Consider the following 57,671-nt stretch of genomic DNA (forward strand, 5'->3'; position numbering starts at 1 on the left):
GACAATTGTGGTGGATGGACTGTATAAAGATTGCTCTGTTCATCAGCAAAGCTTTCGCCCTTGTTTAACAAGAATAAAACAAGGGCGAACAAAAGACTGGCTATACTCTTTCGATTGTTCATCATCAATTTAGTGTAAGGCTTAGCCCTGCACCTAAACCCCAATGACCTCCGCCACTAGTTGCGGATAAGTTAGAGCGAACCCTACCATTTTCAGATGTATAAGCACTACCTAAAGCAACAGCAGATTCACCGCGCCACATACCAGCTCCAAACGCAAGACTGAACTTTCCAGGTGTATCATCATAACGCAAGTTAGATACGGCCAAACCAATTGCTGCACCTTGTCTGGCCTCTTTGCGTGCACCATCAATTTCATAACTCAAAACATTAAATTTCTGATCTGTATAGTCTTTAGCTTTTGCAACAGCTTCATCAACAAAATCAACAACGATATTCTTTATCTTTTCATCAGTATATTTTTTTGCATCATCAAGAACAAGTTGCATTTTCTCCTTGGTATAGTCATGCAACTGACCACCATTGACTGCTTCTTGTGATCCTTTTTCAATTTTACCATCAGCTACATTATCAAGTGTTACAGGTTTACTTTCATCCCCACCTTGTAAAGTGATTTTGTTGGTCTTTTTGCCGTTTTCATCTTTGTCATAGCTCACGACACCATCCGTAGCATCCTTAATTTTATCCTTCATATCATCAACTGCATTTTCGATACCGTTTAGCTTATCATCAAAACCATTCACCTTATCCTTAAGATCATTAACTTGATTTTGAACATCTTTAACATCTTCTTTAACATCCCATAGCTGACCACCATTAATGGCATCTTTTGACCCTTGTTCGACCTTACCATCAGCTACGTTGGTGACCGCACCAGGCTTACCATTATGACTAGCATTAAAAGCCCCTATATTTTCATTCCAATTTAAAGAATCTTTACCCCCATTTTGGGTGGCCTCATTAACACGATTATTGATATCTGCCATACTTTTATTAACGCCATCAAAAGCATCGGCGACATTATTGTATGTCTTGTCAGTAGAATGAGAGCCATTATTACTGAATTGAGCAACCTTGAAAGTAGGAGCTATCCATTGGCCATTATTATATCCAGCACCACCACCCAGATACAAAGCAAGCTGATTGCTTACAACATAAAGTTGATTCCCTGTGATCGCTTCTGTTGAACCCTCAGAAACATCTCCATCTAAAAGAAATTTTAGTTTGCTATTTTGAAATTTTTTCCCTTTTTCTGCAGCATGAAGAGCAACAAAAGCATTTTCTTCATCACTCCACAACAAAGCATCTTGTTTCAGATCTCCAGAATTAATTTTTGTAAGAAATTTATCAACACCATCAAAAGCAGACCCAACATCACGATATGTCTGACCCTGGATTTCGTAAATTGGGGCTACACCTTTTAACACATCTGCATAACCGCCTAAATACTGCGATATATTCGCTGCAGCATTATTGACATTCGTTTCAAGTATCGACACATCCCCTTTTACAATTGCTATATCAAAAATTGCAGCTTTTACATTTGTATCCAGCGCATTAACCTTCTCTCTAGTTGTCCAAAGCTGCCCACCTGTTACCGCATCAGTTGAATTTTGAGAAATTATTCCAGCTTTCAAGCCTGTAAGCTGTCGATTCTCTTGCTTACCGTTTGCAATGTTAATTACAGTGCCTTCTTTTTCACCACCGATAGTAATAATACCCGTCTTAATATCTTGCTTAACAAGGCTATCACCCATCGCACTGGAAATATCATTTTTGATTTCCTCGATAGACTTATCGAATTTGCTGAGAGAGTTATCAACACCACCAAAAGCAGCTCCAACATCACGATATGTCTGACCCTGGATTTCGTAAATCGGGGCTACATCTTTTAACACATCTGCATAACCGCCTAAATACTGCGATATATTCGCTGCAGTATTATACACATTCGTTTCAAGTATCGACACATCCTCTTTTACAATTGCTATATCAAGAATTGCAACTTTTACATTTGTATCCAGCGCATTAACCTTCTCTCTAGTTGTCCAAAGCTGCCCACCTGTTACCGCATCAGTTGAATTTTGAGAAATTATTCCAGCTTTCAAGCCTGTAAGCTGTCGATTCTCTTGCTTACCGTTTGCAATGTTAATTACAGTGCCTTCTTTTTCACCACCGATAGTAATAATACCCGTCTTAATATCTTGCTTAACAAGGCTATCACCCATCGCACTGGAAATATCATTTTTGATTTCCTCGATAGACTTATCGAATTTGCTGAGAGAGTTATCAACACCACCAAAAGCAGCTCCAACATCACGATAGCGATTCCCTTGAATAGTAAAAATTGGTTGTTTATCCCCAAAACCGCCTACCCCAAATGATGCATCACCACCCAAAAATTTTTCCACTGTCTTATAGGCATTATAGAGTTGTCCTCCCGTTACTGCCATACTTGAATTTGATGCAATGACACCATCTCTAATGCCCTCAATATAGCGTTTATCGCCATTCTTATGATTCACACTTATTGACTGAACAGAAGCCTTATCCCAACCAATAGAGATTTGGCCAGATCCGTACAAATTAAGTAAACGGAACTGAATGATGTCACTTATATCTATATCTCTCGTTTGCATCCATTTTCTTAACGCTTTTAACTGTGCAACATTCACTGCTTCGTTATCTTCACGCCCAGCCGCTACTCCTGTAATTTGTCGTGATCTCTTAATGTTCATATTACCGATACCAAGCTCACCATGAGTACTTGTCCATAAATAGTCACTGCTGGTTGAAATCCCATCAGTTACAGGATCGTAACCAGCAACATTAGGGCCACGGATAGCCTGAGATCCATAGCCTAACGCAACAGAAGCAAACCCCCTCGCTGTAGTAAGCTGACCAATACACAATATATCCTTAGAAGCGGTATTACATAACAAATCATCAAGACTTCTTGTCTCAGCAATTCCGAACCTGCTGTAAATTTTATCACCAGAAGAATTATTAGCACTAATAAAAACATCACCTCCACCGAGATTAAGCTTATCTTGAGTCATAAACGTTGTTACGATAGGAGTGTCATTTAAAATATCCGCTAACTTTGCACCCTCCTCTAGATATGTCTTTCCCTCGCCTTCTGCTTCTTTTGACAAACTTCTTGAACTATCCGACTGTACATCCCCTTCTTTTGAGGCTTTATCGATTTGAGAACCATAATCATCTGAAACACGATTGTCATAAGAAGAGTGAGCATAATGTGCCAAAGAAATAGAAGGCAAATCTTGACTATCCATACGCTCTCTAAAACCAAAACACATAGCAGTTGGTGCATCAAAACTGGTAGAACAACTATTGAGTGCATCCCTTCCTTCATAATTGCTATGCATTATTGAAATTGAGCCTGTCGCCATTCGATCAGCTGCATTCATCAATGAACCAATAGCAATATTTTCTTTTAGTAATAAATTCCTTGTAGGCGCATCCACATTTAGCGTTTTATGCTTGGCTTGCGTAACACCATCCATCAAAGCAATATTTTTATTCAATCCCCATAAATGAGATGTATCAGCTCCTTTCTCATTTTGGGATCTATAATCCTTTAAAATTTTAGAATTTTTTGCATTTTGAGCTATTTCTTCTACAGGAGCAGAATGCACAGGAAAAACTAATGCAACACTCGATAAGAGTGCTGTCATTGCAGTCCCCAATATGACAGCTTTGAACAAAAATAACCGATAAGGGAAGTGACAATCATCCAAATCATTCCCTTTTGCATCCAAATTATTTTCCTTTGTTGTCGAATTTTTTTTCATAATAAATCCCCTCAATGAAAATAAATCCTGAAAACAGAATAAACATCGTTTCAGAAAAATTTTTCCCCTTCGCAAAATCGTTTTTGCGCATCTACCAAATTAAAAAGATAAGCAATTATAACTTAGATACCGAAGCTTATTGCAGCATCACTCTAAAATCTTTGAAATATATTGGAGCTCAGAAAAGATTATCGCTCTTTTCTAACTAAAAATTTAAAAACCCAGAAAAAAATAATTTTTTAAATACTCTATTCTAAGCTTAAATTATAAGCTCCCAATCAAAATAATGCAGCCCGCTCTTTTGATAAAACGAACTTTACTCTTATGATAAAAATAAAATGGATAATCTTCAAAGAAATATCACATATGAGTAAGAACTAAAGCCTCTTTACTTAAAGGTTTCAAAATAAAGAAAAACAATAGAATCTACCCAATGGCATTGCCCCCCTTTTTAATTATAATAGTTCTTTCTTTTTACAAAAAAAGCCCTATAAATATTACTACGTTCTTTTATAAAGAACATAAAGAAAATAGCAAGAAAAAAGTGTAAACTTTTAGTTGTTTTCAAAAATTCATATTGAAATACATTTTGATTATAAAAAATACAAATTGATATTTTTCAAGTCTAATATTTCAAGAACTAAGAAGTAACCGCATTATAAATAACGTCTAGTAATAGCTTGGGAAAAGCTTTATTAATTCAAAAGTACCGTATTGCCTAGATAAAAATAAATACATTTAAGAAAAGACTCTTAATATTCTACCCTATAATAAAACACCTATTCATTAACTTAAGAAACACTGCTTTTATCAATCAAAGCTCTCTTTGCTAAAAACCAGAGAAGTATTTTGACATATTTCTCTGAAATTCTGCACTTATTTATGCTTTTTGTCAGTAAAATAATCAAAAACGAATGGAATATATTATTAAAAAATACCTTTAGAGTCTAAAATGATTGAGCAAGAATTTTATAAGCTTAACACGGTATATACCTAAATCTTGGCTCTCTCTTATTCTAGTGTAATCCATAAAATCTCTTGTTGCTCAATCAATATAATCTCTACAAATAGCCTTTCCCTTTTTATTTCCTCACTATAAAAATTTTTAACCACTCGTTCAACAAGCTCACAAGAAAAAACTATCTTTTCTGTTTTCTTTCCATGTCATTCCTATTATCTCCTTGTATTGTTAAAAAGGAAAGTGCTTCACTTAACCCCTCAAAGGGAGCAACAAAAGAAAATATCTGACCACTTTTCACCTGATAAGAAATACGCACTTTTCCCCTCTGTTCTATTTGCTGACGCAAAATCAGCCCTAAAGGCGATTGAGCTAAACAAACCTTAGCATCGCATTGCGTATAACGAATAACTATAGGATCTGAAAATCCCTCTACTGATACCCGAATCGGAACATTAATATCTGCGCTGGGTAACATCCGTAAAAGCATAACTGCCTGACCACTGGTCGTTAACACAAGAGACCAACTAAAAATCGTATGACCTTCTTGATCATGGATTGCCTGTGTCACATTACAAACGCCTCGCTTAACCGTTTGGCTTTCATCGCAAATCAAAGTCCAATCACTAAATTGCATAATGATCCGGCGTGTTTCACCAGGCTTACCACTGGGAACAGACAATTGTGGTGGATGGACTGTATAAAGATTGCTCTGTTCATCAGCAAAGCTTTCGCCCTTGTTTAACAAGAATAAAACAAGGGCGAACAAAAAACTGGTTATACTCTTTCGATTGTCCACATTAATTCAGCGTAACACTGACTCCTGCACCTACCCCCCAATGGCCTCCAGTAGTAGTTGCGGATACATTAGCGCGAACCTTTCCGTCCACAGACATAAACCCTGTACCAACAGCAACAGCAGATTTACCGCGCCACATACCAGCTCCAAACGCAAGGCTCAACTTCCCAGGCATGTCATTGTAACGCAAGTTAGATACGGCCAAACCAATTGCTGCAGCTTGTCTGGCCTCTTTGCGTACACCATCAATTTCATAATTTAAAGCATTAAATTTCTTATCCGTATAGTCTTTCGCCTCTTTCAGAACACTCTTCGTCTGTTCTTTGGTATAGCTCATCTGTGTTGTCATAAGATCATACAGCTGCCTACCATTGACTGCTTGTTTCGATCCTTCTGTGACTTGACCATCAGCAACATTGCTAATTGTTACAGGTTGACTTGGATCTCCACCTTGTAAAGTAATTTTATTGGTCTTGTTACCGTCTTCATCTCTGTCATACAGAACAGTGGCTTCTCTTAATGCTTGTAGCTGCGCAACATTCACTGCATCAGTATCTTGAGTACCTGCTGCAACTCCTGTAATCTGCCGTGTTATGCCGCTATCAGTATCACCAACACTAACCGCACTATATACACTCTTCCATGCGGGATCAGTGTTTTTCGTTTCATCATTACTTCCAGGATCGTAACCTGCAACACCAGCTGGCGTATTAACCCTGGACCCTGCCCCCAAAGCAACACCATATTTAACATCTACGTGCGCATTCCTACCTAAAGCAAGACCACCTTCCACACCCTCACCTACGAAAGCTCCCCAGCCCAAAGCGACACCACCCGAACTTCCATCTCGCACCTGCGCACCCAAACCGACAGCAATAGCTGCATCAGACGCCTGTCCAACATAAGACTTAGCAATCATAGAAAGAGAATTTTTAGCCAATGCCTTTGCTCCAAATTCACTATCAGGATCACCACCGATTGCAACAGAACCATCACTGTAAGCTAAAGTTTGCGGACCTAAAGCAAGACTATTTTTTCCCTTTGCACTTGCAATCCCACCAACAGCAACCGCTCCACCTCCTCTAGCATCTGATCCTATCCCCACAGCAATAGTTGCAGGTGCCCTTGCACTTGAACCGACACCATAAGCCTGCGCTCCCCAAGCATCTTCTGTTGTAAATGCACCTGCCCCGACAGCTCTCGAACGAACACCCCTAGCAGTCGCATAATCACCACTTCCCCCAGCTCCATTTCCATTATTATTATTCATATCGTTTTCTGATAACTCTCGAAATTTTTCAGCGAGAGATTTACAATATTGCTCACTTAAACCTGATAAACTTGCTATATCTATCATTTCCGTGTGCTTTATATCCGCCCTTAGCTTTAACCTGACTACCTCATCATACATATCTCCACAACTAGTGCTCATGCTAAGAACTGCAACGGTATATTCTTCCCCATTTTCTCCGCGCAATCCTCCGTGAATCGCCATCGGTAGAGACGATGAATCCCCTCCTTCTCCAGAAAGAATAGTCACACTCTCTCCTCCAGGAGAAACACTCGATACATTAATCGTCAATTGCTCTTTAGCAGAAACACCACTTGACAAAAGCACAACCATTGCACTTCCTACAAACCACTTGAACCAAAAATAATTTCTAAGAAGGACACAGCCACTTGCCCCTCTCTGAGGTTGAATTTCCTTCATGATAAACCACCTAAGTTTTACAGAGTCCAACGCCCCTCCCACCAGCAGTAAACCACCCTCTTAAAACTACAGTGCATCAGAAATTAATAACACGGCAGCACAACGCCAAACCGCACTGCAAAATCGCTTAAGAAGCTTCAAAAGAGATACAGAAATCCCACGGAAGATCATCTGAACAAATACACTTACCTGAAGAAAGATTCACTCCTCCTTCAAGAGCATCATCCAACAGTAGGAATAAACTCTCTGCTAACAAAAATGTTCTTCTCTTGCGACAAATTGATCGCCTCATTAGAGTCTCCAGCGACCAATCGATTGTGTAGGTAGAGTGCACTAAAAAAATGACAAGGGTCACAACGAATAATTTTTTAATTTATTTTCAAACAATGTCTTTTTTCAATATTGCGTGGATAAGGCTACATAGCTTCAATTACAAACTCTATTCTCTCACCTCGCAAAGAGAGAATATTTTAGAAAAATCTAAACATAGAAAGAAAACAAAATATTCGTAAAAAAGAAAAATCGACAGCCAAGAGACACAATTTAACAATGCATGTTTTAAAATCATGCTATTGTGAAATACAAAACAGCTCACTTTAAGTTAACGGTAGAGAAAGAAGATCAAACTCTCGATACAAGTTTTATATATAAGCGCTCCAGCATATACTTCACCTACTTAACTACCTCTCCCAAAATCGACATGATACCAAAAAAGAAACACACGCTTAAATTTTACAAAAATTCAAAAAATATAAGAGATACCCTCTTTATCCTGAACGCAGATGCTAACCATAAAGAAATTCAGTGCAGTCTCTCATTTTTATTCAGCTTTATACAATTTTTACACTTAATTATATCATCCAACATAACAAAAAAGCAGTAAAAAGAAGATTTTCATCCATCCTTTACTGCTTAAAAATTTATAAATAAGTCCAATAGAACGACTGGCTTATTTTAAAGAATATTCATTCTACTTTGCTATTACTGCTGCAGGAATAACAGAAACGTAGGAACGATTATTAACTTTCGTGCAAAAAGAAACCGTTCCATTTGCAAGCGCAAAAAGGGTATGGTCTTTTCCAATGCCGACATTCTCACCAGGATGCCAACGTGTACCACGCTGACGAATAATAATATTACCAGCAATAACAGCCTCACCACCAAATTTCTTGACACCAAGACGTTTCGACTCTGAATCGCGACCATTACGCGAAGAACCCCCAGCTTTTTTATGTGCCATGAATATTCTCCTTTAATCTTTTTTACTCTCTGACGCAGCTTCTACCTTTTGTGACACATTCCGTTTCTTAACAGCTTTTGTAGTGGTTTCTTTAACAGAATCAGCTTTTACTTCCTTTGGCACAGGCGCTTTTTTTTCATTCGACTTCACAGTTACTGTTTTGGTCTTTAAACCGCCAGTCAAAATCTCTACAATACGAAGTGTTGTTATTTTTTGGCGATGACCGCGGGTGCGCTTAGAATTTTGACGACGGCGTTTTTTAAATGAGATCACTTTACGAGCACGCTCTTGCTCTATAATTTCAGCTGTAACGGAAGCGTCAGCAACAATAGGCGCACCAATAATTGCATTATCACCTTCACCGACCATCAATACATCACTGAAGTTAACGACATCACCAGCATTGCCAACAATCTTTTCAACTTTCAATACCTGATTAGCAACAACGCGATATTGCTTACCACCAGTTTTAATGACTGCGAACATTTTTTATCCTTTCGTTCGATCCAGATCTTATTTTTTCACTGTGATTAATGGAAAAACGTCTGCTTTTTATCAGTCTTAGTAATTTTACAAAGGAACGGAAAATACCTCTTGAAACACAAATATGCACAGATCTCCCCATGCTCCTCTCTCACATATGATAGAATTTTTGTTTTCTGTCAAGAAAGGTCACCAAAAAAGCAAAAAGGGGTTGTACTTGAAGCGATTGAGGGTTATCTAGCGGCCATACACTTAACGATTACACAATGAAAATTTTATGTTTTATTGATAATGGAGAGATGGCTGAGTGGTTGAAAGCACCGCACTCGAAATGCGGCATAGGGGCGACTCTATCGGGGGTTCAAATCCCTCTCTCTCCGCCAAACTATCATTAAGAGCGATAGTGCTTGTGTTCCTTCATTCAACATATCTCTTCTGAATATGCTTTAATAAGCCTAATGTTGAACCATCTCGATTATCAGCTTCATTTTCTCCGCGAATAACAGGTAACAATTCATTGGCAAATTCTTTTCCAAGCTCAACGCCCCATTGATCAAATGAATTAATATTCATCAAAATACCTTCAACAAAAATACGATGCTCATAAAGCGCCATCAAGCGACCAAGTGTAAAAGGCGTCAATAAATCCTGAATGAGCATAATGCTCGGCCGATTCCCTTGCAAACTTTTATGGAATGCTAAATTATCCGCTTCATCACTCTCTCCGCCATCATTCATGAGAGTATGATAAACATCTTCACGACTGCGGCCTTTCATCAAAGCTTCTGACTGCGCTAAACAATTCGCCATCAATATATCATGCATATGATTTAAATTAGATTCATGACCTCTGACAAATAAAATAAATTCTACGGGAACAATATCTGTTCCTTGATGCAAAAACTGAAAAAAAGCATGTTGCCCATTTGAGCCTGAATCTCCCCAAACAACAGGACCAGTTGGGAAAGTTATAGGTCGTCCCTCTAATGAAACATGCTTCCCATTTGATTCCATATCAAGCTGTTGTAAATAAGCTGGTAAACGCACTAAACGCTGTTCATAGGGAACAATAGCACGCGACGAATACCCACAAATAACACGATGCCAAAAGCCCAAAAGTGCAAATCGGATAGGAATATTCTGATGCAAAGGTGTATCTTTAAAATGTTGGTCCATTTGCTGAGCTCCCTCGAGAAACTGGCGAAAATTATGGTCACCTATTGCTAACATAACAACAAGACCAATCGCCGACCAAATAGAATATCGCCCTCCTACCCAATCCCAAAATTCAAAAATTCTTGAAGAATCTATGCCAAATTCTATCGCTTTATCAATCGCACTCGAAACAGCAACAAAATGAATTCCGACAGCGTCTTCTCCTAAATGTGAATGAATCCACTGACGTGCAACGCGAGCATTTTCTATTGTTTCAGTTGTCGTAAAAGTTTTGGATGCAATGATAAAAAGTGTTGTTGCTGGATTTAAACCAGCAAGAATATCCGTAATATGCGCACTATCCACACTAGAAACAAAATGACAATGCGGACCATCATGATAAGGCTTTAAAGCACTCGTAACCATTGCAGGTCCAAGATCAGAGCCTCCAATACCAATATTGACAATATCAGTGATCCTCTCACCACTGTATCCCTTGTAACCCCCATCACGAACCATTTCAGAAAATTTTGCCATATGGGCAAGAACAGATTGAATATCTTGAACAATATCACGATCATTCAATATAAAAACTTCATCAGCAGCAAGACGTAATGCAATATGAAGAACTGAACGTTTCTCCGTTGTATTAATGATCTTTCCTGAAAACATCGCTTCGCGCTTGCCGAATACATTTGCTGCGATAGCAAGATTATCTAAAAGTTGTAGCGTATCCAATGTTACACCACATTTAGAAAAATCAAAAAGAAGATCATCAAGCCTTATAGACAAACGAGAAAAACGTTGTTCATCCTCTGAAAAATGCCGACGAATATCACATACCTTATCCTGGGCGACATGTTTTTTTAAAGCTTTCAGACTTTCCTCAAAGGTTTTCTCATCGGGAAGCATCAAATATCTCCTATAGCCACTGACAATAAAACTTTAAATATAAAAGGCAACAGAACAGAAAACTTCCTCTTTCATGGCAACTCAATTTCCTCTACTCATACATAAAATAACACAATCAATAAAAATACCAATGTGACATATCTAAAACAAAAACTTTAAAATTTATCGGCCTTCTATTTTATAAAAATCATATAGCTTGGTTTAATTCTCTTTCTAATTGCTTAGCTTCTTCTATTTTTGGTCTTATAAAACGCCCAAGCAAAAGGTAAACAACTGGCGTTACATACAGGGTAAAGATAGTCGCCAAACCCAAACCACCCACAATAACCCAACCTAAAGCTATACGCGCCTCCGCACCAGCACCTTTTGCTAACACTAGAGGAATTCCTCCTAAAATAGCGCAAATCATCGTCATACACACTGGACGCAAACGGACATTAGCAGCTTCTTCTACAGCTTCACGCACACTTCTACCTTGATCACGCAATTGATCTGCAAATTCAACAATCAAAATACCATTTTTAGCCATAACACCAATCAATAAAATTAAACCAATTTGACTGTAGATATTAAGGCTAACACCACTCAAAAGCATAGCAATTACTGCGCAACCTAATCCTAACGGAACAGTAGCCATTATGATAAAACCTGAAACAAAACTTTCAAACTGTGCCGCCAAAATTAACAAAATAATCAAAAAAGCAATGCCAAAAACAACCATTACATTAGAAGATGTTTCACCAAGAGTAGCAACTTCTCCTAAAGGAACAATATAACTCCCTTCCGATAAGAGAGGAGAAGAAATTTCTTGTACAATTTGATACGCATCTCCTAAGGAAATATTTGGAGAAAAATTCGTGCTTAAAATAACAGCATTCATGCGTTGCTCTCGTTTTAATTGAGGTGCAATAGCTTTTTCATGCAAATGTGCAATCATTGATAAAGGCACATATTTGTTATTTTTTGCTTTCAAAAGAATATTTTCTAAATCAGCAGGATTATCAATAAACTTCTCACGCGATGTCAATTTAACATCGTAAGAATGATCATCCACATAAATGGAACCAATTTTTTTTCCATCTAACATTGTCTGCAATGTATTACCCAAATTAGTAATATCAACCCCCAAGTCGATGGCTTTTTCTCGATTAATTTCAATAAAAAATTGTGGTTGTGTTGCATCAATAGCAAGCTGCGGACGAATAAAACGTTGATCAGCTTGTAAAGCATTTACAAGTTGATCAGAAATTGATTGTAATTTTTCATAATTATTTCCAAGAATTGCAAACCGTAATCCTTGGCCGGTTCCCCTGACCCCAAGAGAATTACCTTGTGCAGCAAATACAAATACTGCTGGAAATTGCCTAATCTTAGAATTCAGATCATTCACAATTTCTTGTTGACTACGCAAGCGTTTGTCCCAAGATGAAAGCAATAAGATAAGAAAAGCATTATTAGATGCGCCTCCAGCTCCTGCAATAGAATAGCTGTTAACAATCTCACCAGCATCACGCAACGGTTGTAAACTCTCTTCAATCTGCTGTACCTGCTCATTTAAATATTGTGTTGAAATACCCTGTGGCCCACGAATGACCAAAAAAATCATTCCTCTATCTTCTGCTGGTGTTAGCTCCTGTTGTAATTTCATATAGCCCCCAATACAAAAGCCAAAAAAAACAAATGAAATAAGTATAACAGTCCAAGGCCGTCCCAAACATTTATGCAAATAATGAGCATAATTTCTGCTAAAAAAAGCACCCAATTTATCCAATATAATGAAACGACGTATGTCTTCTTTATTCTCTTCAACATGTTCTTGAAGCAAACGCGCAACGAGCATAGGACAAAGAGTTAAAGCAACTACTGAAGAAAGTAGAACAGAAATTGCCAATACAAAACCAAATTCCCTAAAAAGCCCTCCAACTTGCCCAGGAAGAAAAGAGATAGGCACAAAAACAGCTACTAATGTTAATGTTGTTGCAACAACAGCAAAAAATACTTCACGCGTTCCTAACACTGCTGCAGACCGAGAACCGTATCCCTTATTGCGCCACCGAACAATATTTTCAAGAACAACAATTGCATCATCTACGACAAGCCCTGTTGCTAAAACAAGCCCTAAAAATGTAAGAATATTTAAGGAGAAACCTGCAAGATAAATCGCAGCAATTGTTCCAATTAAAGCAACTGGTATCGATAAAGCAGGAATCAGCGTTATACGAATATCTCTTAGGAAAACGAAAATAACAGAAATAACGCTTAGCACAGCAATCACTAACGCAATCTCAACTTCATGAAGAGCGCTCTTAATAAAAATAGCATCATCATTGATAATCCGGACTTGCACAGAAGGAGGAATAATCATTTTAAGACGGTCAAGAGTTATTCGAACATCTTTAGAAATATTAAGAGTATTAGATTGTGCTTTACGCACAATACCTAGCCCAATCCCCTCTTCCCCGTTAACACGCAAAATAACTGTTTCTATATCAGGCGATAAAGTAACACGAGCAACATCGCCAATAAACACATGTGGCTTTAATAAAACTCGTTCAAAATCTTCCGGTGTTGCCAAATGAGCTGTCGCACGAACAATTAAGGCCTGTTTAGCATTACGTAATGACCCTACAGGGACATCAACCATCATATCAGAAAGAGCACTTGAAACATCTGCTACACTTAATCCATAATTAGCAAGCTTTACTTGATCGACATCAATCTGAAAAATTTTTTTGCGAGCACTATCAACTTCTACATCAGCAACCCCCTCAACAGCGGAAAGAACATCAACAATTTGATCATTTACAACGGTCGTCAGATCATCAATATTCATTGTCGGTGAGGTCACAACCAAATACATCATTGCCGCTGCATTCGAATCGGCTTTAATGATTAGAGGTGAATCTGCATCTTTCGGTAAAGAATAAGCAACACGAGAAAGAGCATCACGAATGTCAGATGCTGCAACATTTAAATCAACACCAACATTAAACTGAATCTCTACACGAGAACGGCCAAAAGAAGACGTTGAAGAAATCGTTTTAACCCCCGAGATACGAGAAACAGCATCTTCTACAATTTTCGTAATTTCACGATCTATTGTTTCCGCTGAAGCACCAGAAAAATTTGTCATAACTGTTGTTACAGGAATATCAATATCAGGCAACTCACGTACATCAACGCCCATCCATGCTGCAAAACCTGCAATCATAATCATGGCATTTAAAACAAAAGTAAAAACCGGCCTACGAATAAAAAACGCCATGATATCGTTTTGCTGCAACTTTGCTAAAAGCTGTTTTGTCTCAAGTTGTTGACTCATTGTACATCCTGTTCATTAGCTAACGATTTTTGATGAGCCTTTGAATCTTGAATAAAAACACTCCTACCTGACTGAAGCACTTGTACTCCCTGAATGACAATTGGATCATCCTTTTCTAAATCAGCCTTCACAAATACTTGATCTGCTTTACGCTGAATAATAGATACTGGAACATATTCCACCTTACCATTTTTCACACGCCAAACGAATGATCCTTTACTGTTCCATTGAATTGCAAGGGGATCAACAACTGGAAATAGACCTTTTAAAAATTGAAAAATAACGGAAAAAGACATACCAGGCATAAGTGTCTCTTGTTCATTCTGCACTTCAACTTGAACATGAAGTGTACGGCTTTCGGCATCAATCATATTATCAATAGCATAAATACAACCAACAAAATTCTTATCTGACTGCACTGTTGGCACTACCGTTACTTCATCTCCTTTATGAAGATACGATGCATACTGTTCAGGAACCCACACATCAACAAGAATGCGCTCTCTATTCTCAATACGACCTATCACACTATTAGAAGACACAGCATTTCCCACACCAATAGGTAAAATACCAACGGTCCCGTTAATCGGCGCACGAATTGTCCTCTGATCAAGAGCCAAATTAGCATCGAGCAAAGCTAAATTCGCATTCTCTAACTCTAAACGTGCAGTAATTTCTTGAATCTCTGTCGCTGTATTGCTAGCACGCAACTTCACAATACGTGAAAGCGTTAATGCACTATTGTCATGGTGAATTTTTGCTTTTGCAACAGCTATTTCTTCCTTCTTAGAATCAAGCTTTGCAAGCAAATCACCTTCTTTCACTTTGGCTCCAGATGACACAAAAAACTTATCAAGGATACCTGCTGACCAAGGGGTTAAATCTACTGTTGCAATTGCTTTTCCACTACCGACAGTATGAAGTCGTTCATAAAAATTTTGAACTTTAACAAGATCAACAACAACGTTCGCTGGCGGCATTTCCACAGACGATTTCACTATTGTATTCGATGTATTTTTTGTTTCATTTTCTGCAGAAATGTTTTTTTCTGAGCTATATTTGAACCCCAAATAAGAGGCAATCAGAACGATACTTAACAGCACGAATGGAATGATTTTTTTTAACAATCCCATACATATATCCTTGCTTCACTTTAATAATTAATATAATAGGCACTTTTTTCTAAAATGATCTTCGACAGGAATATTTAAATTTTATGCAAACGAATTGTTGACAGCACATTACCCCCCTCTGTAAAAACATATCTCACCTATCTATTTTGTTAGCCTGACTATCTTTAGGAGGTAAAATCGTCAAGTTAACTATCGTTCATATTGAACTTCCACCATAAATTTCAGGAAGAAAACACCCCACAAAACCAAAAATATACAACGTCTTGCAAAAAATATATATCGTCCTGATTAGAAGACAAAAAAATCACCAAGTTTCACTTGCAATTCGTCAACGAAATGATTAGGAACTCCATATCCTAACTAATAAAAAATTAAATGCACCCGTAGCTCAGCTGGATAGAGCACCAGACTACGAATCTGGGGGTCAGGAGTTCGAATCTCTTCGGGTGCGCCACTTTATCAGACTTCAAAAATCTCTCGACACACTTTATGATTGCACCGTCAGTTACATGATGAATCTATTAGGATAAAATTATATCATAAAAGATTTTCTTCTTGATAGAATCAGAATTTATCGTTTGCAGAATAATCATAACCATGCTTGATCCTTTACTCTACCAGATCATTAATTTTTGTTTGAAAATGAAATAAAGATTTTTTTATAAATGAATATCTGCAAACTCAATCATCAATCAAAAAGCTATTTATAGAAAAAAAGAATAAGAGTTTTTAAAAACCAATATAGACAAGCATCTCATTTATATGGTATGCGCCCTTTGTATATTCTTTTGACTCTGTTCAAAGGAGAATAGGTTTTTGCCTATTTATTGATAATAATCAAACAAAGCAGGGTAAACTGTGCAAGTACTCGTTCGTGATAATAATGTTGATCAAGCGCTACGTGCGCTGAAAAAGAAAATGCAGCGTGAAGGTATCTTCCGTGAGATGAAGATGCGTGGATATTATGAAAAACCATCTGAAAAGCGCGCTCGTGAAAAGGCTGAAGCTATCCGCCGTACACGTAAATTAGCTCGTAAACGTGCCCAACGGGAGGGTATTGTGAGCAACGGTCGAACCACTTCTGTCCGATAATACTTTTTTATTGTTGATATATCATAAGAAAGAGAGCATAAATGAGGGGCCATACACACTCAAAGTGCTTGCACCAGATAGCAGTGTTGAGGTGATTTTTTTACTTCAGGTTAGTTTTGATATTTTACCTGGCTGTGGTGGTTGATTTTTGTGTATTATTAAGCGCTTCTTAGGTTTCACGAATAAATAGAAGCAAAGAGTGGTTGTGAATTTATCGTTTTGTATCCGAAGTAGCTTGCTAATATCGGTGATATACATCAAAAATTTAAATTTCATACAATTCAGTATCTTATGTCATTATCAATCAAACGCACAGATATTTTTAAAATTATTCAAATCATAAATGACTCAATTATATAACAATATTACTTCCTGATTTTACTTTTCTTATTAAAACTGCTCTCGACAAAATATCTACGCAATTATTGTCTTTAAGAAGATAAAAAATCTTCTTATCTCAAAAAACCTAACAGGTGTGTTCTACAAATAATGGCTCTGTAGACTCACCCCAAATAGAATAATAATGAGATAAAAACTTATCAGCGCTCGTCTGACCTGTTGTAATCACTTCTTCTAAAGGATCGAGGAAATTCGTCTCATCAAAAGCATTAGAACCATATTGTTTGCGATTTTTTAAACCCTTGCGTGAAATAGCAATAGTCTGACTTGCTAATTCTACAATTGTAGTCTGACGGAAAGGTGTTTTTATCCCTTCTTTGGCAACACGGTTACGCATATCTAAAACTTCTTCATAACACCAATCTTTCGTCAAAGCCTCTGCTTCATTTAGCGCTTCACTGTCATAAAGAAGCCCAACCCAAAAAGCAGATAAAGCACAAATACGCCGCCAAGAACCACCATCAGCACCTCTCATTTCTAAAAAGCGTTTCAAACGCACCTCAGGAAATAAAGTTGACAAATGATCAATCCAATCTCCCATAGTCGGAGTTGCATCTGCAATCTGTCCTTTTAATGCTCCATTCATAAATTGACGAAATGTTACATGCGTACAATCGTGATAATGTCCATCGCGTATAACAAAATACATCGGAACATCAAGTGCCCATTCAACGTAATCAGCAAAGCCAAAGCGATCAGAAAATATAAAAGGAAGGATTCCAGTTCTCTGATTATCAGTATCGCACCAAATAGAAGAACGCCAAGACAAGAAACCATTTGGACGCCCTTCAGTAAAAGGAGAACTCGCAAATAATGCAGTCACAATTGGCTGTAACTTCATGGATACTTGCATTTTCCGTCGCATATCTGTTTCAGATGAGAAATCAAGATTAACCTGAATAGTCGATGTTCTATACATCATATCAAGACCATGATGACCAACCTTTGGCATATAGTTGGTCATAATCTTATAGCGTGACTTAGGCATTTGAGGCGTTTCAGCCAAAGTCCACTTTGGGCTCGCCCCCATCCCTAGAAAACCAATACCTAACGGCTGAGAAATTTTTTTGAGAAGATCCAAATGTTCCATCACCTCACAATAAGTATGGCCAACCGTTTTTAGCTTTGCACCAGATAATTCAAACTGTCCCCCAGGTTCTAAGGAAATAGCGCCCTGCCCCTCTGGGCCTACAAGGCCAATAATATTCCCCTCATCTAAAATAGGTTTCCAGCCTAAAACTCCTTGCATTCCTTCTAAAAGCACACGGATACCCTTTGTGCCTTCATACGGAACAGGATGAAAACCATTTATATAAAACGGAAATTTTTCGTGTTCTGTACCAATACACCAATCATTTTCCTCTTTACAGCCTTCTTGAAAATAGCCAATTAAAGATTCTAAGTTATCAATTCTACCTTCATCAGTGGTATCAAATGCCATCAGTTTTCTTATCCTATTATGAACTTTATCATTTTAAATGAATCTTTTTAAATGATATTGCAAGCCTTAATCGATGGCCCAATCTCCCACGGTAGCATTAATAATTGCTAAAGCTGCAACAGCTGCAGTGTCAGCGCGTAAAATACGTGCTCCTAAAGATATAGGCACCACAAAAGGATATTTTTTTAATAAAATCCGCTCCTCTTCACTAAATCCACCTTCTGGTCCAATAAGAACGCCTGCTGGCGTTGCTCTATACTTTTTTAAAAGAGGTAATGGATTGTAGCACTCATGCGACTCATCACAAAAGAACAAGGGGCGTACTTCATCCCAACTTGTTAAAAGCGCTTCTAAAGATACAGTTGGTGCACATTCTGACAAAGACAAGATACCACATTGTTCAGAAGCTTCAATAATATTGGCTTCTATACGCGCTATATTGATGCGCGTAACTTGGGTGTGATGTGTTATAACAGGTTGTAAAATAGACACCCCCATTTCTACAGCTTTTTGCACCATATAATCTAAACGAGCCGATTTAATCGGAGCAAAACAATAGACGAGATCTGAACGCTCTGTTTGCACCCTCTCCTGATAGATAATCCGAACCACCACAAATTTTTTCTTAATCGTGATAAGCTCAGCAAGCCACTCGCCATCACACCCATTAAACAACAAAATTCTTTCTCCCTCTCTCATGCGCAAAACATGTATAAGATAAGAAGCCTGCGAACCCTTTATAACCACTTCTTCATTCAAAACGAGTGGCTGCTGAATAAATAATCTTTGAAACTTATAATTTGCACGCATAAAAAAATTTGTGCCAGAGCCAATTGTAATCGTCAAGAGAATGAAATCACAAACACAATCAAAGTTAAATGCGTATAACTATAATATGAAAACGACAGAATTTTTTATCTATATTAAGTAATCATTTAAGTAAAATAAGCAAAGTATGACTTGATTCTATTTTCAGAAAAATCATACAATATCATTCGCCATTGCATTCAATCGTTCACTATGTAAAGAGAAAATATGTCTGCTAAAAGAGCTGCAGTTATTACTATTTCCACAATTTTAGCTTTTATTTTCATCATTGTAGGCATTGGTTCAATTGGAGCAGATAGAAAGCACACGATAGCTAAAGATGGTTATGGAATTTCCACAAAACATCAATAGAGGAACGTTGAATATTAAAAATTTTTTACAAAATTAGTATGATTAACCATGAAGAACAAAAATTCAATTTTTATGAATATTTTTCTTAACAAAAAAATTACCTAAAGCTTGTTCCGTAGAGTCAAGCGAAAAAGTAAAAGGCCATACGAGACTATTCGTAAGACACCGAATGTCTTTACACACAGTTTCTGAACGATTGTTGCTTTGCAGTTCTGCTCGCAATATCTGTTTGTTTTGTTTACCTTTAGTTACAGAAAGTGTAGTGGGTCTCTGAATAAACAAGTTCCAATTCGTCGTATACATTGATAATGTTAGCATTGTCATTGCGTCACTTGCAAACTTCGCTTTAATATCTAGGCGATCAAAAGCTGTTGAAATCCCATTATCGTTAACTAAAAGAAATTGGTCGTTTTTTAGAAGTTGTTTCTGTAAATTATCCAAGTCATATCCAATTAATCGACCAGCAGACATATTTAATGTTAACTGACCTTGCATTTTTGTTAGAATCTCTGACCAGCGACCAACCAGCATCTGTGTTGTCATAATAAAATCAGTTTTAGCCTGTACAAATGGAAAAAATCCTAAAGCATCCGAAACAGCTTTCGTATCAATAGAAGTTCCCGAAGTCCGTCCTTTAATGCGCACTTTTTTATCATTGGGTATCATCTGGATATTGCTCTGAATAGATCCACCAAAAAGGTTAGCATTCCCAAGATCAAAAACACCACGTCCATTTTTAAGTTGTATTGCTGCTGCTAAATTTGTAAGTTCTACATTATCTACTTTTGCTCGTAGTGCTGAAAGTCGCACGTCCAATCCAATGCGATCGAAAATTGTTGTATCAAAGAATTTATTCTTCTCTTCAACTGATAACAATGTTGATCCTAATACGCTAAGATCTAAATCATCAAAAGCCAAAGATCCAGTGATAATCGGTACACTATTTTGAAAATTAAATTCCAAAGCGCCACGTGCATTTGCTGCCCCCATTATAAATGTAACATTGTTCATTTGAATACATGTTGGCTGTGCTAAAAAACGAGATTCCCATACAATAGGTATCTTAAATTGGTGTCCCCAAAACTCACGACCACCAATCCATGCCAATGTCTGATCCCAACCAGGAGAACGCACTGAGACTTTCCCATCAACGACATAATATTCAGATAGTTGTGCCTGTCCTACAAATGTTATACTACCACGCAATGAGTTAATACTGATCTTAAGCGGACTTTTTCCTCCTGCTAAAAGTAACAAAGCTTGGTCCGCATTAATTATTAATTCTGTTAACTCCCCACGCCAATGAGCATTTGCCCGAAAACGCACTGCCCGTGTTAATTCTGGCCAATCCATCGTTGCATTTAATCCTGTTATTTTTTCTGCTACATTAGAAACTCTATCACGATAGACTAGGACTCCATTTTTAATAACAACACGCCCAAAAGGTTGGCGTAAAAGATGTTCTACATCCGGTTGATCAGGGTTATGCATAACAACTTCACGAGCATTGCGTATTGTTAACCCCAACATGCCTTGTGACTGTGAAAGTGTATCAAAAAAATCAGCTACTGTTTTGACAGGCTTTTCTATAACAAATTGTGGACGTATGATCCGCGTCTCTGAAAAAGAAATGCGCTTCCACAGAAGATCAATCAAAGAAAGATCCACTTCTATTGATTCAGCTTCCATCAAAGGTGCATTCTTATCAATTTTTTGTGTTAAAGTAACACCAGAAAGAAATGCTTTTGGGTAAGGAAAAAGATCCAATCGTGGAGGATCGCGCAATTGCACATTATAGCCTGTCCATGCACTTAAATCCTGCGCTAAACGGATACGAATTGCATCTGTCGAAACAATATAGGGAAGAATAATAACAGCCGCACCACACAAAAAAACAACCGCAAAAAAAATTCCGCTCAAAAATTTTACTATTCTAGCACACACAATTTCCTCTACATTTCCCTATATAGATAAAATTAGGCTAAACGAGCAGAAAAAGGATTTTTATAATCCTATATCAGTAATATTTATATGATAGTCTAATTTTATCCAGACTCTATTAGCACAACAATGTTGCTACCCTTTCATAAAACAATTATTTTTTAATATTCTATCAAAATTAAAGATACACCAAAACTATTCAATTACTTTTACCATGCTTACTTCAACACTCTGTTTATTACCCTAAAATGCTTTACAGAAAAACAGAATGGTTAGACTGAAAGGATTGTCCTAATGAATAATATTATCGACGGGAAAAAACTTGCTGAAAATGTTATTGCTAAAGTAAAAAACGAAACAGAAAAACTCAAAAACAGCCATAACATACAACCAGGAATTGCTGTTATCATCGTTGGAGATGACCCTGCAAGTCAGGTTTATGTCGCATCAAAGAATAAAAAAGCTGAAGAATGCGGTTTTTTTTCAATGAAGCATATACTTCCCAAAGAAATAAAAGAAGCAGAACTGCTTCAACTCATCGAAATATTAAATTTTGATCCCAAAATCCATGGTATTTTGGTACAACTTCCTTTGCCTGCACACATTAATACAAATAGAGTAACACAGGCCATTGCTGTCGAGAAAGATGTTGATGGTTTCCATTATATAAACATCGGAAAGCTTGCAACAAACGCAATTGAAGATGCCATTATTCCATGCACACCAGCTGGTGCCATGATGATGATTGAACAACAATGTGGGCAAGATTTATCCGGTCTTAATGCTGTCATTATTGGACGTTCTAATATTGTTGGAAAGCCTATGGCAGCCCTACTAACAGCAGCCAATGCTACTGTAACACTTGCCCACAGTCGAACCCGTGACCTTGATGAAATATGCCGTAGAGCGGACATTTTAGTCGCAGCTGTTGGCCGTCCACAAATGATTAAAAAAGACTGGGTTAAAAAAGGTGCACTTGTTATTGACGTTGGTATTAACCGAATTTCAGCACCAGAAAAAGGCCTTGGGAAAACCTGTCTTGTTGGTGACGTTAACTTTGAAGAGGTTAAAGAAAAAACCCTAGCTATCACTCCTGTACCAGGGGGAGTAGGACCTATGACTATTGCTATGCTCATGGTCAACACACTCAAAGCAGCAGCCCGATCCCTTAAACTACCCATGCCAAAATTCTGAACACGCTGTATCTGATAAAGCCCTATAAACACACTTTATCAATTTTTTCAACAAAAGATACTATACTAAATTCTATTTAATATTTATGATGAACAGGTACAAAAATTTATCAATCAAAGTAAGATATTGGAAAAGAAGATATTAAAATACTCTCATTAACCATTGGCTCATCCATTATCTTATTCAAATATAAAATCTTTTCTACTTGAGAAGAAAAATTTTTCACTTTTTGCATTTCAACAATGACGAATTACAAATGATCCATCAAAGAAAACCAATTCATTGCCAAAAAAACAAGCGGATAACGCAATATCTTTCCACCTGGAAAAGATGAAATCTTTAAATCTTGAAAAGATTTAAAACGTTCATGATTGCCAGACAACCACTCAGCGTATAATTTCCCCATAAAGGGAGCAAGCATAACTCCATGCCCGGAATATCCACCACAATAAGTGACACCAGGCATAATTTGGCGAACATAAGGCATACGTTCAACCGTAATTGCTACTGTTGCACCCCAACGATGCGTTAAATTTATAGAATGGAATTGAGGATAAATTTCAGCAATTTGCTGACGTATACGTTCATCCAAATCAGCAGGATACTGATTATTATAACTTTCTACACCACCAAACAATAAACGATGATCAATGCTTTTTCGAAAATAACGAACCTTAAAGCGAGAATCATCTACCGCTTCTCCTCCTGAAAGAATTGAATAATGCTCTGGTAATGGTTCAGTTGCCCCAATATAAGAACGAATAGCAACAACATTATTTTCAACAAAGTTTTTGAGTCCAAAATGATACGCATTGGTTGCTAACAAAATATTTGTAGCTATTATATTGCCTTTTTTTGTTGTTATAAAACACTGACCATGATTGCTCTTTATTCCTGTAACTTTCGTCTTTTCATAAAGTTTTACACCAGCTTTTTTTACCTGTTTTGCTAACCAAACAATCAACTTCAAAGGATTGATATGGCCAGTTTGTACATCATAAATACCACCGTAATAAAAAGAAGAGCCAAGCCTTTCATCTGTTTCAGCCTTATTCATAAAAGTGAGACCATGATAACCATAGCGCTGCATAGTCTCAACATGTTTTTGATAGGTTTTGCTATGACGTTTTTTATGAATAACTGAAAACTGCCCTGCCATAAAATCAATATTACAATCAGGCATTGCAGACCATGATAAAATATCTCTTTTAGCTTCTTCAGCTAAATCAAAAAGCATTTTACTGCGTTCAAAACCATATTTTTTCTCCAGCGTTTCTACCCATTGTCGCTGACCTGTTCCTAATTGACCACCGTTACGCCCCGAGGCACCATCACCAAAACGTGATGCTTCTAACAAAATAACACTAAGCCCAATTTTAGCCAAATGATAAGCAGCTGAAAGCCCTGTAAACCCTCCTCCAATGATAACAACATCGCACTGTGCTTGTGCATCAAAACATGGATACGAGGGACGCTCTCCTATAGTATCTTCATACCAAGAAACACCTGGAGAAATTGAATTATAATGAGCCATAGTAATAATACTTAAACATTAAGTAGAAGATACTCACGCTCCCAAGAACTAATCACGTCCATAAAAGTTTCAAATTCTTGTCGCTTAATAGCAGCATAAGTGCTCACAAATGCATCCCCTAAAATATCCCGTAACGCTTTATCCTGTTCAAATAAACTAACAGCCTCAATCAATCCACGGGGCAGTTCAATGTTATTAGAATTCACCGTTTTTTCTGTTGGTTTATCTGGTGTAAGCTTTTGCTGTAAACCAATAAGACCACATGCCAAAGAAGCTGCAATAGCTAAATAAGGATTAGCATCTGATGAAGGAAGTCTATTTTCAACACGTCGCCCTTGCGGAATAGAACGTGGTACACGAAAAGCTGTAGTACGATTATCGTACCCCCATTGCAAATTAACTGGCGCTGAAACATCAGGCATAAGACGCCGATAAGAATTAACATAAGGGGCAAGCATAACAAGCGCCCCAGCCATATGTCTTTGCAACCCACCAATAAAATGGCGAAAATGTACACTTTCTCTGCCATCTTCCTCTGTAAAGATATTGGCACCAGTTTTTTGATTAATAATGGATTGATGAATATGCATCGCAGATCCTGGTTGCCCTTGAATAGGCTTAGCCATAAAAGTTGCATACATATTATGTTTGAGCGCTGCCTCACGTAGCGTTCGTTTAAACATAAACACTTGATCAGCTAAGGTAATCGGATCACCATGATGCAAATTAATTTCAAACTGGCCAGCCCCTTCTTCATGAATGAGGGTATCGATTTCTAGCCCCTGTGCTTCTGAAAAATGATAAATATCATCAATTAACCCATTAAATTCATTAACACCCGCAATAGAATAGCCCTGCCCTCCACCAATAGAACGTCCAGAACGACCAACTGGAGGTTCTAAAGGATAATCAGGATCGGGATTCTTTTTCACCAAATAAAACTCAATTTCTGGTGCGACAATTGGTTTTAAGCCCATTTGATTATAAAAATCGATCACTGTCCGCAATACATTGCGCGGTGTATATTCAACAGCCTGCCCATTTTGATATCTAATATCACAAATTACTTGGGCTGTAGGAGCACCTTCCCATGGCACAATACTCAACGTAGAGAGATCAGGATCAAGACGTAAATCACCATCCGTTGTGGGATATTCAAAACCATTGCCATCTTCAGGATAATCTCCTGAAATTGTCGTCATAAAAACTGCTGAAGGCAATGCCAAAGATGATTCTGATGTGAATTTTTTAGAAAGCATCATTTTACCCCGTGCTACACCTGCTTGATCAGGCGTAATACACTCAATATCTTCTACTCCTCGAAATACAAGCCATTGTGACACTTGTTCCCAATTGTTTACACCACGTAAATTTTTCAAAAAATCAGAAACAGGCTCACATTTTTTGCGTTTCATTTTTTCGCTACTGTTCACAACCATCAGATATCAACTTAAAAAACAATTCAAGCTCCCCCATTTATAGCATCACTTTATATGTAGGATGCTACATAAAATTCCGTTAACTAAATTTTCTAAAGAATACTATACACTAAACTTTATCAAGACAAAATATGCCTTATGATCTCTAAAAGTTTTCTATCGTATCAAAACCGCAGAAATTGGTACGGTTGGTGGGATTTGAACCTACGACCTCTGGTGCCACAAACCAGCGCTCTAACCAGCTGAGCTACAACCGCATTATGCAAATACTTAACTCTTTGCCCTGTGTGACATACGGAAGATCAAAAGAGTTTGCAAGCCCCCTTTAAAAAATCCTGCATTTTTTTGCAAAAAAACAATATTTTCACTATAAAGTAAGCGTACATTTTGCCCACTTCTCAACATTATGATCTCGGTAAGCTTTGATAGTATCAACACCATCTTTCTGCATCATCTGCAATGTATCTTTTGTAATATTTCTAGCAAGATCTGGTCCTTCATAAATCATCCCACTATAAAATTGCACTAAATCAGCACCAGCCTTAACTTTTTCCAAAGCTGTTTGAGCATCCCGCACACCACCAACGCCAATGATCGCAATATCTTTACCCAATTTTTGACGCATTTTCGCAAGGACAATAGTAGAACGCTCAAATAATGGACGCCCAGATAACCCTCCCCCTTCATTCATAAACGCGCTCCTCTTAAGACCTTGGCGAAAAAGTGTTGTATTAGAAACAACTAAACCATCAAAATCAGAAAGACTTAATTCTTCAGCGACATCATCCAATTCTTGTTCTGTCAAATCAGGCGCAAGTTTTAAAAAAATCGGAATAGAAAATCCATGTTTTTTCTTGTTTGTACTCCGTGCTCGCGAAATTTCCTTAATCAAAAGACGTAAACTATCACGTGCTTGTAAATCACGTAAGCCCGGAGTATTAGGAGAGGAGATATTGACTGTAAAATAATCAGCAACATCATAAAAACAAGCAATACCTGCTACGTAATCACCAATTCTATCAGGCGTATCTTTATTGGCACCAATATTAACTCCAACGATATCAGACTTTTTACGCCCTTGTAGCCTATCGTGAACAATTTGGTGTCCATCATTATTGAAACCCATTCTGTTAATAATTGCTTCATCTTCTTTCAAGCGGAAAAGCCGCGGCTTAGCATTGCCAGTTTGCGGTTTTGGTGTAACTGTACCAACCTCAGTAAAACCAAAACCGAGACGAAAAACAGCATCGACAACCTCTGCATTTTTATCAAATCCTGCAGCAAGACCCATAAAATTTTCAAATTTAAGACCTGCAATCCTTACAGATAAACGCTTATCGACAATTCTTTTATGACTATTTAATCCACTTTTAAGCCATAAAATAGACAAATTATGTGCATGCTCCGGATCTAACATAAATAAAGCAGAACGACCAATACACTGAAAAAAACTCACAAACTATCCTCCATACAATAAAAAATTTTCCTCTTTATATAATATATAATCTGCATACCCCAACACTAAAAATTATCACAAAAACAAACACATCAAAAAAATAAAGAAACAAATCACTACTGCAAAAAGCTCATCATATAACAATTAAAGAAGCCATTTTGATAGACACCAATCTATCAGAAATACCTTGCTTTTTTTAGCCATTGCTCAAACATTAAGAAACACATTGACATATCAGCCAATCCATAACACACATTTTCTCAATATCTTTCCTTAAAATATTTGGGTCGCATAAGCCAATCCAAGCATATTTCCTTACTTTATAAATAAAATTCATCTATTCAAATTCTACAAATACTATTCCTATTCGATAGAATAAAGCATCTCATAGATAACTTTCATCTATTTTATTGCTATAGAGTATTTATACTTGTGCTGTAATTTATCCAAAAATTTAAAATCATTCTTTCCTTTTTCGTTTAAAGCTATAATTAACAACTGATATGTATAGCGTGCATAAACAAAGGAACATAATGTTTAAAGAATTCAAACAATTTGCCTTAAAAGGAAATATGGTCGATCTAGCCGTCGGTGTCATTATAGGAAGTGCTTTTGGTGGTTTAGTTAATTCAGTTGTGAACGATATTTTTATGCCAATCATTGGTCTTATTACAGGTGGTATTGACTTCTCTAATATGTTTATTCAGCTCGCTGGTGATAAGAAAGCTACATTGCTTGCTGCAAAAGAAGCGGGAGCAACCCTTAGCTATGGGAACTTTATAACACTTTTAATTAATTTTCTGATTATTTCCTGGATTCTCTTTTTTTTGGTCAAGGGAATGAACAAAATGAACCAGAAACAAGAAAAAGTAGAAAAACCAAAAGAAATGTCTCCCGAAGAAAAGCTTCTTATTGAAATCAGAGACTTACTAGTCGCTCAGAAAAAATAAATTCACACCTAATTTCATTGCTTGAACATAGGAAATAGCATTTCCGAAATTGTCTTTTAAGATATCAGAAATAAGTAGAAGGTGGAAGCTAATCTCCTAAACCATTATATACATGCTGATAAGCGCAAAACGATGCTAGCAAACGGTGCTATCATCACAGTGATCACTCTTCGCTCTATTCTCTAATAAAATGAAAACGCTTTCGTAATCGATGAATCAAAACATATATGTGTTTCCTTACAGTGACAGGCTATATGCTCATCAAACTATAACAACAGATAATGCTATTGTCAGCCGAACCAGAAATGAAAAGAATAATTTTCTTTAAGCAAAAATACTTTGTTAAACTAAAAATCTCAATAGAAATCAGATAGCTCTTATCCCTATGTAATAATGGCATCCATAGCAGATGAAAAAGTGAAAAACGCTGTAGAATTAGTTTACATAAAGAATATTATGATCATTCGACAAAAAAATAAGAGCAGAACAATGCCCACTCTTCATACAGAAAAAATAAACTTTAATTTTTGCAACTGCTACTCTGATATACTTTTGAATTAGCTTAACTATTACCACTCATTACATAAAATTTCACGTTTACCCACATGGTTAGCAGCCCCAACAATGCCCCCTTCTTCCATTCGTTCAACAAGAGAAGCAGCCTTATTATAGCCGATTGAAAGACGACGTTGAATGTAAGATGTGGAACACTTTTTATCACGCATAACAATTTTAATAGCCTGATCATAAAGCTCGTCACCTTCCTCATCTAAATTTCCATTTTCAGCAATAGATTTAGCATCCTCTGCACCATCATCGCTCTCACTGTCTGTTACTGTTGATAAATACTCAGGTTTTCCTTGTTTTTTAAGATGAGCTACCACAGATTCAACTTCTTCATCAGAAACAAAGGGGCTATGAACACGGATAATACGCCCACCACCAGCCATATAAAGCATATCTCCCTGCCCTAGAAGGGTTTCTGCCCCCTGTTCTCCTAAGATTGTTCGACTGTCAATTTTTGATGTGACCTGGAAAGAAATACGGGTAGGAAAATTTGCTTTAATCGTGCCCGTAATAACATCAACAGAAGGACGTTGCGTTGCCATAATAAGATGAATCCCCGCAGCACGTGCCATTTGTGCTAAGCGTTGAATGGCACCTTCAATTTCTTTACCAGCAACCATCATAAGATCAGCCATTTCATCAACAATAATGACAATATAAGGAAGCTGTGTTAGATCCATCGTTTCTTCATGATAAAGCATTTCCCCTGTATCTTTATCAAATCCGGATTGTACAGTGCACGTAATTATTTCGCCTTTTTCTACCGCAAGAGCAACCCGTGCGTTAAACCCATCAATGTTGCGGACACCTAACTTAGCCATTTTGCGATAACGCTCTTCCATTTCACGAACTGCCCATTTGAGAGCTGTTACTGCTTTTTTCGGATCAGTTACGACAGGCGTTAAAAGATGTGGAATGCCATCATAAATAGAAAGCTCTAGCATTTTAGGATCAACCATGATTAAACGACACTGCTCTGGTGTCATTCGATAAAGAATGGATAAAATCATCGTGTTAATAGCAACTGATTTTCCTGACCCTGTTGTCCCTGCAACTAATAAATGAGGCATTTTGACTAATTCTGCAGTTACAGGTTCACCATTAATCCCCTTCCCCAAAGCAAGAGCTAATTTAAATTGACTATCACGAAAACTATTTGATTGAATTAATTCTCGTAAATAAACAACTTCACGTATCGAATTTGGCAATTCAATCCCAATTACATTGCGTCCAGGGATCACGGCAACACGTGCAGAAATAGCAGACATGGAACGTGCAATATCATCAGAAAGACCAATAACGCGCGATGATTTGACCCCTGCAGCAGGCTCAAATTCATACATTGTTACTACTGGTCCTGGACGAACATGGATAATCTCACCTTTAATTCCAAAATCTTCTAAAACATTTTCCAAAATCCCAGTACTATACTCTAATGTTTCCTCCGAAATAACCGTATCACTCTGAAAAACAGGCTCCTGTAACAAATCAATCGGAGGAAATTCATAAGTGCCATAATCAACGGATTGAACATTTGATACAAAGCCAGTATTACGACTACAAAGCGGTGTATTAGTAGCTTGCAATGCTTTTGTTCTTACTTTTATCATAGAAAGATCTGATTCACTCTTTGCTACACTGCCTGTCATATAATCAACAATATTATTTTGATTATTATTAACCGCAGTCTCCATCAGCACGTCACCAACCTCATGAGCAGGCGCATCAACCATAGATAACTCTTGGATCTTTTGAATAATTTCTACTTTTTGGATCTTTTTAACATCCTCATCACCCCTAAAAATAGACTCAGCACTCTGTATTTGAAACTCTCTAGAAGCTTCATTTTTTGTAAAACTCAAATCAAAAATTGGCTCAATATCTTTAACACTCTCTGTAGAAATTTCTGACACCGTTGAATCATGAGACTGCGGAAAACGGCATTTTAGCACACGATAAAAAGAAGTAATTGACAGATCAGAAACAGCTTCTGATAAAGTCTCATTATTTGTAGAATCAATACATGTTGTTTCTCTTTGTGGATCTTGGACCTTGATTTGTTCTAGCATCAAAGGCTCGCATTCAAAAAATGCGGTATCAGAAAGATAGCAAAAAAGCTTCATTCCTTCCTCTACGCTCTCTGCTTGCACTGCATGCGCATATTGAGTTGAAGCATGTTCAGTTCGCGTACTAATAATCTGTTGCTCTAACTGTTTTAAAATTGTTGAAGAATAGAATGACGATTTATTATCAACTAATTGAGCATTAACCTCTTTTTCTACAAATGGAGGCTTTATTGATTCTTTATTACATTTTGTAATATTTGTCAGCTTTTGTGACTCTTGCTGTACAAAAGCTTCAAATTGTCTTGCAAAAATCGGATCTTTTTCTATACGACGACGCAGAATCTCAACTTCCGGTGTTCGAGTGAAACGCACATTTTGTCCAAGAGTAAATGCCTTTTCCCACACTGCTGGATAAGAAAACATCTTAGAAATATTAGAAAATGAATTTTCTTCTGATGCGTTTATACCTCCTTCTGATACGCTTTCTACATTGTTGTCAGCAAAAAAAGATAATGAATTGGATTGTGTTTTTAAATTACGCATAGCACCCAACGAAATTATAACAATGAGAATGATTTCTTTTTCAGAGAAAATACGTAAGTCCTACACTATGAAGGTTAATAATTTTTTTTCCGACAATTAATTTTGAACGAAAAAATAATTTTTGAAAACAATATAAAAAACATATAACTTTCTAAAGTTATCAAGTGTTAATCTTAGGTAAAGCGTTTTTATTGTCATAAGCATTGCCAAAAATTATGCTTTTCTTTTTAATTTGGCACAAACATCAACTATCCCAATATTTTTTTTAATGTATAATAGCAATAAAATGATCGACACTATTCACTTTCAATGACAAAGCTTCGTTATAAAGAATTTTCATAGTATAAAATGTAAAAGCAAAGAAATAAAAAGTACGTTATATGCTCAATAAGCGAAAATTTTATATCAACGGTTTCTGGGATGATCCGAGTGTTGTGAATGATTTTCATGTCATTGATCCATCAACAGAAGAAGCCTTTTCTGTTATTAGCATGGGAAGCATTAAAGATGCCGATAAAGCAATTACAGCCGCTAAAAAAGCTTTTCAAAGCTGGAAAATAACTACACCGAATCAACGTCTTGCTTTTGTTGAAAAAATTTTAAAAATCTATGAAAGACGCCTAGAAGACATAGCAAAAGCTATTTCAATGGAAATGGGAGCACCTATTGATATGGCACGTAATGCACAAGCGATATCTGGCATTCAGAATATTCGAAATTTTATCACAGCGTTTAAAAATTTTTCTTTCCAAGAGGCTTTAATAGAGAAAAACGAACACGCAATCCTTCAATATGACCCTATAGGTATTGTAGGATTAATCACACCATGGAATTGGCCTATACACCAAATAACTCTTAAAGTGATCCCTGCCTTATTAGCGGGCTGTACTATGGTCTTAAAACCTTCTGAATTTTCTCCTTTATCTGCCATGATCTTTGCTGAAATTATAGATGAAGCTGCTCTCCCCGCTGGTATTTTTAATCTCATCAATGGTGATGGAGTTCATGTAGGCTCTTACCTATCCTCTCACCCAGATTTAGAAATGATCAGCTTTACTGGTTCAACCCAAGTAGGAAAGGCTATTTCTAAGAACGCTAGTGATACTCTAAAACGAGTCTGTCTAGAATTGGGAGGGAAAGGAGCCAATCTTATCTTTGCTGATGCAGATGCTAATGCAATACAACGTGGTATCCAGCATTGTTTCTATAATAGCGGGCAAAGTTGTAATGCACCAACACGTATGCTTGTGGAACACTCAATTTACGATAAAGCTATAAGAACAGCACAACATATTGCCGAAAATATAAGAGTGGGCCCAAACCATCAAACAGGAGATCACATTGGCCCCGTAGTTTCAAAAAAGCAGTATGATAATATCCAAGCCCTCATCCAATCCGGAATCGACGAGGGTGCAACTCTTGTTACAGGTGGAATAGGTTTACCCAAGGGAATGGAACGTGGTTATTACGTGCGCCCAACAATTTTTTCCGATGTAAAACCGAATATGCGCATTTTCCGAGAAGAAGTATTTGGTCCAGTTCTCTCAATACTTCCTTTTAGAACAGAAGATGAAGCTATAGCCTTGGCTAATGATACAGAATATGGCCTCACAAATTATATACAATCACAGAACCGAGAAAAATGTCGACGTATTGCCACACAGTTGCGTTCTGGTATGATAGAAATTAACGGATGTGATTTACCTGATGGAAGTTATTTTGGAGGAGTTAAATTTTCCGGACGAGCTCGTGAAGGTGGACGATGGGGAATTGAAGAATTTCTGGATACTAAAGCAGTTTCATATTGGTAAAATTTTATACATAAAATCTGAACAATAGGATCGCGTCGTGATACAGCAGATAACAGATGAGGATGCTCTTGGACAACGAATTGATCAATGGCTTGCCAAACACTATCAAAATGAACTCTCGCGTTCACGTTTACAAACCTTAATCCGAGAAGGTTATCTTAAAATTGATGGCCAATTAGTAACGGAACCGAAAACAAAAATAAACTCTAATCAAAAAATTGAATTAACAATACCTACACTCAATAATGCCTACCCAGAGGGTGAAGCCATTCCCCTTCATATCTTATTTGAAGATGATCATATCATTGTTGTTAATAAACCAGCAGGACTTGTTGTACATCCAGGCCACGGCAATTGGACAGGAACATTGGTCAACGCTCTTATTTATCACTGTGGTGATAGTTTATCTGGTATTGGTGGTGTTAAACGCCCTGGCATTGTTCATCGTCTCGACAAAAATACAAGCGGCGTCATAGTAATTGCTAAAAATGACCTTGCTCATAAAAGACTCAGTGCTCAATTTTCTGATCATGGACGTACTGGTGCATTAAATCGGCGTTATTGTGCCTTGATTTGGGGCTCCCCTAATCGCAATATTGGGATCATTGATGCTCCCCTTGGCCGCGCGCGCTATGACCGAACAAAACAAGCCGTCATTCATAACCACAATATTTATGCACGCCATGCCGTTACGCATTTTTCTGTCATTGAAAAATATCAAACTTGTGCAGACAAAATACCTTTCGCGAGCCTTTTGGAGTGTCGTTTAGAAACTGGACGAACACACCAAATCCGTGTTCATATGGCTCATATTGGACATCCACTTGTAGGCGATACAGTCTATGGAAATGCTTTTAAAACAAAATCAAATAGATTTGATTCTACAATTAAAGAAGCCATTGATCTCTTCAACAGACAAGCACTCCACGCAGCTAGTCTTACCTTTGAGCACCCCGCAAAAGGGAACATCATGTCTTTCTCTGCACCACTCCCCCAAGATATGGCAGAACTTATCAATCATTTTAAAAAACTTAATATCAATTATTAATGATGCCATAATTTCACAATAAAGTATTCTTTTTGAACAAAATTATAAATTATGGTAGTGTAAATATAATGAAAGATGTTTATATAATGCCTGGAATCAGAATTCGCCTTATGAGGGAGTTCCTATGAAAGGAGGGTGCTATATGGCCCATATAAATTTACCATCAATTACTGCAAATGATGGAGGTTTGAGTCGTTACTTGGAAGAAATACGTCGCTTTCCAATACTTGAACCAAAAGAAGAATATATGTTAGTGAAACGCTACAATGAGCACAACGACCTGAAAGCTGCACATAGGTTGGTAACCAGTCATTTACGCCTTGTGGCAAAAATCGCGATAGGATATCGAGGTTATGGTTTACCTATGGGAGAGGTTATTTCAGAAGGGAATGTTGGGCTAATGCAAGCTGTTAAACGTTTTGAACCAGAGCGTGGATTTCGCCTTGCAACCTATGCAATGTGGTGGATTAAAGCATCAATTCAAGAATATGTTTTACGGTCTTGGAGTTTAGTAAAAATCGGGACAACGACTAATCAAAAACGCTTGTTCTTCAATCTGCGTAAGTTAAAAAGTAAACTTCAAGCCTTAGATAATGGTGAGCTAAATACAGAGCAAGTTAAAGAGATTGCAACTCGATTAAATGTCACAGAAGATGAAGTCGTGTCAATGAACCACCGACTTAGTGGAGATACTTCTCTTAATGCTCCTCTTCGTATAAATGAAGATGAGCATAGCGAGTGGCAAGATTGTTTGGTTGATGAAGCAAGCAGCCAGGAACAAGTTTTAATTGAGAAAGACGAATTAGAAAATCGGCGTTCCCTGTTAATACATGCCATGGCTAATCTTAATGAACGTGAAAAGCGCATATTTGAAGCGCGTCGTTTGAGTGATGAAGTGTTAACTCTAGAAGAACTCTCGAATGAATTTAACATCAGCCGTGAACGTGTAAGACAAATTGAAATGCGGGCATTTGAAAAAGTGCAAGATTTTGTTAGAGCTTCTGCTTTATCTCAAAAACACGCACATAATCAGCGTTGCTTGCACATTTCTTAAATTAATCAGAATTAAACAGCCTCCTCTATAAACTAAGCCTTAAATTTAGTTTATAGGGGTTCTGTATCTGTAAATTTAATGCTTTTCATCCCATTTATATCAGCATTTTGCTTTATTGATTCAGGATCTGTTGATTTATTTGTTTGCGCAAGCCATTGTCCAATAACCTGATTAAAGATAGCTTCTCCTGTTTCCCCTTTTGCAAAAGTTAATTCGTTTACACGACCGTTTTTATCATTCATCACCAAACGTATCCAATCTAATTCACGTATTAGTTGTAGATTTCGGTTAAGAAACGGATAATGACCACTTAATGCAACAAGAAAAAAATCATCATCAATCTTAGCAACAACAGTCCTTGTTAAAACCTGACCGACAGATTGTTCACTTGCCTTAAAAGTTAAAGTTTTAATATCACTAATTGCTTGACCTGAAAATTTATCAGAAGTGATAAAAATAAGATCCATAATATAGGCTGCAGGTAAAGACAGATCGGTATTACGACGTAGGGTTAATCGTAATGACAATCCCTCATCTGGAATCTTTATATCACCTCGTATAGCTAATTCTTCTGGCTGACCATTAATAGAAGTTTCCTTTACAAGTGACCATAACGCACTTCCTGTTGCTACCTTTTCTGCATCATAATCTGTACGGGATTGATAAAATACAACTTCACCTGCATGTTTCATCGAGTTTGTATCGTTAGCAACAACTGGTGAGATTCCTTTTTCACCTTGAGCTTCCTTTTCCTCAACTGGACCAACATCAATTTCACTCCCATCCTCCAATAAACGTTGTGTTAATTTTGAGTTAGCCTGAACTACTGTCGATGATAGATTAGAAACGTAAGTATCATCCTCTTGTAATTGATGATCACTTGATACAAACACGCGTTTACCAACAAAAAAAGCACTTATGAATACAAAACAAAAACTAACGAAGATACAAACACCTATCACAATACGCTTTCGTACAGATGCCCGATTAGCACGCTGTAAAGCCTGAGCAAAAATATGCGAAATAATATGAAAATTATCTACCTGCCCAGAAGAAATTGCATCGTTTTTGGACGTCTTTTTCTCAATATTCTGATTCATCTTATGCTCAGAAGCAAAAAAACTATCCATATTGACAAGCTCAGCATCTGGTATACCCAATACTTTTGAAGATTTGTTCAATATTTCATTTCTTATCGATCCAGTAACAAATGAGTGTTGTTGTTTTGTAACAAAAACCGACATCATCTTAGATTTTAAGAATGCGGTGCTTGGTGTTCCTTTCTTATCATCAAATTCATTTGTAAATTTCCACCCAATAACTGAAGAAAGTAACTCCTTTTCAACCGCCAAATATTCTTCTTCAACAACAGAAATAGCACTTTGCAAAGCCTGCCTTTGCGCATCTATCATTGTTTCTGGCATGTTTGCTTCTGCAAGTTTATGTTCTAATGTTTCAATCGCCCGTTCATAAACTTGTTTACGCACTTGGAGTGTAATATTATTCTGCGCATCAATCGTCTTTTTTAAAATTCCAACGAAATCCACCATATTTTATATAGTCTTTCTCAAACTCAAGGAGGAAATTTTCAATTTACAAAGCTTAAAACACTCTCAGTGTCTTATTTCACTCTTCTCATAATTTTCCAGTTTTTACCATTCAATATGAATACTAACTCTGTTAGTCATTGAAGTGAATATGTACTTATTGCCTCTCTGTCTCCTATTCCTCAAGCTATAATAATTACGCTTACTAAAAAACAGAAAAAATTCAACCCAACATCGAAGTGTAAAAATAAAAATTAATCTGCAAAGGGATCAATGATAAAGATTGTATCTTCACGCTCAGGACTGGTTGACAATAAGGCAATTGGTACACCGATCAACTCTTCAATACGGCGCACATATTTGATAGCCTGCACCGGCAATTCTTCCCAATTCAACGTACATGCTGTTGCTGCTTTCCAGCCCTCTAATGTTTCGTAGACTGGTTTTACACGAGCTTGTTCCTCTATACAAGACGGCAGATAGTCAATCTTTCTACCATCTATTTCATAGCCAATACAAATCTTAATTTCATCTAAACCATCTAAAACATCAAGTTTTGTCAGTGCAATACCATGAACACTACAAATTTTTACCATCTGACGAACTAAAACAGCATCAAACCAACCACATCGACGTTTTCGCCCTGTCACAACGCCAAATTCATTCCCACGCATCCCCAGAAATTCACCAACATCATTCACCTGTTCTGTTGGAAACGGCCCTTCTCCTACACGTGTTGTATAAGCCTTTGCAATACCCAAAACATAATGAACCGAACCAGGCCCCATACCTGAGCCAGTAAAAGCCTGCCCAGAAACTGTGTTAGATGATGTTACATAAGGATAAGTCCCAAAATCATTATCCAAAGATGCACCTTGCGCTCCTTCAAAAAGTATACGCTGTCCCATTCTATGTCTTTCATCCAAAAGGCGCCATGTACAATCCATAAAAGGCAAAATTTCATCTGCAACCTGTATCAATTCATCATAAAGCGTTTTGGGATCAATTTCTGCAATATCCATACCGCGACGCAAAGCATTATGATGTCTCAAAAGACGTTCAATCTTAGCCATAAGCGTATTAGTTTCTGCTAAATCTATCATACGAATAGAGCGACGACCGACCTTATCTTCATAAGCAGGACCAATACCACGTTTTGTTGTTCCAATCGTCAGACCCGAAATACCATTTTCCCGAGCAGCATCAAGGTCACGATGTACAGAAAGAATTAAAGAAGCATTTTCAGCAACACGCAAAATTTTGGATGTAATCTCTACACCTTGATCACGTAGTTTTTTTAACTCAAAAACAAAATGATGAGGATCAACCACAACACCATTACCAATAACTGATAACTTTCCACGAACTACACCAGATGGCAAAAGTGACAATTTATAACTAATTCCGTCGATAACCAATGTGTGACCCGCATTGTGCCCCCCTTGATATCTAACTACAACGTCTGCCTGCTCTGATAACCAATCGACGATTTTACCTTTGCCCTCATCGCCCCACTGTGTACCAACAACTACTACATTGGCCATAATTTTCTCCATCGTGTTTGGTAAAATAACGCTAACATAAAAAAATAAACGGTTCCTTATAGGCGAAACCTCTTAGCAAATGTGATTCTTCATTTTAGATTTTTCTAATTTTCATATTATTCAGCTCAAAATTTCTTGATAATCACATCACACTATAAAATATATTTTTATTTATATATCAGTCATTTTTATCATAAGAAAGAAAAGTTTAAATCTTTAAAATCCTTATCTTTTCTACTATTTTATAGTGCATAAATTTACATACAATCATCTTTAAAGATATACAGCCATTAAAGAAAATTTACCTGATGAGACATACAAGATCTTATCGTAAACTTTTTCATTTTATTTTCTGCAAAAAAAACAATTATTAAATATTGAATTGCGATGAATTTAACTAACTAGTTCCTGAAAACACGAATATTGACAAATATTTTATAAAATTTACGAAGAGGGTAATATGAATTCTTTTGGCGGCCTTTTACCAGAACGTTATCCGCAGCATGATCTTTTTATCTGTGATGTATCTGATGCCGTGCTAAAGGATTTGATAACATAGATGGAGTATCCATTTTATTCTCTTTCAAAAAACCTGAAATGATGGAAGGCGTTATGAAGATGGGCGTGGTAACCGGTTAGAAGTAACACCAAATTATAAGGGATTGGTGACTATCTATGACAAAGCTATTCTAATCTATTGCATCTCACAAATCATACATAACCTCAAACAAGGAGGGAAAATTATCCCAAGGGTTCAGATTAATTCTTATGTGCTGCTTATTTTTATAAATTACAGTACTTCGAGTCGAGATTATCAGTCTCTTCAAACGCTTTAGAGAGAATTTATGGTACAACAATTTAGAACGAATATTAAGACAGGGAATGAAGAACAAATGAACATTTTTTAATTAACAGAGATTCAGTCCGTCGAAAGCATGGACTTGACGATCGTTTATGTGGTGTAAAATCGAACTTTCAGAATAAATTTTAACGCTATTAAAGCGCGAGAAATATTGACCTTGCATCGGGATTATTTCTGTTTGCGCAAATCAATTGAACGAAAAATATATTGAGATTGTACGCAAATATCGTGAACGGCAAAACATTTGAAAAATAAGGATTGCCCCTATTGCTAAAAAATGCGGATCACAAAGTTCTGAGAAGAAGTTTCCCCATATAATCAAACATTTAACAAAGCGTGATTATCTTGCCTGACTATCATATAAATTTTAACAATGAAACCAATGTAATGATATTCGTTAATCGTTGCACAATGTCAGAAAAATCTCCTATCCAGCAATCTGTTCCGAGTGATCTCAATACAGATACAGATACAATGCAAGAAGTCAGGATTGTATCTTCCGGATGGGAGTATATTACTTAAAGAAAGAATGGCTAAATTAGATGGTTGATAGTGGTTTTAATACGCTACGTAATCCAGATAAAGCATTTCTCAGTTTTCGCTGCAAATGGTTTGAAAAACGGAGCCGTCCTTAGATTATCCTCCACACCATAAATCTTTACCCTGGAGAGCGAAGAGGACATTAATACAACGATGCTTCGCAGTTATTTTTTACCATACACATACGGTCTCCTACAGTGGACAAATCTTTCTCCTCCGATAACTTTCTTATGTTTGCACGAATTAAAGTATGTGTCGAGAAGCTTCATGTCTATTGCCATTGGAATACATTATAAGAGTTTCATATTTCTCTATTTAAAAATAAAGGTTATGGTTATAACCACACGAGTTGAAAATTTGCGTGATTTCATCTCTACCGCACATGAAGGCATTCCTTGCTGAGAGGGCATTGGCCGTTACCGGGGATAATACTGAACACAAAACTGCAGCCAAAATAACACATTTTATGAAATAAACTTCTTCTAAAAAATCAAGTCTCTATTTGGAATCGCTTATTTAGTGTTTTATTTATAGTTTTCAACGTGATAACATCTCTTTTGTGTCCTGATTTGTTGCGTGACAAACCCTATAGACACCCTCTTCACTAAAGAACAAAGAAGAATTAGTTTTTCCGTTTGAATATCGTTGTTCTTCTTGACGCTTTGGCTTATAATTGATAGGTTGGTCACTACAGCACTCAATGAATTGCACGCTCCCTTTTGACCTGCGCTTCGCGTCGCGTTCTAAATAGAGTGAGAAGAAAACAACTCTCTAACCCCTGAAAACATGAATATTGAGCAAAGAAATTTTAACTTTAAGCGAAAAAATGACTGAAAAATTTCGTTGAAAGATTAAAAGAATTCTAGTGAAGAAATTCCTACAATTAAAAATTTGGGTAAGCTTTATCCTCTTTCAAAGGTAATCGTGTAACCTTTATATGCAAGTATCTCATACTTCAGATTAAAACATAGTACTAAAAGGTACTATACTATATAGTACCTTTTAGTACTTTCCAGTATTATATTTTTATCCTGAACATAAGTGGCTAGAAGATAAAAAGTGTCCTCTGACTTGTTTTACCAAAAAGAAGACCTCTTATCTGACCACTACGGGTCAGGTCAGTATGCTTCGTGCTATCTATCATAGCAAACCATATCCAAGAGGTACGCCAATCAACCATGTTCCGGTATATTCTTCCTCTGTAATAAAACTCCCTAACTAAAGACGAATTAAATGAGTATAGTCAAATCTACAATCTCTACTCATAAGTAATCATCATTATGAGACACTTATGAAAACTCAGTAAGGAAAAACAGAAAATAAATTTAACTTTCTCTGTTTTTCCTAAACCTTAGCTGCTAAGATAACGGTGCTCTTTGTGAGACTGCGAACCTCGTGCAGCAGGACTCTTGCTTTTACCAAGAGCTTCTTTTCTCTGTATTAATATTCGCATGAAACCCATTTTTGACCACTATACTCTTTCGGATTTAACGGCGTACAAAAAATCCTTAACCCAAGAGCAAAAAGAATCCTCTGATAGCGTGATTGAACTTCAAACTTTTTCTCTTGGTTGTTAAACAGGTCCTCTTTCCTAGGAACAACAATTTTTTTAAGAATCTGTTCCTCTCTTTCTCCAAACCCACCTTTGTGTAAAAGTTCTTTCACTACTTGATCCCTCTTAATACCCCAACCATTTCCCACCGGCAGTGCATTAGCTATTACCGGTGATAATACCGCAGAAAATATAGAAAACAAAACTGCAGCTACAACAATAGGTTTCATGAGATCAAATTCCTTATAATAATAAATTACAATTTACAAAAAATATCCCTACTGTAAAATAAGGGATTTTTTTGGATATCAATATCAACCCAATAATATCTTTTTCGTGTTCTTTTTTTATTTTTATTATCGTTTGTGTATTCTTATATCTTTTACTCTTTCACCCCCCCTTATTACGACTCTTCCGTGTTGTTCCTCTTGAAAACAGGAAAATGCAATGCGTTTCCTGCTTTTGTTATATGAATGCTCAATCTTTCTAGCATTTATCCACACAAAAGCCCTTCTGCTAAATGATCTTGCAATTTCTATTGTAAAAGTTAGAGTCTGAAGATTGCAATCTAATGATATATGAGTATTCCAAGTATCTATCTTTATGAAGAAAAAAGAATAGAGAAAACTAATGATAACGAAACATCATGGAGATGGCTTGCTTAGTTAAACTTCCAACTTATTCTCTTCTCACTCTCAAAGAACAATATGGTTCAGAATTTATCCACAATATAGGTTTTTATTACCAAAACTGCTGAGGCAGAGTATGGACCAGATTGGCTCGATTGTGATAAGGGAACATCGTCTTTAAACGAACATTTGTATCAATTGCGGACTGTTCAAGGCGGATATATAGAAAGTCTTGATGAATTTCTTTAAATAATCTCAATGATGGTCAAAGCGTCTTGTTTTCTTCTCCTTCATTTAAGCTCAGTATCAAACCACGTCACATCCTCAGCATCGACAATCAGCCAAAAGGTCATATTAAACTAACAACTCATCAAGAGTATAATTTCGATACGTTTGTTGCTTTACAATTAAATGCCTATTATGAATGGCTAAATCTACTTCAGTATCTTCAACGGAGTTCTGAATATATTTTACATGTAACAAAAGTAATGTATTAGTGATGAGTTGCAAGAGGTTTCACGGCGAGACAAAGACCCATAACTCGTAAAATTGCAGATAGGCTCTTGATTTCTGGATTGCTTTTCTCTAAAAAAGTGTGATAAAGTTGATTAGGATTTAATTCAGTCGACTTAGCTACATTCCGTACACTACCAAATACTTTAGCCATTTGGCGGAGTGCTATAAATAATTCCGCCTGTTCTCCATCTTCAAGAATGTCTTTTACAACTCAACTGCATAAGCTGGATCCTTGCGAAACACTTCAGCTATACTTTACATATGGTTTGTCTTTCATTGCCTTTCTCCTATGTTGGAGCTTACTTCATTAATTATTTCGGCTAAGCCAATCACGCCAGTAGTTACATGCTCGATCAATATATTGGGACTTGAAGAGAAACAGATCATGACTAAAATAAATTTAGCTGACAATATTCTATATATTTTTCAAAATAGAGAAGATGTGAATGTGTATTAATATTATGCGTTAAGGGAATTTCATGCAATAAAACTGCTAAAAATTATTAAAGACGCGCCTTTTCAACCTGAAATGCCCACTCTAACCATTCTGTTAATAATTCAAGATCAAAAGCTTCAATCGTTGCTCCAACCCAAATTCGAAATCCTGGGGGAGCATTTCGGTGAGCACCAATATCATAAGCAGCACCTGCTTTATCAAGACGAGCTACAATTGCCTTCACAAAAGAAGCCTGAGTTTCAGTATCCAAAGCAGTAATTACTGGATCCACAATGACTAAACAAACAGATGTATTAGAACGTGTTTGTGGAATTTTCGCTAAATGCTCTAACCAAGGTGTTCTGTGAACAAAATTATCAAGAATAGCAAAATTGTTATCAGCTCGTGCCATTAATGCTTGCAAACCACCCAATGATTTCACCCATTTTAAAGAATCAAGATAATCTTCTACACAAAGTAAAGAAGGTGTATTAATCGTCTCTCCATTAAAAATACCTTCATTTAATTTTCCATCTCGTGTCATACGAAAAATTTTTGGCAAAGGCCAAACAGGAACGTATTGTTCAAGGCGCTCAACAGCACGAGGACTTAAAATTAACATACCATGTGCTGCTTCACCACCTAAAACTTTTTGCCATGAAAAAGTAACAACATCCAATTTTAAAAAATCAACATTTTGTGCAAAAATTGCTGATGTTGCATCACAAATCGTCAATCCTGCACGCTTTTCTGGAATGAAAGACGCATTAGGAACACGTACACCAGAAGTTGTCCCATTCCAGGTAAACACAACATCACGATCAAAATCAATTTGTGCTAAATCGGGCAATTCACCATAGGGAGCTTTTAATTGACGCACATCAGAAAGTTTTAATTGCTTAACAACATCAGTAATCCAGTCTAAACCGAAACTTTCCCATGCTACCATATCAACCCCCCGTTCTCCTAATAAAGACCACAGAGCCATCTCAACAGCTCCTGTATCTGAGGCAGGAACGATACCAATACGATAATCAGAAGGGATTTCAAGAACGTCACGCGTTGAATCAATTGCTTCCGCAAGCTTTAATTGTCCCACTTTTGTGCGATGCGAACGCCCAAGAATTGCCTTTCTCAAAACTTCAACAGTCCAGCCAGGTCTTTTTTTACAAGGACCTGAAGAAAAGTTAGGATTATTTGGACAACGCTCAGGTTTCTTCAATACCATTGCTATTCTACCTTTTCAGATAACTTTCCTTTTACGAAAGCAACATTGACCACTAAAAAACGTTATACCAATCAATTATTGATGGTGGACACAAAAAGCGTTTTTTATTTATTGAAAATACAAAAATCATTGTGAAAAATATTTCAATCAATTATGCTTCTCAATGAAGCTTTTTAAAAAAATTTATGTTCTCATCACAAAAAGCAGCATTCCAACTACAATATATTGGTATGTCACATAATATTTATTAGTTGATTTCACAAAATAATGTTCAGAATATTAAGATAAACTTATAAAAAATCGGTTATTTTTATTTTGACGGCTAGACAGCAAGAATTTTAATGTTATAACCGCACACATCTCACATGTTTATTGAAATGTGCCCAGATAGCTCAGTTGGTAGAGCAGCGGACTGAAAATCCGCGTGTCCGTGGTTCGAATCCGCGTCTGGGCACCGTTTTGTTTTTTACTGCTTAATATGATTGACCTTATTAATATTTTTTAAAGGTAAGGAATAATATACTCAAAGTAAGGGAATAAAATTTTTCAACTCATCTCTATAATTTCCCTTAAGAGTAAAATATAAATCGATCAATATATTCAACTATTAATTATAACTCACCCATACACTTTAAATATTGTATTTTAAAAAATCAACCATACTCAATTTATGCCTGTTAGATTTGGTATATTAACTGCTGTTATATTACCTGGTAGCAGCTCATGACATTGGTTCCTAAAACATAGTTAATTTGAAAAATAACAACATCTGTATGATAGCTAAACCATCATCAATAGCAAATGTATAATCGCTAACTCATTACAAATATTAGGATTATCTTACACAATAGTTTATAGCTTTTGATTTTAACCGAAAATACTCAGTGAACATAGGAAAATTAATGCTAAGTAAAGTTTTCAGCGATTACATAATAGTATTTTGCATTTTTGACAAACACTCTGTGTCTAATTTTAAAGTGTCTATGCATAAACACATCTATGTACAAAGATATTGATCATACAAGAAAACAACATCAATAAACCATAAAAACTATTTTATTAGAGCGCGCTGTGAGAGCTTATCCTGAGAAAAAAGTGTTTTTAAACTAACTAACAATCACAGAGAAAAGGAAATCAAAGAGAAACAAGGTGAAATGGAAGCTTTTTTTATTCCCTTCTTTAGCATTATTGCCTATTCAAATTTTTTTTGGAGCCCCTGTTCCTGGAGTGATATAATAACCTCCTGATTATCCTCATGATAGAGCTATGCGTGTAAAATTTATATGGGGGATAATATTGCTATGGTGCAGTATTTACATCTCTAATATTGCAATATGGAGATGACTATTTCCCTTAATAACTGTTTTCTACAAATGTTAAGCCAGATGTTTTTAGGGTGGAAATTTGTAAATAGCTCTGTTTTTTTACACACTATATTTCAGATGATGGATCGAAATCAGATATTGTGATCTCTATTATAATCCTAGAAAATAGCCACATTGCTCGATATTTTCCCTCCTCTGAGGTGATATCTTGCATGGCTTCCCAACAAGTCCCCTAATGACGATTGGAAATTGGAGTTGGGTAGATTGGAAATTTTGTAAAGATACGACCACTTCTTAACAAGATATCGGCTCTTGAAATATTGCTGTTGGCTGGACTTGAAAGAGCTTTAACGGATTATCAAGGCAATTTTTAAGAATTACCCCCCATATGGTCTCAGTTGAAGACAACCTTACACAGCGAAGCCTAGTTACCTTAAATAAAGACACAACCAATTCTTCCAAATCTAATTTTCTTTTTTCTTATGACATGAAACGACGGAATCTCTATATCAATGGGAAACCAGAGGATACGTTGGCTTATTGCCCTGCTTCGAGAAACAAGGAAAATGTTGCTCATCTCACTAAAACATGGATAAAAAGATTATAGGAAATTACTAAAAGTACTAGTTCTAAGGAGAAAGCAGCAATTGCTCCTTGTGGAATTTGTATGATTCAGACTATGCAAATGCTCGCTGAATTACAAGAAGATCATCTCAGAGGGTCTCTATCATAATGGAGAAGATTATTTTTTAAATACACAAAAAGGTATAAGCCCATTTACATCATTTCATCAAAGAATTTCTTGGCTTGCAGCAAAGCTTGAAGCTACAATATCCTATGATACAATACCTTTGGTATAGGAGAGAGTACTTTGACGCGAACAACTAAAACAACTCGTGCAGCAGCGTCAATATTGTTACCCCGATATGAGTGGAAACCTTCCTTTATAGAAAGAATGTCGGAAGAAGAGGTGAGAAACCAGCTTAAAGTCTGTTCAGGGCTCTTGAAAGAACACTTTGGTATATTGTAATTATTAGATCAACTATGGATGGTAGTACTATCATTGGTCATGCTCAACTCATTTTAAGAGGCTCATATTAATTCCTACAAACATAGTGAGTATGAGTTTTGATGAGTTTAGGAGTTATCTCAATCCAACGAGAAATCCAGAAATATTACTTTCTGAGTTTTCACTTAGGGGTAGTCGAAGACTTTATACACTAATAACTTTATCAAATGACTCAACTAAATGAAATTCCTTTGAATTTTTATGTTTCGCAAGACGGCTGTACTGGAAAAAGAGAGCATAGAAGAGGCAATAGAGAACTTCCAAGAGTTTCTATTATCAATCAGTGTTTAAATGGTAAATGTGCAATTCAATAAAAATTAAAATTCTGAATGCATTAAGAACCATATACTATGAACCAACAAGATAGGACAAGATCTGGTCTTCTATGACAAAATATTATAGTGCAGCATGAAGACTTTTAGCTGCACTCTTTATATTGCTCTTATCCTCTTGTTTAGAAAAAAGAATAAGTCATTTTTATAACGCTAACAATAGAAAAAACAATAACACTCTTAAAAAAATCAGTTTAACTTACTAAAAATATAGAAATTTACATGTTTCACAAAATATTTTATAGATTTTTCCTGTTATAAACTGTTGCCTGTTTTTCCTACCTTTGAGTATTTTTTGTTACTCAAGTAAATGTCCTCTATAATTGTATTATCCAAACTTTTACCTTAATCTCCTTCTACCCTGAGGAGCAAAACTTAACAGCATATTAGATAAAATATACTGCCCAAATAATTAGAGAGTAAGATGAAAATAACAATTTTTGGCGGTGGTGCATGGGGACAAGCCCTTGCATTTGCTTTTGCGCAAAAAAATGAAATTCGAATTGTTTCGAGACGAAACATTTCAACTGCACTAATGCCTTTAAATGAAACCCTGAATAAAAATTCCCATAGAATTATCTTACAATCTTCCCTGGAAGAGAGTTTAAATTCTGAACTTTTTGTCATTGCTATCAGCGTTCAAGCCTTAAGAGAATGGTTTATTCGCACACACTTAAACCAAAGCTCAAAAATACTCATTGCTAGCAAAGGTATCGAGGAAAAAACAGGGATATTCATTAGCCAAATTGCAAAAAAATTCATTTCTTTAGAAAATCTTTGTTTTTTAGCAGGCCCAAGTTTTGCTAAAGAAATTATCCTGGGTCTCCCATGTGCATTAGCCATTCATTCATGTAACCCAATCCTAGCTCAAAAATTTGCAAACCAAATGCCTTCCTTTATCAAACCCTACATTGAAGATGACATCATTGGTGGCGAAATAGCGAGTGCGTATAAAAATGTTATTGCTATAGCAGGAGGAATCTGCGACGGGTTGAATTTAGGCCAGAATGCTAAAGCATCTCTTTTATCACGTGGACTTGTAGAAATGTGCAAATTTGGAGAATATTTCGGCGCAAAAATGCAGACTTTTTTGGGACTTTCTGGTGCAGGTGATTTGTTTTTAACAGCTAATTCTCTTCTTTCCAGGAACTATCGTGTTGGACTGGGATTAGCTCAAAATAAACTTTTAGAAGATATTTTAAGTGATTTAGGCGAAATAGCGGAAGGTATAAAAACTTCTCAAGCAATTACTCAAATTTCTGAAAGAGAAGGTATCTACACTCCTATCGCTACAGAAATCCAAAAAATCATTCAAGGGAAAAGCCCTCTAAAAAGTATGAGTACCTTGATGAAAAGATGACAGCTTTAATTCGCTCGTTAATGCAGAAGAAACTCGAAAAAGAAATTTAAATTCAATAGGGATCGTTAATCAAAGACTTTTAGAGAATAATCCGGCTGTTATCATTAAAACTCTCCTATCGAAAATCAAAGTGCATTCACAGCTTGATCTAATTTAGATAGCAACGGATATCGCCATCATTAGCCCTTTTAAAAGCTTATATTATCATTAAGTCGTATTCTAAATAGATGCCTTTTAAACATTCTTTTGAAACTAGCTACAACACTTGAACCAGCGCTACAAGACATAAAACATTTATCTATGGAAAAAGAGAAAAAAGCTAACCAAGAAAATTTTGACAAAAGATTCATCGAATTTAATCTAACATAGAGAAAAAACAGCACACAAGCTAAAAAACTGACCATAATAAGAGCAGTTTTATTCAGATTAACAATATTGCAACTGAAATCATTCTTGGGTGGACCAAAAAACAATAACATCGGCCCTATACCCAGAACATATATTTAAAATTATTACTTAAAATCTATTAATTAAGGTAGAGGCTAAAGTTTTAATAAAGCCTCTATCATATTTATCTACCGCTTAAGCTTATATCCTACCACCAAAAGCAAACACCATATAGGAATGATGATAACTGCCAAACTCATGTCAGGTATTGGTACAGGAAGGTAAGAGTCAAGAGGGAATGCTTCTATTCCTATCATATGACAGAATCGAGTCATTAATCCATCTTGTCCAAAGCCACTGATAAACATAACGCAAAATAATATGGCAAGGAAGAAAAGACAGAGATAATTAGCATAAGGATATAAACCAAATGGATAAACAAACTTATCCTTTTTGTCTTTATGAGCTTTCCTAAATTTCAAATGAACAATAACAATAAGAGCCCACGTCATAGCTGCTGCTGTAGTTGACATAGCCATGACACGCGCAAAAACATTATCGGGCATTAAAGAATTAACAATGATAATTGTCGCAGTACAAAGTGACGAAAAAAGAACAGCGACATAAGGAACACGAGCACTACTCAATTTACCAAAAATACTTGGCGCATTTTTTTGTACCGCTAAACTGTAAAGCATACGACCATTCGAATAAAGACCACTATTGTAAACTGAAATAGCAGCCATAATTACCACAAAATTCAAAATATGGCCAGCTGCAGGAATGCCTACGCTTTCAAAAATAGTGACAAAAGGACTTTTCTCTTTTCCAATCATATTCCACGGCATTATCATCATAATAATACCGATAGAGCCAACATAAAAAAACATAACCTGTTGCATAATTTTACGAATAGCAGTGGGTATTGTTTTTTCTGGTTCCATTGCCTCTCCAGCAGCTACACCAACAAGCTCAGTTCCACAAAAAGCAAACATGATCACAGAAGTCGCCAATAAAACTCCTGTTGCTCCATAAGGGAAAAAACCGCCATGATCCCAGAGATGTTGGATACTCGCTTGCCCCCCATTCATCCCTGTGAGAACAAGGAAAATTCCAAAAATAATCATACCAATAACAGCTAATACTTTGATCAAAGCTAAACCATACTCAAATTCTCCATACAGGCGAACATCAATAAGATTGAGCAATGTAACAAGCGCAAGAACAATAAGAGATGTTTTCCAGTGATCGATCATAATCCAATAATCAAGATAAAGTCCAATAACTGTTATTTGAACCATGCTCGCAAGAACATAAAGAAACCAATAATTCCAACCCGCTATAAAACCAGCTAAATTCCCCCAATATTTATAAGCAAAGTGACTAAAAGCACCTGAAACTGGCTCTTCGGCTAACATTTCTCCAAGCATCCGCATAATAAAATAGATAATCAGCCCACCCAAAGCATAAGCAAGAATAGTTGAAGGTCCTGCTAATTGAATAGCTTCTGTTGATCCATAAAAAAGCCCTGTTCCAATGACGCCTCCCAAAGCAATCATTTGAACATGACGATCTTTAAGGCTACGCTTCAATTCGTTGTTTTTTACCTCAGACATTGTTCCTCACCATCATTACGTAATCGACCTTTATAAAAAAAGGTATTTATGTATTTTTATAAAAAATAAAAATTAATTTATTTTTCTATCGTTATGCAACTCGTTTATTTGAATGCGTCATATGAATTAATTTACTCAAATAATGGAAATAAATATAATTTTGTCCTCTATTTCAATTTATGACGTTTATCTTTGTTACACTAACAAAACATCATTCACCGATACTTCACGCTTCATAAACACGTTATGTTGAACTAAAATAGTTTTTGTTACAATATCGGATAATCTCTTTACAGACAGATATTTAGGAATTCAACCAATTTATACACAGCTTTATGCCACTAAATTCCCTCATTAAAAGGTCACGACACAAAAATAAAAGGTATTTCCATTAATTTACTCAATTATATTTTTTGCTTTTTTAGCGTTTTTCAATATTTTCATAAAAAATTTGATAACATTACAGCATTGTTCCTAAGAATAATGACTCTAATAATTATACTCCCTTTATTCAGCATCTTCTCTTCTTTGTTAGATACAGAAAAAGAAAGTAATTATTGCTCAATAATGATCTACCTTTCTCTTTTTGTTTCTCAAAATCCTGTATGAGTACCAATTATCTGTTTTTGGGAAAAATGAGAGGGATAGTTTTCTTAACGGTAAGTGCTATAGAGGAAACAATCAACACTTTTAAAAAATCGCCAACTATAAAACCTAATGATCCTACTAAAGCAGTAAATAAAGGAATTTGAGTGATATAAGCAACCCACGGTATGCCAAAAAGATATACAATTCCAATACCGCCCATAGCATTTATCAAAACTAGTGTCACAAAATTGAGCCTCTGCCAAAATAACTCAACCATACAACCAACAAAAAATGCAGCAAATGGGTAACCTATCATATAACCACCACCAGCTCCTAAAAAGGCACCAACACCCCCGCGACCACCAGCTAATAGAGGAAGGCCAATGGCAACAAGAAAAAGAAAAAGCGCTGATGCTAAAGCTCCCCTCTTCGCTCCTAATATAGATCCTGCCAACATCGACCCCATAGACTGAGCGGTAATCGGAACTCCAACCAAAAAAGGGAGAAGAATAGGCGGGAAAAGACCTAAAGCTGCGTAGATGGCAGCAAATAAAGCAATATAAATTAGATCTTTTGTACTCATTCAATTATTCCTTCTGTATCAGAATTTTTGTTATCATTCGATAGCTTATCAATATCACTGTCATAAGAACGCGCATCTAATGCCTCAGCAACTTCCGAGGCCATCTTTATTGTGCGTATAATTAAAGGCATAGAAAGAGCTATAATATTTGTATCAAGCCCTCGTGCTTTCTGTGCTTCACGTATTTCACTAAATTTTTCGCTAACAACAGGAATAAACCTAATCGCCATGGACAAAACCATACCCAATTTTGATGGATTAACACCACAGTACTGAAAAGGTCGAAGCCCTGTTTCAATTGAGTGCACCATATCTGAAACTTTGGTTGTTAACGAAACAAGCGATGCTAAAGAAATGAGAAGTATAAAACGCGATATAATCCAAAATCCCGTAAGCCAATTATCAAAAATAGCTTGAAAAACAAATACCAGAACTAAAAATGGGCATACTGGTTTAATCTGCTTTACCACATGATGAAAAGGGATCTCAGCCATTCTATACAATAAGACAACGAACAGTAAAAATAGTAGAAGAACAGATATTGACGAAATCCAAAATATACTGGCTCCACACAGAGTAAGAAATATTAGCTTAACTCCTGGCCGCAACTTATGAATCAATGTATCCTTTGGGAGATATAAACCAATCATGTCATTCTTGTTACATATTCTTTGATAGCAACTGTAGGTATATCATCAACAACTATCTCTCCCTTATCAAAAACGAGAACTCTATCAAAATTTTCTAAAAATTCTAAATCATGCGAGACGACAATTGCTTGTTGCGGTAATTCTTCTATAACTTGCGCAATTCGGCGTTTATTACGTAAATCAAGTAATGTCGTTGGCTCATCAAAAATAATATAATCTGGTTTCATTGCTACCACACCCGAAATAGCAATTAATTGTTTTTGTCCACCACTTAATAAATGAACAGCATGATCTTTGAACGCTTGGAGATCATAACGCTGTAAAATTTCATCAACACGCTCTCTAATTTTATCTTTGCTCAGTTTTAAATTTTTGAGACCAAAAGATAAATCTTCTTCTACCAATGGTAGTATAATTTGATTATCAGGATTTTGAAACACAAATCCCACTTTACGTCTTATAGCCTTTGCGTCATGCTTTGTATCAAGCCCATCAACACTTACAGAACCATTTGATGGTAGTTGTAAACCATTAATAAGACGAACAAATGTACTCTTTCCAGACCCATTCGCACCAACAATAGCAACTCGTTTTTCAATAATTTGTACTGTAATATCTCTTAAAACGCACACATGATCAAAGACTTGTGTCACTTTATCAAATTTTATTATTCCCAAGATTTATTCCTATCAACCCATTTAAGTGCTCTTTTTAGAAATTATCTATCGCTTAAACTTATATCCTACTATTAAAAGCAAACACCATATAGGAATGATTATAACTGCCAAACTCATATCGGGCATCTGTACAGGAATATAAGAATCAATAGAAGGAACTTCTATTCCTACCATATGACTGAGTTGGATCATGAATCCATCTTGCCCAAAACCACTGATAAACATAATGCATACCAATAAAGCAAGAAAACAAAGGCAAAAGTAATTAGCATAAGGATATAAACCAAATGGATAAATAAGCTTATCTTTTTTACTTTTATGCGCTTTTCGAAATTTCAGATGAACAATAACAATAAGAGCCCAAGTAATAACCGCCGCTGCAGTTGCAATAGTCATGATACGCATAAAACTATTATCAGGCATAAGGCAATTAACAACAACAATCACTGCAGTACAAAGTGATGAAAAAAGAACGCCAACATAAGGAACACAAGCACGATTCAATTTACTAAAAATACGTGGCGCATTTTTTTGTACCGCTAAACTGTAAAGCATACGACCATTCGAATAAATACCACTATTATAAACTGAAATGGCAGCCATAATTACCACAAAATTCAAAATATGACCGGCCGCAGGAATGCCTACAGCTTCAAAAATAGCAACAAAGGGACTCCCATTTTTTCCAATCATATTCCACGGAATTATCATCATAATAATACCAATAGAACCAATATAAAAAATTAAAACTCTCCACATAACTTTACGAATAGCAATAGGAATTTCTTTTTGCGGATTCGATGTCTCTCCAGCAGCCACACCAATCAGCTCAGTTCCACCGAAAGAAAACATGATCACAGAAGTCGCCAATAAAACTCCTGTTGCTCCATAAGGGAAAAAACCGCCATGATCCCAGAGATGTTGGATACTCGCTTGCCCCCCATTCATCCCTGTGAGAACAAGGAAAATTCCAAAAATAATCATACCAATAACAGCTAATATTTTGATCAAAGCTAAACCATATTCAAATTCTCCATAAAAGCGAACATGAATAAGATTAACCAATGTAACCAAAATAAGAACAATGAAAGATGATTTCCAATGATCGATCATAATCCAATGATCAAGATAAAATCCGATAACTGTCAGTTCCGCCATACTAACAAGAATATAAAGAAACCAATAATTCCAACCCGCTATAAAACCAGCTAAGTTCCCCCAATATTTATAAGAAAAAAAACTGAAAGCACCTGAAACTGGTTCTTCAACCAACATTTCCCCAAGCATTCGCATAATAAAATAGATAATTATACCACCCAAAAGGTAAGCCAAAATAGTCGCAGGCCCCGCTAATTGAATAGCTTCTGTTGATCCATAAAAAAGCCCTGTTCCAATGACGCCCCCTAAAGCAATCATCTGAATGTGACGACTTTTAAGGTCACGCTTCAATTCATCGTGTTTTACCTCAAACATCAATTTCCCCCTCATTTTTGTGTACCAACCTTTACACAAAAGACACTTATGTATTTTTTAAAACACAGATAGTAATTTATTTTTTCACTATTTTGCAACTCATTTATTTGAATGCATTACAAAAATTTAAAAGTAAAAAATTCATTCTTCTAAGTCTGCAAACCGCTCTACGAAAATATTTAAATTTCTAAACAGTGCATCCAAACTTTTTATTGATCAGTTACTATACGCAAAAGCTCAATAATATACCTTTCTTCGCTTAGTTAACTTAATTTTGATTCTATTAAATCAATCGATTTTCATATGACATAATTTTTACTCACAAAAAAATACGCACAATTTGTTGCAAAACGTCTCTTTTCAATCTCCACCCCATAAAATCTCAAAAAATTGCATGCTTGCTTTTATACGTACTTTTAGCTATTACCCTCACTCTAATTTCTATCTAATTAATTACAAACTTATGCCGCATTAGCTCAGTCGGTAGAGCACATCATTCGTAATGATGGGGTCGCTGGTTCGAATCCAGCATGCGGCACCAAAAACAGCCATAAAATTAATTCAATAAAATTTTAAATTGTAATTCTTTCCATTGCGAAATTTGTATTAGAAATTATTAGAAACATATCAAAAACGACATATTAAGTTACACCTTTCTCGCACTCAATAACCAATAACTCTTTTGCCAAAAAATTACCTCATATCCTTCTGTCTCTAATCAATCTTTTAGATATCCATCATGAACGAGAATCTCATGTGTAATCTCTCTAATTGCGCACACGCCAATCAATGTCATATCTTTAGCAAAAAGATCAAACAAGTGAGTAACACCTTTCTCACCTGCAGCGGCAAGCGCATAAACAAAAGCGCGGCCAATCATAACGGCATTCGCCCCTTGTGCTACCATGCGCACAATATCAAGACCAGAACGAACACTAGAATCAGCTAAAATAGCGATATCACCTTTTACAGCTTCAGCAATCATAGGTAAGGCTTGTGCAGTTGACAACACTCCATCAAGCTGGCGTTCACCATAATTAGACACCACAATCCCATCTGCACCAAATTTTACTGCCTCACGCGCATCTTGTGGATCAAGAATACCTTTCAAAATCATTCTTCCTTTCCAAAAGTCGCGTATCCATTGTAAATCAGACCAACCAATTAATGGATCAAAATTTGCATTAAGCCAACCAATATAATCTTCTCATTTGACTTTTCTCTGGAAATAAGTAGAAATATTTGCAAGATTATGCGGACGTCCCATAATACTAACGTTCCAAGCCCAATGCGGGTGAATCATAGCCTGTAAAACCACGTACTCTAGCATAAGGACCAGCCATCCCTGAGTGAGCATCACAATAACGCGCATCAGGAACTGGTATATCAACTGTAAAAACCAATGTACGCACGCCAGCTTCCCAAGAACGCTCCAACACATCACTCATGAATCCACGATCCTTTGAGAACATAAAGTTGAAACCAAAATGCATTTCCAACAGCTGCTTGCGCCTCTGAAATAGGGCAAACTGAAACTGAAGAGAGAGTGAACGGAATGCCTTTCGCAACGGCTGCACGCGCTACTTGTACTTCATCACGACGCGCATACATACCCGTTAACCCAACAGGAGCAAGCACCACCGGCATATCAAGAATTTGATCAAAAATCTTTGTTGAAAGATCAACCTCACCAATCTGACTCAAAATTCGCTAACGCAATGTCAGTTTACAAAGATCTGTATAATTACGCCGCATTATCTCTTCGGCATAAGCATCACCATCAATATAATGAAATAAGAAAGGAGGTAATCGACGTTTTGCTACTTTGCGATAATCAAATATTGAAGAAATAATTATCACGATACCATAACTTCATCGATGGATCAGGCTCAATGTTTCCTTTTCAGAAGAGAATTTGCACATGCCTTATCAAATTTTCGTATTTCTAAATTTATTTAAAATGCTTGGACAATTTTAATCCCTGTGCTTGATAATGTGAACCAATATCATGACCATAAAGTACTGATGGCCTATTAAGCATATGTTCATACACCAAACGCCCAATAATTTGACCATGTTCTAAAATAAATGGAACTTCATGATTGCGAACTTCCAAAACTGCTCTTGCCCCTTTTCCACCTGCTTCTACATGCCCAAATCCTGGATCAAAAAAACCAGCATAATGCACTCTGAATTCACCAACCAAAGGATCAAATGGTGTCATTTCAGCTGCATAAAGTGGAGGAACATGGATGGATTCCCGCGAAGCTAAAATATAAAACTCATCAGGATCAAGAACGAGTTCTTTTCGACCATAATCATAAAGAGGTTCCCAAAAATCTAAAACATCAGCAACAGCGCGTTTATCAACATCAATAACACTCGTATGACGTTTACCACGATAACCTACAAACCCATTTTCATCTCCCTTTAAATTAATGGAGAGTGCAACACCTCCATCACTAATGTTGGGAACATCATCCGATATGAGTGTTTCATTTTTGTGCAAAGTGTACAATTCAACTTCATTTAAACAACTTTGCCCCTTCCGAAATCGAAGTTGTGATAAACGCGAACCTGTACGGACCAAAATCGGAAATGTCCGTGGACTAATTTCAAGATAAAGTTGACCATGATAACCTGCACCAATTTTATCAAATTCCTGAGCATTATCAGTGATTATACGTGTAAAAATATCTAACCGTCCTGTCGAACTTTTAGGGTTCGCTACCGCAGAAAACATTTGTGGTAAAGCTAAACTTTCCAAAAGAGGAACAATATAAACACAACCCGTTTCTAAAACTGCTCCATCTCGCAAATCAAACTCATGCAACTTTAATCGTTCAAGCTTATCAAAAACTTGTATATCGGGTCCTGGCATAAAGGAAGCACGTATACGATAGGCTTTATTTCCTAAACGTAAATCAAGACTTGCGGGTTGTACTTGATCCGTATCAAACGTGCTTATAGATTGAAGAATACCATTATCAATTAAGGCTTTTATATCACTATCTGCAAGAATGCCACTTGTACGCACCATATATTTGTTTTCCATTTTTCTTGACTGCTTTTTGACCTAAATCATAATTGGTCTAAATTGTTTTAAAGACAATAAATAATTTAATTTATCTTTTTCTAATTTAACTAACTGGTTTGCAACCATAATTAATGATTTAAGTAAAGAACTACATGATAAGAGAAGGACTAATTGTGAGCAACTTTTTCTATTGGAAATAAATTAAATTCATTTCAAACATACTGTTTCCAACTACTTTTGCGTATTCAGCGAATATTATTATCTTTTTCCAAAGTTTCTATACAAAAAAAGTAAAATCTGTTAAAATTTATTTATGATTATACGCCATCTTAGCGAAAATATTATTAATCAAATTTCCGCTGGGGAAGTAATTGAGCGGCCAGCTAATGTTATCAAAGAACTTGTTGAAAATGCTATTGATGCGCAAGCAACCCGAATCGAAATTTCCATAGTAAACG

At 36.4% G+C, this 57,671-nt stretch carries 40 protein-coding genes, 5 tRNA genes and 2 pseudogenes (1 of these 47 running past the window's edge); 18 read left to right on the plus strand and 29 right to left on the minus strand.

Annotated elements, in window-relative coordinates; all coding sequences use genetic code 11:
• Positions 1–124 precede the first annotated feature (124 nt).
• The 6 genes from H710_RS00010 to rplU form a co-directional block, all read right to left on the minus strand.
• Positions 125–3,835: a Vomp family autotransporter gene (locus H710_RS00010; protein ID WP_041848824.1), complete on the minus strand. Its 3,711-nt coding sequence runs from the start codon at positions 3,833–3,835 to the stop codon at positions 125–127.
• 1,139 nt (positions 3,836–4,974) lie between these two features.
• Positions 4,975–5,562 carry an invasion associated locus B family protein gene (locus tag H710_RS00015; protein WP_041848825.1) on the minus strand — a complete coding sequence of 196 codons (588 nt, stop codon included), beginning with the start codon at positions 5,560–5,562 and terminating at the stop codon, positions 4,975–4,977.
• A 31-nt stretch (positions 5,563–5,593) separates the two neighbouring features.
• On the minus strand, positions 5,594–7,303 hold the full coding sequence (locus H710_RS06450; RefSeq protein ID WP_041848826.1) for a YadA-like family protein: 1,710 nt from the start codon (positions 7,301–7,303) through the stop codon (positions 5,594–5,596).
• 127 nt (positions 7,304–7,430) lie between these two features.
• On the minus strand, positions 7,431–7,595 hold the full coding sequence (locus H710_RS06165; protein WP_155367614.1) for a hypothetical protein: 165 nt from the start codon (positions 7,593–7,595) through the stop codon (positions 7,431–7,433).
• Positions 7,596–8,273: 678 nt separating this feature from the next.
• A complete protein-coding gene (rpmA, locus tag H710_RS00025; protein ID WP_041848827.1) occupies positions 8,274–8,543 on the minus strand; it encodes a 50S ribosomal protein L27 in 270 nt (89 codons plus the stop codon).
• A gap of 12 nt (positions 8,544–8,555) precedes the next feature.
• Positions 8,556–9,029, minus strand: coding sequence for a 50S ribosomal protein L21 (rplU, locus tag H710_RS00030; RefSeq protein WP_041848828.1), 474 nt, complete (start codon positions 9,027–9,029; stop codon positions 8,556–8,558).
• Between the two features lie 290 nt (positions 9,030–9,319).
• On the opposite strand from rplU, the gene H710_RS00035 reads away from it, so the two are divergent.
• A tRNA-Ser gene (locus H710_RS00035) sits at positions 9,320–9,409 on the plus strand.
• Between the two features lie 34 nt (positions 9,410–9,443).
• Here H710_RS00035 and pgi read toward each other — a convergent pair.
• From pgi to H710_RS00050, 3 genes are all read right to left on the minus strand, one after another.
• A complete protein-coding gene (gene pgi, locus H710_RS00040) occupies positions 9,444–11,093 on the minus strand; it encodes a glucose-6-phosphate isomerase (RefSeq protein WP_041848829.1) in 1,650 nt (549 codons plus the stop codon).
• Positions 11,094–11,280: 187 nt separating this feature from the next.
• Positions 11,281–14,415 (minus strand): efflux RND transporter permease subunit, encoded by a 3,135-nt coding sequence (locus H710_RS00045; protein ID WP_041848830.1) that lies wholly within the window; start codon positions 14,413–14,415, stop codon positions 11,281–11,283.
• Positions 14,412–15,548 carry an efflux RND transporter periplasmic adaptor subunit gene (locus tag H710_RS00050; RefSeq protein WP_041848831.1) on the minus strand — a complete coding sequence of 379 codons (1,137 nt, stop codon included), beginning with the start codon at positions 15,546–15,548 and terminating at the stop codon, positions 14,412–14,414. Before H710_RS00050 ends, H710_RS00045 begins: the two co-directional genes overlap by 4 nt.
• Positions 15,549–15,925: 377 nt before the next feature.
• On the opposite strand from H710_RS00050, the gene H710_RS00055 reads away from it, so the two are divergent.
• Together H710_RS00055 and rpsU are read left to right on the plus strand one after the other, a co-directional pair.
• Positions 15,926–16,002 (plus strand) — tRNA-Arg (locus H710_RS00055).
• Between the two features lie 404 nt (positions 16,003–16,406).
• A complete protein-coding gene (rpsU, locus tag H710_RS00060; protein ID WP_041848832.1) occupies positions 16,407–16,640 on the plus strand; it encodes a 30S ribosomal protein S21 in 234 nt (77 codons plus the stop codon).
• Positions 16,641–17,106: 466 nt separating this feature from the next.
• Here the strand turns inward: rpsU and H710_RS00065 are convergent, their stop codons facing one another.
• Positions 17,107–18,480, minus strand: a complete 1,374-nt coding sequence (locus H710_RS00065; RefSeq protein WP_041848833.1) for a glutamate--cysteine ligase — start codon at positions 18,478–18,480, stop codon at positions 17,107–17,109.
• Between the two features lie 66 nt (positions 18,481–18,546).
• On the minus strand, positions 18,547–19,290 hold the full coding sequence (locus H710_RS00070; protein WP_041848834.1) for a 16S rRNA (uracil(1498)-N(3))-methyltransferase: 744 nt from the start codon (positions 19,288–19,290) through the stop codon (positions 18,547–18,549).
• A gap of 225 nt (positions 19,291–19,515) precedes the next feature.
• Here H710_RS00070 and H710_RS06230 point away from each other — a divergent pair, with 225 nt between their 5' ends.
• On the plus strand, positions 19,516–19,659 hold the full coding sequence (locus H710_RS06230) for a hypothetical protein (RefSeq protein WP_196295833.1): 144 nt from the start codon (positions 19,516–19,518) through the stop codon (positions 19,657–19,659).
• 63 nt (positions 19,660–19,722) lie between these two features.
• On the opposite strand, the gene H710_RS00075 is transcribed toward H710_RS06230, so the two are convergent.
• Entirely contained in the window at positions 19,723–21,603 is a 1,881-nt protein-coding gene (locus tag H710_RS00075) for an AsmA family protein (RefSeq protein WP_041848835.1), read from the minus strand.
• Positions 21,604–21,894: 291 nt separating this feature from the next.
• On the opposite strand from H710_RS00075, the gene folD reads away from it, so the two are divergent.
• Positions 21,895–22,794, plus strand: a complete 900-nt coding sequence (gene folD / locus H710_RS00080) for a bifunctional methylenetetrahydrofolate dehydrogenase/methenyltetrahydrofolate cyclohydrolase FolD (protein WP_041848836.1) — start codon at positions 21,895–21,897, stop codon at positions 22,792–22,794.
• Positions 22,795–23,044: 250 nt separating this feature from the next.
• Here folD and H710_RS00085 read toward each other — a convergent pair whose 3' ends face one another.
• From H710_RS00085 to H710_RS00100, 4 genes are all read right to left on the minus strand, one after another.
• Positions 23,045–24,328: an NAD(P)/FAD-dependent oxidoreductase gene (locus H710_RS00085; RefSeq protein ID WP_041848837.1), complete on the minus strand. Its 1,284-nt coding sequence runs from the start codon at positions 24,326–24,328 to the stop codon at positions 23,045–23,047.
• Positions 24,329–24,339: 11 nt separating this feature from the next.
• Entirely contained in the window at positions 24,340–25,767 is a 1,428-nt protein-coding gene (locus H710_RS00090; protein ID WP_041848838.1) for a glutamine synthetase family protein, read from the minus strand.
• 180 nt (positions 25,768–25,947) lie between these two features.
• A tRNA-His gene (locus tag H710_RS00095) sits at positions 25,948–26,024 on the minus strand.
• Between the two features lie 110 nt (positions 26,025–26,134).
• Complete coding sequence (locus H710_RS00100) at positions 26,135–27,223, minus strand: quinone-dependent dihydroorotate dehydrogenase (protein WP_041848839.1); 1,089 nt, start codon at positions 27,221–27,223, stop codon at positions 26,135–26,137.
• 533 nt (positions 27,224–27,756) lie between these two features.
• On the opposite strand from H710_RS00100, the gene mscL reads away from it, so the two are divergent.
• A complete protein-coding gene (gene mscL, locus H710_RS00105; protein WP_041848840.1) occupies positions 27,757–28,173 on the plus strand; it encodes a large conductance mechanosensitive channel protein MscL in 417 nt (138 codons plus the stop codon).
• A gap of 569 nt (positions 28,174–28,742) precedes the next feature.
• Here the strand turns inward: mscL and H710_RS00110 are convergent.
• A complete protein-coding gene (locus H710_RS00110; protein ID WP_041848841.1) occupies positions 28,743–31,349 on the minus strand; it encodes a DNA translocase FtsK in 2,607 nt (868 codons plus the stop codon).
• 380 nt (positions 31,350–31,729) lie between these two features.
• Between H710_RS00110 and H710_RS00115 the strand changes: the two genes are divergently transcribed.
• The 3 genes from H710_RS00115 (at position 31,730) to rpoH (ending at position 35,262) form a co-directional block, all read left to right on the plus strand.
• Positions 31,730–33,160, plus strand: a complete 1,431-nt coding sequence (locus tag H710_RS00115; RefSeq protein ID WP_041848842.1) for an aldehyde dehydrogenase family protein — start codon at positions 31,730–31,732, stop codon at positions 33,158–33,160.
• Positions 33,161–33,197: 37 nt separating this feature from the next.
• Positions 33,198–34,208, plus strand: a complete 1,011-nt coding sequence (locus H710_RS00120; RefSeq protein ID WP_041848843.1) for an RluA family pseudouridine synthase — start codon at positions 33,198–33,200, stop codon at positions 34,206–34,208.
• 142 nt (positions 34,209–34,350) lie between these two features.
• A complete protein-coding gene (gene rpoH, locus H710_RS00125) occupies positions 34,351–35,262 on the plus strand; it encodes an RNA polymerase sigma factor RpoH (RefSeq protein WP_041848844.1) in 912 nt (303 codons plus the stop codon).
• A 50-nt stretch (positions 35,263–35,312) separates the two neighbouring features.
• Here rpoH and H710_RS00130 read toward each other — a convergent pair whose 3' ends face one another.
• Positions 35,313–36,812 (minus strand): hypothetical protein, encoded by a 1,500-nt coding sequence (locus tag H710_RS00130; protein ID WP_041848845.1) that lies wholly within the window; start codon positions 36,810–36,812, stop codon positions 35,313–35,315.
• A gap of 251 nt (positions 36,813–37,063) precedes the next feature.
• Positions 37,064–38,353: an adenylosuccinate synthase gene (locus tag H710_RS00135; RefSeq protein ID WP_041848846.1), complete on the minus strand. Its 1,290-nt coding sequence runs from the start codon at positions 38,351–38,353 to the stop codon at positions 37,064–37,066.
• A gap of 620 nt (positions 38,354–38,973) precedes the next feature.
• Here H710_RS00135 and H710_RS06525 point away from each other — a divergent pair.
• The 3 genes and pseudogenes from H710_RS06525 to H710_RS06455 form a co-directional block, all read left to right on the plus strand.
• Positions 38,974–39,189: pseudogene (locus tag H710_RS06525) on the plus strand (replication initiator protein A); the annotation flags it as partial.
• 159 nt (positions 39,190–39,348) lie between these two features.
• Positions 39,349–39,426, plus strand: a complete 78-nt coding sequence (locus H710_RS06530) for a hypothetical protein (RefSeq protein ID WP_414946179.1) — start codon at positions 39,349–39,351, stop codon at positions 39,424–39,426.
• 176 nt (positions 39,427–39,602) lie between these two features.
• Positions 39,603–39,737 (plus strand): hypothetical protein, encoded by a 135-nt coding sequence (locus tag H710_RS06455; protein ID WP_280508807.1) that lies wholly within the window; start codon positions 39,603–39,605, stop codon positions 39,735–39,737.
• A 1,458-nt stretch (positions 39,738–41,195) separates the two neighbouring features.
• On the opposite strand, the gene H710_RS00145 is transcribed toward H710_RS06455, so the two are convergent.
• From H710_RS00145 to H710_RS00155, 3 genes are all read right to left on the minus strand, one after another.
• Positions 41,196–41,537, minus strand: a complete 342-nt coding sequence (locus tag H710_RS00145; protein ID WP_052472851.1) for a hypothetical protein — start codon at positions 41,535–41,537, stop codon at positions 41,196–41,198.
• A gap of 892 nt (positions 41,538–42,429) precedes the next feature.
• Complete coding sequence (locus H710_RS06480; RefSeq protein WP_432416212.1) at positions 42,430–42,651, minus strand: DNA-binding protein; 222 nt, start codon at positions 42,649–42,651, stop codon at positions 42,430–42,432.
• A 304-nt stretch (positions 42,652–42,955) separates the two neighbouring features.
• Positions 42,956–44,116, minus strand: coding sequence for a phosphoserine transaminase (locus H710_RS00155; protein ID WP_041848847.1), 1,161 nt, complete (start codon positions 44,114–44,116; stop codon positions 42,956–42,958).
• Between the two features lie 381 nt (positions 44,117–44,497).
• Between H710_RS00155 and H710_RS00160 the strand changes: the two genes are divergently transcribed.
• The 4 genes from H710_RS00160 to H710_RS00165 all read left to right on the plus strand — a co-directional run bounded on the left by H710_RS00160 (position 44,498) and on the right by H710_RS00165 (position 48,202).
• Positions 44,498–44,570 (plus strand) — tRNA-Phe (locus H710_RS00160).
• Positions 44,571–46,102: 1,532 nt separating this feature from the next.
• Positions 46,103–46,174, plus strand: a complete 72-nt coding sequence (locus H710_RS06300) for a hypothetical protein (RefSeq protein WP_348519593.1) — start codon at positions 46,103–46,105, stop codon at positions 46,172–46,174.
• A gap of 503 nt (positions 46,175–46,677) precedes the next feature.
• Entirely contained in the window at positions 46,678–46,824 is a 147-nt protein-coding gene (locus H710_RS06305; RefSeq protein ID WP_244875572.1) for a DUF1561 family protein, read from the plus strand.
• A gap of 442 nt (positions 46,825–47,266) precedes the next feature.
• The gene (locus H710_RS00165; RefSeq protein WP_041848848.1) at positions 47,267–48,202 is read left to right on the plus strand and encodes an NAD(P)H-dependent glycerol-3-phosphate dehydrogenase; all 936 of its coding nucleotides are present in this window, start codon (positions 47,267–47,269) and stop codon (positions 48,200–48,202) included.
• A gap of 575 nt (positions 48,203–48,777) precedes the next feature.
• On the opposite strand, the gene H710_RS00170 is transcribed toward H710_RS00165, so the two are convergent.
• The 5 genes from H710_RS00170 to H710_RS00190 all read right to left on the minus strand — a co-directional run bounded on the left by H710_RS00170 (position 48,778) and on the right by H710_RS00190 (position 54,176).
• A complete protein-coding gene (locus H710_RS00170) occupies positions 48,778–50,205 on the minus strand; it encodes an amino acid permease (protein WP_041848849.1) in 1,428 nt (475 codons plus the stop codon).
• A 616-nt stretch (positions 50,206–50,821) separates the two neighbouring features.
• On the minus strand, positions 50,822–51,376 hold the full coding sequence (locus H710_RS00175) for a biotin transporter BioY (protein ID WP_041848850.1): 555 nt from the start codon (positions 51,374–51,376) through the stop codon (positions 50,822–50,824).
• Entirely contained in the window at positions 51,373–52,026 is a 654-nt protein-coding gene (locus H710_RS00180; RefSeq protein WP_041848851.1) for an energy-coupling factor transporter transmembrane component T family protein, read from the minus strand. Before H710_RS00180 ends, H710_RS00175 begins: the two co-directional genes overlap by 4 nt.
• Positions 52,023–52,703 (minus strand): energy-coupling factor ABC transporter ATP-binding protein, encoded by a 681-nt coding sequence (locus H710_RS00185; RefSeq protein WP_041848852.1) that lies wholly within the window; start codon positions 52,701–52,703, stop codon positions 52,023–52,025. The genes H710_RS00180 and H710_RS00185 overlap by 4 nt, the downstream gene beginning before the upstream one ends.
• A gap of 45 nt (positions 52,704–52,748) precedes the next feature.
• Complete coding sequence (locus tag H710_RS00190; RefSeq protein WP_041848853.1) at positions 52,749–54,176, minus strand: amino acid permease; 1,428 nt, start codon at positions 54,174–54,176, stop codon at positions 52,749–52,751.
• 465 nt (positions 54,177–54,641) lie between these two features.
• Here H710_RS00190 and H710_RS00195 point away from each other — a divergent pair.
• Positions 54,642–54,717 (plus strand) — tRNA-Thr (locus H710_RS00195).
• Between the two features lie 177 nt (positions 54,718–54,894).
• Here H710_RS00195 and lldD read toward each other — a convergent pair.
• Positions 54,895–56,033 (minus strand): annotated as a pseudogene (gene lldD / locus H710_RS00200) (FMN-dependent L-lactate dehydrogenase LldD).
• A gap of 94 nt (positions 56,034–56,127) precedes the next feature.
• Positions 56,128–57,216: a 2'-deoxycytidine 5'-triphosphate deaminase gene (locus H710_RS00205; RefSeq protein ID WP_041849184.1), complete on the minus strand. Its 1,089-nt coding sequence runs from the start codon at positions 57,214–57,216 to the stop codon at positions 56,128–56,130.
• Between the two features lie 310 nt (positions 57,217–57,526).
• Here H710_RS00205 and mutL point away from each other — a divergent pair, with 310 nt between their 5' ends.
• On the plus strand, positions 57,527–57,671 hold the 5' portion of the coding sequence (gene mutL / locus H710_RS00210) for a DNA mismatch repair endonuclease MutL (protein WP_041848854.1). 1,694 nt of this gene lie beyond the right edge of the window; the window shows 145 of its 1,839 coding nt (coding positions 1–145); its start codon is at positions 57,527–57,529; its stop codon lies off the right edge, out of view.

The sequence above is a fragment of the Bartonella bacilliformis Ver097 genome (assembly GCF_000709795.1).
In the GTDB taxonomy this organism is placed as follows: domain Bacteria; phylum Pseudomonadota; class Alphaproteobacteria; order Rhizobiales; family Rhizobiaceae; genus Bartonella; species Bartonella bacilliformis_A.

Bases quoted from the DNA above. Each gene is read 5' to 3' on its own strand.
- H710_RS00065 (WP_041848833.1), bottom strand. From the start codon at position 18,480: ATGGCATTTGATACCACTGATGAAGGTAGAATTGATAACTTAGAATCT.
- H710_RS00085 (WP_041848837.1), bottom strand. From the start codon at position 24,328: ATGGCTCATTATAATTCAATTTCTCCAGGTGTTTCTTGGTATGAAGAT.
- rpoH (WP_041848844.1), top strand. From the start codon at position 34,351: ATGGCCCATATAAATTTACCATCAATTACTGCAAATGATGGAGGTTTG.
- H710_RS00090 (WP_041848838.1), bottom strand. From the start codon at position 25,767: ATGGTTGTGAACAGTAGCGAAAAAATGAAACGCAAAAAATGTGAGCCT.
- H710_RS00145 (WP_052472851.1), bottom strand. From the start codon at position 41,537: ATGAAACCTATTGTTGTAGCTGCAGTTTTGTTTTCTATATTTTCTGCG.
- H710_RS00130 (WP_041848845.1), bottom strand. From the start codon at position 36,812: ATGGTGGATTTCGTTGGAATTTTAAAAAAGACGATTGATGCGCAGAAT.
- H710_RS00165 (WP_041848848.1), top strand. From the start codon at position 47,267: ATGAAAATAACAATTTTTGGCGGTGGTGCATGGGGACAAGCCCTTGCA.
- H710_RS00205 (WP_041849184.1), bottom strand. From the start codon at position 57,216: ATGGTGCGTACAAGTGGCATTCTTGCAGATAGTGATATAAAAGCCTTA.
- H710_RS00190 (WP_041848853.1), bottom strand. From the start codon at position 54,176: ATGTTTGAGGTAAAACACGATGAATTGAAGCGTGACCTTAAAAGTCGT.
- H710_RS06455 (WP_280508807.1), top strand. From the start codon at position 39,603: ATGATATTCGTTAATCGTTGCACAATGTCAGAAAAATCTCCTATCCAG.
- folD (WP_041848836.1), top strand. From the start codon at position 21,895: ATGAATAATATTATCGACGGGAAAAAACTTGCTGAAAATGTTATTGCT.
- H710_RS06230 (WP_196295833.1), top strand. From the start codon at position 19,516: ATGTCTGCTAAAAGAGCTGCAGTTATTACTATTTCCACAATTTTAGCT.
- H710_RS00175 (WP_041848850.1), bottom strand. From the start codon at position 51,376: ATGAGTACAAAAGATCTAATTTATATTGCTTTATTTGCTGCCATCTAC.
- H710_RS00045 (WP_041848830.1), bottom strand. From the start codon at position 14,415: ATGAGTCAACAACTTGAGACAAAACAGCTTTTAGCAAAGTTGCAGCAA.
- H710_RS06305 (WP_244875572.1), top strand. From the start codon at position 46,678: ATGACTCAACTAAATGAAATTCCTTTGAATTTTTATGTTTCGCAAGAC.
- H710_RS00110 (WP_041848841.1), bottom strand. From the start codon at position 31,349: ATGCGTAATTTAAAAACACAATCCAATTCATTATCTTTTTTTGCTGAC.
- H710_RS00010 (WP_041848824.1), bottom strand. From the start codon at position 3,835: ATGAAAAAAAATTCGACAACAAAGGAAAATAATTTGGATGCAAAAGGG.
- H710_RS00155 (WP_041848847.1), bottom strand. From the start codon at position 44,116: ATGGTATTGAAGAAACCTGAGCGTTGTCCAAATAATCCTAACTTTTCT.
- H710_RS00115 (WP_041848842.1), top strand. From the start codon at position 31,730: ATGCTCAATAAGCGAAAATTTTATATCAACGGTTTCTGGGATGATCCG.
- rplU (WP_041848828.1), bottom strand. From the start codon at position 9,029: ATGTTCGCAGTCATTAAAACTGGTGGTAAGCAATATCGCGTTGTTGCT.
- H710_RS06450 (WP_041848826.1), bottom strand. From the start codon at position 7,303: ATGAAGGAAATTCAACCTCAGAGAGGGGCAAGTGGCTGTGTCCTTCTT.
- H710_RS00170 (WP_041848849.1), bottom strand. From the start codon at position 50,205: ATGTCTGAGGTAAAAAACAACGAATTGAAGCGTAGCCTTAAAGATCGT.
- H710_RS00180 (WP_041848851.1), bottom strand. From the start codon at position 52,026: ATGATTGGTTTATATCTCCCAAAGGATACATTGATTCATAAGTTGCGG.
- H710_RS06165 (WP_155367614.1), bottom strand. From the start codon at position 7,595: ATGAGGCGATCAATTTGTCGCAAGAGAAGAACATTTTTGTTAGCAGAG.
- pgi (WP_041848829.1), bottom strand. From the start codon at position 11,093: ATGCTTCCCGATGAGAAAACCTTTGAGGAAAGTCTGAAAGCTTTAAAA.
- mscL (WP_041848840.1), top strand. From the start codon at position 27,757: ATGTTTAAAGAATTCAAACAATTTGCCTTAAAAGGAAATATGGTCGAT.
- H710_RS00050 (WP_041848831.1), bottom strand. From the start codon at position 15,548: ATGGGATTGTTAAAAAAAATCATTCCATTCGTGCTGTTAAGTATCGTT.
- H710_RS00135 (WP_041848846.1), bottom strand. From the start codon at position 38,353: ATGGCCAATGTAGTAGTTGTTGGTACACAGTGGGGCGATGAGGGCAAA.
- H710_RS00070 (WP_041848834.1), bottom strand. From the start codon at position 19,290: ATGCGTGCAAATTATAAGTTTCAAAGATTATTTATTCAGCAGCCACTC.
- rpmA (WP_041848827.1), bottom strand. From the start codon at position 8,543: ATGGCACATAAAAAAGCTGGGGGTTCTTCGCGTAATGGTCGCGATTCA.